The organism is Micromonospora sp. NPDC049679 (assembly GCF_040659735.1).
In the GTDB taxonomy this organism is placed as follows: Bacteria; Actinomycetota; Actinomycetes; order Mycobacteriales; family Micromonosporaceae; genus Micromonospora_I.
Map to the genome: position 1 here is coordinate 1 of NZ_JBFANZ010000033.1, position 56,310 is coordinate 56,310.

53 protein-coding genes and 1 pseudogene are annotated in these 56,310 nt (G+C 71.3%); 26 read left to right on the forward strand and 28 right to left on the reverse strand.

Annotated elements, in window-relative coordinates; genetic code table 11:
- Window positions 1–73: 73 nt before the first annotated feature.
- The 7 genes from AB0J06_RS20045 to AB0J06_RS20075 form a co-directional block, all read right to left on the reverse strand.
- Window positions 74–526: an ATP-binding protein gene (locus AB0J06_RS20045; RefSeq protein ID WP_357430447.1), complete on the reverse strand. Its 453-nt coding sequence runs from the start codon at window positions 524–526 to the stop codon at window positions 74–76.
- Window positions 516–1,385: an MEDS domain-containing protein gene (locus AB0J06_RS20050; protein ID WP_357430448.1), complete on the reverse strand. Its 870-nt coding sequence runs from the start codon at window positions 1,383–1,385 to the stop codon at window positions 516–518. Before AB0J06_RS20050 ends, AB0J06_RS20045 begins: the two co-directional genes overlap by 11 nt.
- Window positions 1,386–1,451: 66 nt before the next feature.
- Window positions 1,452–2,561 carry an enolase C-terminal domain-like protein gene (locus tag AB0J06_RS20055; RefSeq protein ID WP_357430449.1) on the reverse strand — a complete coding sequence of 370 codons (1,110 nt, stop codon included), beginning with the start codon at window positions 2,559–2,561 and terminating at the stop codon, window positions 1,452–1,454.
- Window positions 2,548–5,550 (reverse strand): FAD-binding and (Fe-S)-binding domain-containing protein, encoded by a 3,003-nt coding sequence (locus tag AB0J06_RS20060; protein WP_357430450.1) that lies wholly within the window; start codon window positions 5,548–5,550, stop codon window positions 2,548–2,550. The genes AB0J06_RS20055 and AB0J06_RS20060 overlap by 14 nt, the downstream gene beginning before the upstream one ends.
- The gene (locus AB0J06_RS20065; RefSeq protein ID WP_357430451.1) at window positions 5,551–7,320 is read right to left on the reverse strand and encodes a thiamine pyrophosphate-dependent enzyme; all 1,770 of its coding nucleotides are present in this window, start codon (window positions 7,318–7,320) and stop codon (window positions 5,551–5,553) included. It abuts the gene before it with no gap.
- A 189-nt stretch (window positions 7,321–7,509) separates the two neighbouring features.
- A complete protein-coding gene (locus tag AB0J06_RS20070) occupies window positions 7,510–7,722 on the reverse strand; it encodes a DUF397 domain-containing protein (protein ID WP_357430452.1) in 213 nt (70 codons plus the stop codon).
- Window positions 7,723–7,735: 13 nt separating this feature from the next.
- Window positions 7,736–8,602, reverse strand: coding sequence for a helix-turn-helix transcriptional regulator (locus AB0J06_RS20075; RefSeq protein WP_357430453.1), 867 nt, complete (start codon window positions 8,600–8,602; stop codon window positions 7,736–7,738).
- Window positions 8,603–9,100: 498 nt separating this feature from the next.
- Here AB0J06_RS20075 and AB0J06_RS20080 point away from each other — a divergent pair, with 498 nt between their 5' ends.
- The 3 genes and pseudogenes from AB0J06_RS20080 to AB0J06_RS20090 all read left to right on the forward strand — a co-directional run bounded on the left by AB0J06_RS20080 (window position 9,101) and on the right by AB0J06_RS20090 (window position 11,284).
- Complete coding sequence (locus tag AB0J06_RS20080; RefSeq protein WP_357430454.1) at window positions 9,101–9,541, forward strand: DivIVA domain-containing protein; 441 nt, start codon at window positions 9,101–9,103, stop codon at window positions 9,539–9,541.
- Between the two features lie 138 nt (window positions 9,542–9,679).
- Window positions 9,680–10,336: pseudogene (locus tag AB0J06_RS20085) on the forward strand (hypothetical protein); the annotation flags it as partial.
- Window positions 10,337–10,618: 282 nt separating this feature from the next.
- Entirely contained in the window at window positions 10,619–11,284 is a 666-nt protein-coding gene (locus tag AB0J06_RS20090; protein ID WP_357430455.1) for a YceI family protein, read from the forward strand.
- 118 nt (window positions 11,285–11,402) lie between these two features.
- Here AB0J06_RS20090 and AB0J06_RS20095 read toward each other — a convergent pair whose 3' ends face one another.
- Together AB0J06_RS20095 and AB0J06_RS20100 are read right to left on the reverse strand one after the other, a co-directional pair.
- Entirely contained in the window at window positions 11,403–11,630 is a 228-nt protein-coding gene (locus tag AB0J06_RS20095) for a TM2 domain-containing protein (RefSeq protein WP_357430456.1), read from the reverse strand.
- A gap of 132 nt (window positions 11,631–11,762) precedes the next feature.
- Window positions 11,763–12,341: a hypothetical protein gene (locus AB0J06_RS20100; RefSeq protein WP_357430457.1), complete on the reverse strand. Its 579-nt coding sequence runs from the start codon at window positions 12,339–12,341 to the stop codon at window positions 11,763–11,765.
- A 233-nt stretch (window positions 12,342–12,574) separates the two neighbouring features.
- On the opposite strand from AB0J06_RS20100, the gene AB0J06_RS20105 reads away from it, so the two are divergent.
- From AB0J06_RS20105 to AB0J06_RS20115, 3 genes are all read left to right on the forward strand, one after another.
- Window positions 12,575–13,615 (forward strand): alpha/beta hydrolase, encoded by a 1,041-nt coding sequence (locus AB0J06_RS20105; RefSeq protein ID WP_357430458.1) that lies wholly within the window; start codon window positions 12,575–12,577, stop codon window positions 13,613–13,615.
- A gap of 124 nt (window positions 13,616–13,739) precedes the next feature.
- A complete protein-coding gene (locus AB0J06_RS20110) occupies window positions 13,740–13,946 on the forward strand; it encodes a phosphatidylethanolamine-binding protein (RefSeq protein WP_357430459.1) in 207 nt (68 codons plus the stop codon).
- 20 nt (window positions 13,947–13,966) lie between these two features.
- Complete coding sequence (locus tag AB0J06_RS20115; RefSeq protein ID WP_357430460.1) at window positions 13,967–14,407, forward strand: hypothetical protein; 441 nt, start codon at window positions 13,967–13,969, stop codon at window positions 14,405–14,407.
- A 9-nt stretch (window positions 14,408–14,416) separates the two neighbouring features.
- Here the strand turns inward: AB0J06_RS20115 and AB0J06_RS20120 are convergent, their stop codons facing one another.
- Complete coding sequence (locus AB0J06_RS20120) at window positions 14,417–15,070, reverse strand: hypothetical protein (RefSeq protein ID WP_357430461.1); 654 nt, start codon at window positions 15,068–15,070, stop codon at window positions 14,417–14,419.
- Window positions 15,071–15,209: 139 nt separating this feature from the next.
- Here AB0J06_RS20120 and AB0J06_RS20125 point away from each other — a divergent pair, with 139 nt between their 5' ends.
- From AB0J06_RS20125 to AB0J06_RS20140, 4 genes are all read left to right on the forward strand, one after another.
- Window positions 15,210–15,422 carry a hypothetical protein gene (locus AB0J06_RS20125; protein ID WP_357430462.1) on the forward strand — a complete coding sequence of 71 codons (213 nt, stop codon included), beginning with the start codon at window positions 15,210–15,212 and terminating at the stop codon, window positions 15,420–15,422.
- A 93-nt stretch (window positions 15,423–15,515) separates the two neighbouring features.
- Complete coding sequence (locus tag AB0J06_RS20130; protein ID WP_357430502.1) at window positions 15,516–16,376, forward strand: WecB/TagA/CpsF family glycosyltransferase; 861 nt, start codon at window positions 15,516–15,518, stop codon at window positions 16,374–16,376.
- Window positions 16,377–16,667: 291 nt separating this feature from the next.
- Window positions 16,668–18,536, forward strand: coding sequence for an asparagine synthase (glutamine-hydrolyzing) (gene asnB, locus AB0J06_RS20135; protein WP_357430463.1), 1,869 nt, complete (start codon window positions 16,668–16,670; stop codon window positions 18,534–18,536).
- Between the two features lie 26 nt (window positions 18,537–18,562).
- Window positions 18,563–19,462: a sugar transferase gene (locus tag AB0J06_RS20140; protein ID WP_357430464.1), complete on the forward strand. Its 900-nt coding sequence runs from the start codon at window positions 18,563–18,565 to the stop codon at window positions 19,460–19,462.
- Here AB0J06_RS20140 and AB0J06_RS20145 read toward each other — a convergent pair.
- From AB0J06_RS20145 to AB0J06_RS20165, 5 genes are read right to left on the reverse strand one after another with little or no spacing between them, the layout of a single operon-like run.
- Window positions 19,459–19,923 carry a hypothetical protein gene (locus AB0J06_RS20145; RefSeq protein WP_357430465.1) on the reverse strand — a complete coding sequence of 155 codons (465 nt, stop codon included), beginning with the start codon at window positions 19,921–19,923 and terminating at the stop codon, window positions 19,459–19,461. The genes AB0J06_RS20140 and AB0J06_RS20145 overlap by 4 nt on opposite strands.
- Window positions 19,920–21,035 (reverse strand): molybdopterin-dependent oxidoreductase, encoded by a 1,116-nt coding sequence (locus tag AB0J06_RS20150; RefSeq protein ID WP_357430466.1) that lies wholly within the window; start codon window positions 21,033–21,035, stop codon window positions 19,920–19,922. Before AB0J06_RS20150 ends, AB0J06_RS20145 begins: the two co-directional genes overlap by 4 nt.
- Window positions 21,032–21,673, reverse strand: a complete 642-nt coding sequence (locus AB0J06_RS20155; RefSeq protein ID WP_357430467.1) for a class I SAM-dependent methyltransferase — start codon at window positions 21,671–21,673, stop codon at window positions 21,032–21,034. Before AB0J06_RS20155 ends, AB0J06_RS20150 begins: the two co-directional genes overlap by 4 nt.
- Window positions 21,670–22,362 (reverse strand): DUF2064 domain-containing protein, encoded by a 693-nt coding sequence (locus tag AB0J06_RS20160; RefSeq protein ID WP_357430468.1) that lies wholly within the window; start codon window positions 22,360–22,362, stop codon window positions 21,670–21,672. Before AB0J06_RS20160 ends, AB0J06_RS20155 begins: the two co-directional genes overlap by 4 nt.
- Entirely contained in the window at window positions 22,359–23,021 is a 663-nt protein-coding gene (locus tag AB0J06_RS20165) for a glycosyltransferase family 2 protein (RefSeq protein WP_357430469.1), read from the reverse strand. Before AB0J06_RS20165 ends, AB0J06_RS20160 begins: the two co-directional genes overlap by 4 nt.
- An 84-nt stretch (window positions 23,022–23,105) precedes the next feature.
- Between AB0J06_RS20165 and AB0J06_RS20170 the strand changes: the two genes are divergently transcribed.
- The gene (locus AB0J06_RS20170) at window positions 23,106–24,506 is read left to right on the forward strand and encodes a hypothetical protein (protein ID WP_357430470.1); all 1,401 of its coding nucleotides are present in this window, start codon (window positions 23,106–23,108) and stop codon (window positions 24,504–24,506) included.
- A gap of 2 nt (window positions 24,507–24,508) precedes the next feature.
- Here the strand turns inward: AB0J06_RS20170 and AB0J06_RS20175 are convergent, their stop codons facing one another.
- Window positions 24,509–25,561 (reverse strand): NAD-dependent epimerase/dehydratase family protein, encoded by a 1,053-nt coding sequence (locus tag AB0J06_RS20175; RefSeq protein WP_357430471.1) that lies wholly within the window; start codon window positions 25,559–25,561, stop codon window positions 24,509–24,511.
- A gap of 194 nt (window positions 25,562–25,755) precedes the next feature.
- Between AB0J06_RS20175 and AB0J06_RS20180 the strand changes: the two genes are divergently transcribed.
- On the forward strand, window positions 25,756–28,035 hold the full coding sequence (locus tag AB0J06_RS20180; RefSeq protein WP_357430472.1) for an EAL domain-containing protein: 2,280 nt from the start codon (window positions 25,756–25,758) through the stop codon (window positions 28,033–28,035).
- A gap of 19 nt (window positions 28,036–28,054) precedes the next feature.
- On the opposite strand, the gene AB0J06_RS20185 is transcribed toward AB0J06_RS20180, so the two are convergent.
- Entirely contained in the window at window positions 28,055–29,281 is a 1,227-nt protein-coding gene (locus tag AB0J06_RS20185) for a polysaccharide biosynthesis protein (RefSeq protein ID WP_357430473.1), read from the reverse strand.
- A 101-nt stretch (window positions 29,282–29,382) separates the two neighbouring features.
- On the opposite strand from AB0J06_RS20185, the gene AB0J06_RS20190 reads away from it, so the two are divergent.
- The 4 genes from AB0J06_RS20190 to AB0J06_RS20205 are packed head-to-tail and all read left to right on the forward strand — an operon-like array spanning window position 29,383 to window position 32,821.
- The gene (locus AB0J06_RS20190; protein WP_357430474.1) at window positions 29,383–30,138 is read left to right on the forward strand and encodes an FkbM family methyltransferase; all 756 of its coding nucleotides are present in this window, start codon (window positions 29,383–29,385) and stop codon (window positions 30,136–30,138) included.
- Between the two features lie 52 nt (window positions 30,139–30,190).
- A complete protein-coding gene (locus AB0J06_RS20195; protein ID WP_357430475.1) occupies window positions 30,191–30,931 on the forward strand; it encodes a class I SAM-dependent methyltransferase in 741 nt (246 codons plus the stop codon).
- Window positions 30,932–30,944: 13 nt separating this feature from the next.
- Window positions 30,945–32,630 (forward strand): hypothetical protein, encoded by a 1,686-nt coding sequence (locus AB0J06_RS20200; protein WP_357430476.1) that lies wholly within the window; start codon window positions 30,945–30,947, stop codon window positions 32,628–32,630.
- Window positions 32,631–32,665: 35 nt separating this feature from the next.
- Window positions 32,666–32,821, forward strand: a complete 156-nt coding sequence (locus AB0J06_RS20205) for a hypothetical protein (protein ID WP_357430477.1) — start codon at window positions 32,666–32,668, stop codon at window positions 32,819–32,821.
- Here AB0J06_RS20205 and AB0J06_RS20210 read toward each other — a convergent pair.
- Window positions 32,806–33,996 carry a glycosyltransferase family 4 protein gene (locus AB0J06_RS20210; RefSeq protein WP_357430478.1) on the reverse strand — a complete coding sequence of 397 codons (1,191 nt, stop codon included), beginning with the start codon at window positions 33,994–33,996 and terminating at the stop codon, window positions 32,806–32,808. The two genes, AB0J06_RS20205 and AB0J06_RS20210, sit on opposite strands and share 16 nt — an antisense overlap.
- 243 nt (window positions 33,997–34,239) lie before the next feature.
- Here AB0J06_RS20210 and AB0J06_RS20215 point away from each other — a divergent pair, with 243 nt between their 5' ends.
- Entirely contained in the window at window positions 34,240–38,349 is a 4,110-nt protein-coding gene (locus tag AB0J06_RS20215) for an alpha-(1->3)-arabinofuranosyltransferase (RefSeq protein WP_357430479.1), read from the forward strand.
- On the opposite strand, the gene AB0J06_RS20220 is transcribed toward AB0J06_RS20215, so the two are convergent.
- Window positions 38,235–39,455, reverse strand: a complete 1,221-nt coding sequence (locus AB0J06_RS20220) for an acyltransferase (RefSeq protein ID WP_357430480.1) — start codon at window positions 39,453–39,455, stop codon at window positions 38,235–38,237. The two genes, AB0J06_RS20215 and AB0J06_RS20220, sit on opposite strands and share 115 nt — an antisense overlap.
- A gap of 138 nt (window positions 39,456–39,593) precedes the next feature.
- Here AB0J06_RS20220 and AB0J06_RS20225 point away from each other — a divergent pair, with 138 nt between their 5' ends.
- The 3 genes from AB0J06_RS20225 to AB0J06_RS20235 all read left to right on the forward strand — a co-directional run bounded on the left by AB0J06_RS20225 (window position 39,594) and on the right by AB0J06_RS20235 (window position 43,332).
- Window positions 39,594–40,703 (forward strand): DUF3068 domain-containing protein, encoded by a 1,110-nt coding sequence (locus tag AB0J06_RS20225; RefSeq protein WP_357430481.1) that lies wholly within the window; start codon window positions 39,594–39,596, stop codon window positions 40,701–40,703.
- A gap of 479 nt (window positions 40,704–41,182) precedes the next feature.
- Entirely contained in the window at window positions 41,183–41,800 is a 618-nt protein-coding gene (locus AB0J06_RS20230) for a DUF6230 family protein (protein WP_357430482.1), read from the forward strand.
- Window positions 41,801–41,877: 77 nt separating this feature from the next.
- On the forward strand, window positions 41,878–43,332 hold the full coding sequence (locus AB0J06_RS20235) for a DUF6114 domain-containing protein (RefSeq protein ID WP_357430483.1): 1,455 nt from the start codon (window positions 41,878–41,880) through the stop codon (window positions 43,330–43,332).
- Window positions 43,333–43,386: 54 nt separating this feature from the next.
- Here AB0J06_RS20235 and AB0J06_RS20240 read toward each other — a convergent pair whose 3' ends face one another.
- The 3 genes from AB0J06_RS20240 to AB0J06_RS20250 form a co-directional block, all read right to left on the reverse strand.
- Window positions 43,387–44,667, reverse strand: coding sequence for a glycosyltransferase (locus AB0J06_RS20240; RefSeq protein ID WP_357430484.1), 1,281 nt, complete (start codon window positions 44,665–44,667; stop codon window positions 43,387–43,389).
- A 186-nt stretch (window positions 44,668–44,853) separates the two neighbouring features.
- Window positions 44,854–46,044 carry a CoA transferase gene (locus AB0J06_RS20245; protein WP_357430485.1) on the reverse strand — a complete coding sequence of 397 codons (1,191 nt, stop codon included), beginning with the start codon at window positions 46,042–46,044 and terminating at the stop codon, window positions 44,854–44,856.
- A gap of 13 nt (window positions 46,045–46,057) precedes the next feature.
- Entirely contained in the window at window positions 46,058–47,728 is a 1,671-nt protein-coding gene (locus AB0J06_RS20250) for a DUF885 domain-containing protein (RefSeq protein ID WP_357430486.1), read from the reverse strand.
- A gap of 155 nt (window positions 47,729–47,883) precedes the next feature.
- On the opposite strand from AB0J06_RS20250, the gene AB0J06_RS20255 reads away from it, so the two are divergent.
- The gene (locus tag AB0J06_RS20255; RefSeq protein ID WP_357430487.1) at window positions 47,884–48,864 is read left to right on the forward strand and encodes a DMT family transporter; all 981 of its coding nucleotides are present in this window, start codon (window positions 47,884–47,886) and stop codon (window positions 48,862–48,864) included.
- A gap of 19 nt (window positions 48,865–48,883) precedes the next feature.
- Here the strand turns inward: AB0J06_RS20255 and AB0J06_RS20260 are convergent, their stop codons facing one another.
- Window positions 48,884–49,957, reverse strand: a complete 1,074-nt coding sequence (locus AB0J06_RS20260; RefSeq protein WP_357430488.1) for a PHP domain-containing protein — start codon at window positions 49,955–49,957, stop codon at window positions 48,884–48,886.
- Window positions 49,958–50,026: 69 nt separating this feature from the next.
- Window positions 50,027–51,031, reverse strand: a complete 1,005-nt coding sequence (locus AB0J06_RS20265) for a prephenate dehydrogenase/arogenate dehydrogenase family protein (protein ID WP_357430489.1) — start codon at window positions 51,029–51,031, stop codon at window positions 50,027–50,029.
- A 118-nt stretch (window positions 51,032–51,149) separates the two neighbouring features.
- Here AB0J06_RS20265 and AB0J06_RS20270 point away from each other — a divergent pair, with 118 nt between their 5' ends.
- Window positions 51,150–51,314 (forward strand): hypothetical protein, encoded by a 165-nt coding sequence (locus tag AB0J06_RS20270; protein WP_357430490.1) that lies wholly within the window; start codon window positions 51,150–51,152, stop codon window positions 51,312–51,314.
- Between the two features lie 34 nt (window positions 51,315–51,348).
- Here the strand turns inward: AB0J06_RS20270 and AB0J06_RS20275 are convergent, their stop codons facing one another.
- A complete protein-coding gene (locus tag AB0J06_RS20275; RefSeq protein WP_357430491.1) occupies window positions 51,349–52,110 on the reverse strand; it encodes a M23 family metallopeptidase in 762 nt (253 codons plus the stop codon).
- A gap of 238 nt (window positions 52,111–52,348) precedes the next feature.
- Between AB0J06_RS20275 and AB0J06_RS20280 the strand changes: the two genes are divergently transcribed.
- The 4 genes from AB0J06_RS20280 (at window position 52,349) to AB0J06_RS20295 (ending at window position 54,192) form a co-directional block, all read left to right on the forward strand.
- Window positions 52,349–52,699 (forward strand): hypothetical protein, encoded by a 351-nt coding sequence (locus AB0J06_RS20280; RefSeq protein WP_357430503.1) that lies wholly within the window; start codon window positions 52,349–52,351, stop codon window positions 52,697–52,699.
- A gap of 114 nt (window positions 52,700–52,813) precedes the next feature.
- On the forward strand, window positions 52,814–52,981 hold the full coding sequence (locus AB0J06_RS20285) for a hypothetical protein (protein WP_357430492.1): 168 nt from the start codon (window positions 52,814–52,816) through the stop codon (window positions 52,979–52,981).
- A gap of 138 nt (window positions 52,982–53,119) precedes the next feature.
- Window positions 53,120–53,641, forward strand: a complete 522-nt coding sequence (locus AB0J06_RS20290) for a tRNA adenosine deaminase-associated protein (protein WP_357430493.1) — start codon at window positions 53,120–53,122, stop codon at window positions 53,639–53,641.
- Between the two features lie 62 nt (window positions 53,642–53,703).
- Complete coding sequence (locus AB0J06_RS20295) at window positions 53,704–54,192, forward strand: nucleoside deaminase (protein WP_357430494.1); 489 nt, start codon at window positions 53,704–53,706, stop codon at window positions 54,190–54,192.
- A gap of 89 nt (window positions 54,193–54,281) precedes the next feature.
- Here AB0J06_RS20295 and AB0J06_RS20300 read toward each other — a convergent pair whose 3' ends face one another.
- The 3 genes from AB0J06_RS20300 to deoD form a co-directional block, all read right to left on the reverse strand.
- Window positions 54,282–54,746, reverse strand: coding sequence for a thioesterase family protein (locus AB0J06_RS20300; protein WP_357430495.1), 465 nt, complete (start codon window positions 54,744–54,746; stop codon window positions 54,282–54,284).
- 1 nt (window position 54,747) lies between these two features.
- On the reverse strand, window positions 54,748–55,380 hold the full coding sequence (locus AB0J06_RS20305; protein ID WP_357430496.1) for a TetR/AcrR family transcriptional regulator: 633 nt from the start codon (window positions 55,378–55,380) through the stop codon (window positions 54,748–54,750).
- 181 nt (window positions 55,381–55,561) lie between these two features.
- Window positions 55,562–56,269: a purine-nucleoside phosphorylase gene (gene deoD, locus AB0J06_RS20310; protein ID WP_357430497.1), complete on the reverse strand. Its 708-nt coding sequence runs from the start codon at window positions 56,267–56,269 to the stop codon at window positions 55,562–55,564.
- Window positions 56,270–56,310 lie beyond the last annotated feature (41 nt).

A 56,310-nucleotide genomic window follows, 5' to 3' on the forward strand; every position in this document is an offset into this window, starting at 1 on the left:
CGGACGGGGGCAGGCGCGGACGGGGGCCGGCGCAGGCGGGGGCCGGCGGGGCGGGCTACGGGGCGGGGGCGGGCTACGGGGTGGGGGGGAGGTGGACGGTTGCCGTCACGCTGGCGCCCTCGTGGTCGCTGTGTACGGCGAAGTTGTCGGAGAACTGGGAGACCAGCCAGAGTCCGCGCCCGCCGACCGCCCCGGGCTCGGGGCGGGTCCGTGGGATGTGCTGCGCCGGCGAGATCCCCGGTCCGTGGTCACTGACCTGGCAGTGGAGCAGGCCGTCGGCGACCCAGAGCCGCAGTCGTCCCCGCCCGCCCCCGTGCCGCACCGCGTTCGTCGCGAGTTCAAAGGCGATGAGCATCAGTTCGCCGACCCGCGAGGTGGGCAGGCCGGTGCGGTCCGCGTGGGCGGCCACCGCCTGGCGGAGCGCGACGAGGTCACGCTCCTCGAACTGCTCCTCCAGCAGCAGGCGCGTCTCCTGGAGCGTCCCGGCGGGTGGCTCCACCGGCTGCGCGCCCGGGCTACTCGTCATGGCTGACCACCAGATCCAGGTGGGTGATCTCTTCGGCGCCCAGTGTCCGCAGCACCTTGTTTATCAGCGGTTGGGCGCGAACGGTCATGCGCTGGCCCGCGGCGAGGCTCGTCGCCGCCTGCAGCAGCGCCCCCGCGGCCTCCGCGTCGATGAACGTCAGCTGCGCCAGGTTGACGTGCACGTGCTCGTCCAGGTCGAGCGATTCGGTCAGCGCGCGGGTGAGCGGCTCGACACCGCGGTAGTCGATCTCGCCGGCCACCCGGAGCCCGGACGGCATGTACTGACGGCAGATCCGCAGCAGCGCGTCGTCGTGGTATGTCACCGCCGCGACGGCCAGGTCGTGGGTGGCCGCCACCCCGGCGAGGGTGACGCTGTCGAACGAGCGCCGGTCGTACTGGCAGACGGCGATGGACCCGCCCTCGGCGAGCAACGAGCCCAACTGCGTCTCGTACGTCATGAGCTCCTCGACCCCGGCCACCGGTCGCAGCGCCCAGGACATGTCGCCGGCGATCCGCAGCCCCTGGTAACCCTCCAGCCGGGCCTGCTCGATGTGCTCAGCGACCACGTCGAGCATCCGGCTGGCCGTGAACGAGCCTTCCGCGAGGTAGGTCTCCTGGCTCGTCGCCAGATGCAGCCGCCCGGCGCCGGTTTCCTCGTTGAGCGGCAGGCCGCGCTCGGTGAGCTCGGCCTCGAGCGTCGTCTGCGGGATCGAGTCGGTGAGGCAGAGCACCCGCTGGCCCTGGCGTAGCCCGTCGCGGACGAATGCCGCGACCAGGTCGAGCCGCTCCTCGGCGTCGGAGAACGTCAGGCAGGCGTGATCTCCGGGCTGGAGTTCTTTCACCCTCGATGGGCCGGCCAATCGACGTCTCCTGTCAGGTACGCGTGACGCTGCGCTTCACATTAGCTCGGGTGGACGTCGATCGGGTCAGCCGATGCGATGCCGTTCCGCGTCGACGGTTCGCAGGGTGAGGCCGTGGCCGGGAACGGAGAAATCCGGCCGGAGCAGCCCGCCGGTGGGGGCGAGGCTCCCGTCGAAGAGCATCGACTCGATCCGGACGTGATCGTGGAACCATTCTAGGTGGCGCAGGTTGACGGTGGCCGCGGCGGCGTCGACGTGCAGGTGCGGAGCGCAGTGCCCGGAGACCGACAGGCCGTGCGCGGCGGCGACGGCGGCAACCCGCAGATATTCGGTGATGCCGCCGCAGCGGCTCACGTCGACCTGCAGACAGTCGACGGCGCGGGCGGCGCACATGCGCTGAAAGTAGCTCAGGTCGTAGCCGTACTCACCGGCCGTGACGTCGGCGGTGACCTCCGCGCGCACCTCGCGCAGCCCGTCGAGGTCGTCGCTGGAGACCGGCTCCTCGAACCAGGTGACGTCCAGGTCGTCGAGGACCCGGCCCACCCGGATCGCCTGTTTGAGCTGGTAACCGCCGTTCGCGTCGACGTACAGCTCGGTGTCCGGACCGATGACGTCGCGGGCGCGGCGGGCCCGGGCCAGGTCCCGGCCGACTTCCATCCCCCACGATTCGGCAATTTTGATCTTTACCCGCGGGATGCCCGACCCGTGCACCCACACCCGGAGCTGCTGGGTCAGGCGCAACGCGTCATAGCTGGTGAACCCGCCGCTGGCGTAGACCGGGATCTCCTCGTGGACGACGCCGAGCAGCCGGGCCAGCCGCAGGCCGAGCAGGCGCGCCTTCAGGTCCCAGAGCGCCACGTCGACCGCGGAGATCGCGGTGGCGGCGATCCCCGGCCGCCCGAGGTTGCGCACCGCCCGCGACATCGCGTGGTAGGCGCCGGGCACGTCCAGGGCGCACCGCCCGGTGATCACCGGGGCGAGCACGTCGCCGACCAGCGCGCCGCCCGCCGCGGCCCCGTAGGTCCAGCCGAGGCCGACCATCCCGCCGGCCTCGGCGTGCACCACGACCATGGTGGTCGCGTCCCAGGTGATCGTGCCGTCGGCATCCGGCTGATCGGTGGGGATCCGGTAGACGGCGGCGCCGAGGCGGTCGATCGGCACCTCACCGCCGGGCACGCACGCCGTCCGACCGCACCGCGACGGCGTCTTCCGGGTACGGGTCGAGCCGTACCCCACGCACCGCCGCGTTGACCACCTCCGCCAGGTGCACCGCCCGGCGGCCGGGGCCGAGATCCTCGATCTGGGTACGGCAGGAGAAGCCGTCGGCGATCACGAGGGTGCGCGGGTCGGCGGCGCGGACGGCGGGCAGAAGCGCCTGTTCGGCACAGCCGACCGAGACCTCCCGGTGACCCGGGACCATGCCGAAGTTGCCGGCGAGCCCACAGCAGGCCGAGTTGAGCCGTTCCGCCTCCACCCCCACCCGCCGCATCAGCCGCAGATCGGAGTCGAAGCCGAGGATCGCGTGCTGGTGACAATGGGCCTGCACGATCGCCCGGACCGGCTGACCGTCCATGCTGGACAGCCGGGGGGCGAAGTCGGGGGCCCGCTCGGCCAACAGCTCAGCGAGCGTCTTCGTCTGCGCGGCCAGCCGCTTCACGTCGGGGTCGTGGCTGATCAGCTCATGGGCGTCGGTGCGGAGCACGGCGGTGCAGCTCGGCTCCAGCCCCACCACCGGTACGCCGTCGCGCAGTTCGGGGGTGACCGCCTCGACGGTGCGCCGCAGCACCCGGCGGGCGATCCCGAGCTGACCGGTCGAGATCCAGGTCAGCGCGCAGCAGACCGCCCGGCGGGGCAGGACCACCCGGAAGCCCGCCGCCTCCAGCACACCGACCGCCGCGGCGGCCACGCCGGGCGCGAGGTACGTGGTGAAGGTGTCCGGCCAGAGCAGGACCCGACCGCGCTCGCCCGAGCCGCGCGGCGTACGGCCGCGAAACCAGCGCAGAAAGCTGGCGCGGGCGAAGCGGGGCAGGTCGCGCTCCGGGTCGATCCCGCCGAGCCGTTTCACCAATGTGGACACACCGGGGAGATGGGCGACCGTGTTCGCGGTGTTCGGCGCGAGCAGCGCCAGCCGGGCCCAGAGCGGCAGCCAACCCAGGCTGTAGTGGTCGAGGGGACGGATCCGGCGCGCGTAGTGGTGGGAGAGGAACTCCGCCTTGTACGTCCCCATGTCGACGACGACGGGGCAGTCGTGCTTGCAGCCCTTGCACGCAAGACAGAGGTCGAGCGCCTCGGCGACAGCGGGGCTGCGCCACCCCTCGGTGATCGTCTCGCCGCGCAGCATCTCGAAGAGCAGCCGGGCCCGCCCGCGCGTCGAGTGCCGCTCCTCCCGGGTGACCAGGTAGCTGGGGCACATCACGCCGCCGTCCGGTTCGACCCGCCGGCACCGCCCCACGCCCGCGCAGCGCAGCGCGGCGCGGGAGAACGTGCCGTTGTCGTCGGGGTATTCGAAGGTGGTGTGCGGCTCCATCGGGGCGTAGCCGCTGCCGAGCCGGAGTTCGGCGTCCAGCCGATTGGCGTGCACCACCTTGCCGGGGTTCATCCGGTTGTCCGGGTCGAAGATCGCCTTGAACTCCTCGAATGCCCGCACCATCGTGTCGCCGTACATCCGGGTCAGCAGCTCACCGCGAGACTGCCCGTCGCCATGCTCGCCGGAGAGCGACCCGCCGTGCCGTACGCACAGGTCGGCGGCGCGTTCGACGAAGCGGCGGTACTGCCGTACGCCGTCGGCGGTGACGAGGTCGAACGGGATCGAGATGTGCACGCAGCCGTGCCCGAAGTGGCCGTAGAGGCTCGCCGCGCTGAAGCCGAACTGGTCGATCAGCCGGACCAGCTCGCGCAGATAGTCGCCGAGCCGCTCGGGCGGAACCGCCGAGTCCTCCCAGCCCGGCCAGGTGTCCGGGCCGCCGCCGGGCGTGCGTGCCGTCGCCCCCAGACCGGATTCGCGTACGTCCCACACCTGGTCGCGCAGCGACGCCTCCGTGAGCACGCTGGCGTCACCGTTGCCGACCTGCTCCGCCACATCCTCCGCGCGCCGCCTCGCCTCGTCCACCGTGTCCGCGCCGAACTCGGCGAGCAGCCACGCGCCGCGTCCGGGAAAGAGCTTGAACGCCTCGGGATGCAGGTTCTCCATCTTCTCGTAGGTCAGGAGTTTCGCGTCCATCCCTTCGAGCATGTACGGCGCGTACGCGTTGACGGCGGGCACGCGGTCGGCGGCGGCCGCGATGTCGGAGAAGCCGAGCATCAGCAGGGCCCGCGCGGGGGGCTCGGCGAGCAGCCGAAGCTCGGCGCGGAGCACGGTCACGCAGGTCGACTCGGTGCCGACGAGCGCCCGGGCGACGTTGAACCCGTTCTCGTCGAGAAGTTCGCTGAGGTTGTAGCCGGAGATGCGGCGCGGGATGTCGGGCGAGCGCCGGCGGATCTCGTCGGCGTACCGGTCGCGCAGCTCCCGCAGCCGACGGTAGATCTCCGCGGGCCGGCCCCCCTGGGCCTGGATCCGCGCGTACTCGGCCTCCGACGTCGGTCCCACCCACATCCGTACGCCGTCGTAGGTCAGGATCTCCAGCCGCTCCACGTTGGCGGCCGTCGTGCCGCTCCACTGCGCGGTCGACCCACACGTGTCGTTGCCGAGCATCCCGCCGATCGTGCAGTGGGTGTGGGTGGCCGGCTTGGGGCCGAAGACGAGACGGCCGTGCGGCCGGGTATGCCGGTTGAGCTCGTCACGGATCGTGCCGGGCTGCACGATCGCGGTCCGCGCCTGCGGGTCGACGTGCTCGACCTGGTTGACGTACTTGGACCAGTCCAGCACCACCGCCACGTTGCAGCACTGCCCCGCCAGGCTCGTGCCGCCGCCGCGGGAGAGCACCGGCGCGCCGTACTCCCGGCAGATTTCGATCGCCGTCACCGCGTCCTCCACATCGCGGGGGATCACCACGCCGATCGGGACCTGGCGGTAGTTGGAGGCGTCGGTGGCGTACATGGCGCGGGTGCCGTCGTCGAAGCGGACCTCGCCGCGGACGCGCTCGCGCAGCGCTCCGGCGAGCGCCGTGTGGTCGGTGTCGGTCTCCGCGTGCCGGGCGACCGGTGTGGGTAACCGGACCGCGCCCACTCAGTAGTCCCTCATCTGCTGGATGCGGTCCTTGAAAAGCGTGGTGGCGATCGAGACCTTGTGCGGCTGGCCGCGCATGAACGACTGCCCGAACTTCTTTGCCTGCTCGTAGCTGATCTTGCCGGGCATCGGCGGCTCGTTGGGGTCGACGGCGACGTCGACCAGCGCGGGGCCGGGGTGCGCGAGCGCCTCCCGCAGCGCCCCTTCCAGGTCGCCCGGCCGGTCGATCCGCGCGGCGAAGCCGCCGCAGCCGCGCGCCCACTCGGCGAAGGCGGGCTTCGGCTCGCCGTAGCGCACGCCGTGCTCCGGATAGCCGAGCACCATCTGCTCCCAGAGGATCTGCCCCAGGCTGTTGTTGTTGTTGATCACGACTTTGATCGGCAGTTGATACTGGGCGGCGGTGCGAAACTCCGCCATCAGCATCGCGAAACCGCCGTCGCCCTGGTAGGAGATGACCTGCCGGCCCGGATAGGCGTGCTGGATCGCGATCGCGTACGGCAGGCCGGGCGCCATCGTGGCGAGGTTGCCGGAGAGGTAGAACTCGCGGTCGCCGCGGATCTGCCAGTGCCGCGCCGCCCAGGTGGCGATCGTGCCGGAGTCGCAGGTCAGCACCGCGTCGTCGGCGGCGAGCTCATCGAGGAGCCGGGCGAGATACTGCGGTGCGATCGGGTCGCGCTCCGGCGTCTCCAACGCCGTCAGCCTCTCCCGCCACTCGCGCATCCTCGCGCCGTAGTCGCCGAGCCGGCCATGGCCGACCCGCGCGGTCAGCATCGGCAGCAGCGCCTCCAGGGTGGCGGAGACATCGCCGATCAGCGGCACGTCCGTCGGCAGCCGCACACCGGCCCGCGTCGGATCGATCTCCACCTGGACGACCTTCGTCGTGCCCGCGGGCGGCAGAAACTTCGTGTACGGGAAGTTCGTGCCGAGCATGACCAGCGTGTCGGTGTCCTCGACCAGTTCTTCGCTCGGACCCGTGCCGAGCAGCCCCAGCCCGCCCGTCGTGTACGGCGAGTCGTCGGCGATGACCATCTTCCCGTTCAGCGTCTTGATGACCGGCGCGTCCAGCGTCTCGGCCAACTGCTCGACCAGCCGCCCCGCGCCACGCGCGCCGATGCCGGCGAGGATCGTCACCTTCTGCCCCGCGTTGAGCACCTCCGCCGCCGCCCGCAGGTCCTCGTCGCGCGGCCGGGCCGGCGGTCCGAAGTAGACCGCAGCGCTCTTCGGCGCGCGAACGGGCGCCACGTGCTGGTAGGGCTGCGCGGTGGCCGGGGCGATCTGGATGTCGTTGGGAATGCTGAGATGGGCGACGCCCCGGCGCGCGAACGCCGTTCGGATCGCCAGATCGACCAGGGTCGGGAGCTGCTCCGGATTCACCACGACCTGGTTGTAGACGGAGACGTCCGCGTAGAGGCGGTCCAGATGGACCTCCTGCTGGTAACCGGTCCCGAGGACGGCCGTCTCCTGCATTCCGGTGATCGCGAGTACGGGGGTGTGGTCCATCGCCGCGTCGTAGAGGCCGTTGGCCAGGTGGACGCCGCCCGGCCCGGAGGTCGCCAGGCAGACCCCGAGCCGACCGGTGGCCTTGGCGTAGCCGGTGGCCATGAAGGCGGCCGCCTCCTCGTGGTGCACGAGGAAGAACCTGACGCGGTCGGAGTGGCGGCGCAGCCCCTCCATGATTCCGTTGATGCCGTCACCGGGGATCCCGAACACGGTGTCGACACCCCAGTCGGCGAGGCGGGTGATCAGAAGTTCCGAGGTGATCTGCTCCACGGGACGGGCTACCCCGCGCGCTTCCGATCAAACGTCGACCCTCGAACCTCATTCTGGCAAGGCTCATGCTGCTGCAAAGCAGTCGCGCCGCTACGACCCGTGGTCAGGGGACTACCTCGACATCGAAGAAGTGCAACGAAAGCTATCCACGCTGGTCTCGATCGTGATGCGGTAGGCGAGGGAGTCCCGCTACTGCGAGGCGCTGAACCCGCCATCCCCGAGACTGGTCACGAAGGCGGTCCACATCCTCTCGTTGAAGACGAGGACGGGGCCGTCAGCGTCCTTGCTGTCGCGCACGCCCACGCCCTCGGCGAGGCCCGCGACCTCGACGCACTGGCCGTTGCCGCTCGAACGGCTGCTCTTGATCCAAATCGCCTGGCTGATGTCTGGCATGGGGGGCATCGGTCTTCCTGTCCTAGAGTTCCCTGGCTCGCGCCGAGATCATTGTGAGGGAGTCGGCAGGGCTGCGGGCTGCCGCCTGGAGGTGCTGAAAGATCATCGCGTACCGGCGCACGTCCGCGTCGCGCTCCAGGAATAGGTCGCCGGCCATCGAGTCGGTGTAGACAAGGTCCGGATCGGCCGGGTCGGGGAAGTCCATGACGACGAACGACCCTGGCATGCCCGGGTGGGCGCCGGCTTCGAACGGGATCACCTGGAGCGTCACGTGAGGCTCTTCGGCGGCTCGGATCAGCTGCTCAAGCTGCTCCTTCATTACCCCCGGGCCGCCAACGGTGCGATGCAGGGCGGCTTCGTCAAGCACGGCCCAGAGGCGGAGTGGAGTCTTTCGACGCAGCGAGGCTTGCCGCTGAACGCGGACGTCAACGCGGTCCTGTATCTGCTGCTGACCAGCGAGCGGTAGGACGCCCGTGATGACGGCTCGCGCGTACGCCTCCGTCTGGAGAAGACCTGGCACGAAGAGGCCCTCGTAGTTACGGACGCTCCTCGCCTCAGCCTCGAAGCTGATGTACGTCATGTACTGCTCAGGAAGCTCAGACTCGTACGGCTGCAGCCAACCGAGTTGAGCAGCCTGCCGCGACAACGCGACGAGTTCGGACCGCCGGTCCTCGTCGGTCACGCCGTACTTGTCCAACAGCGCGATGAGCGTTCGCTTCTGCGGCCGAACTTTCGCGGTCTCGATCCGGTAGAGCGTCGCCACGTTGATGCCCGTCTGGGCGCTGACTTCCTCGCGCGTGAGGCCAGCGGCTGACCGCAACCCGCGGAGCTCACCTGCAAGCCTCCGCAGTCGCACGGTTGGTGGCTGACGCCGAGCCGACAAGTCCATCCCCTTCGCTCCTGTTCTGTAAGGAGTCTGCCCGCGTTGCACCTGCATAGCCAGCGCCGGGCGACCAAGTGATAGTCGTGCGTATGCAAGGGTTGCATTGTCCCATGAGCATAGGCACGATGGTCGTAGCGATGGTTGTGCATGGCTCGGCGGCCGACGGGTCGTTGCGGACCTCGATCGCACGGGGTGCCGGATCAGAGCAGGGAGGAAGATCAATGTGGGGTGCTGTCGCCGCACTGGCCGCTCTACTGGTCGGCTTCGGCGTGGGCATGTGCACCTATCGCGCGTCGCGTCGGTGGTGCGGCGTCTGTGGCAGGACGTTGACGTGCAGCGTGTGCGGCTCGGCGAGCGCGAACCGGGCAGGGCGTTGACGTGATGAAGCGGCTGCCGCCACTGCCGTCCGTACCGGTCGGCACCGTGCTTGAGCTAGCTCGACCTTCCAACCGTCATGCGACGACCAGGCGCTCCTCATTCCGAACGCGAAGGGTGGTCTCATCCATGTTCCGCTACGCCCGACAGCTCATCCGTGACCTTGTCAGAGCCGTCGCCGAACCCGGGCCGGTCGCCCCGGTTGTCGCGACCCGCATCGCCGGGCAGATTGGCGGCCGCGGTTACTGCGCGAGAAGGGCGATGCGCGTCCTTCCCGCTGAGGTCAGGCGCAAGCAGTTCAGCCTCACCAAGTTCGGGCGTCGTGGGCTCGACCCGGCGGAGGTGGATCACTTTCTCAACCGCGTGGCCGAAGAGATGAACGCTCTTTATCGAGACTTATCGACGTCACAGGAGCACGCAGGTCGGCTCAGGAACGCCCTGCGCGAGTGGCAGAGCCAGAACGCGCGGCGTAGCGCCGAGGACCACCCCTGGCGGCAGCAGCCTTCGGCGTATCAACGTTCGACGTCGATGTCGCCGCCCCACCCGAACACGAGGTTCACCGGTGCCTGAACGTCCGATCTTGCATGCCCGGTTCCTCCGCTGGGTGCCGGTCGCAGCAGTGGCCGTCGCCGCGCCGAAATGCCACCACCTCGCGGGTGTATCCCTCTCCCACCGGGAAACCACATTGTTTCTTCCGAAGGAGGGCTCATGGCTGACACTCCCGTCCCGCGGCGAGTCAACGACGGCGGCGCCTTTCACGACATGGTTAGGGACGTCGTGAACTTCCTGCCGCGAGCGGTCGCCTTCGTCGTAATCCTGATCGTGGGGTGGCTGATCGCCAAGGCCGCGCTCAAGGCCGTCGACAAAGTTCTCGAACGGGTGGGGTTCGACCGAGCCGTCGAGCGTGGCGGAATACGCCGGGCGTTGGAACGTAGCCGTTACGACGCTTCCGACATCGTCGCCAGGCTGGCCTACTACGCGATCTTGCTGTTCACACTGCAACTCGCGTTCGGCATCTGGGGCCCAAACCCGGTCAGCGACCTGATCACACGCGTCGTGTCCTGGCTGCCGCGCGCCGCGGTGGCCGTCATCATCGTGGTCGTCGCGACAGCGATTGCGAGCGCGGTGCGGGACCTGATCTCCGGCGCTCTGGGTGGATTGTCCTACGGTCGGCTGCTCGCCAATCTCGCGTCCTGGTTCATCATCGCGTTGGGCATCATCGCCGCGCTCAACCAGATCGGCGTCGCGACCACTGTCACCATGCCGGTTCTGATCGCTGTCCTCGGGACCATCAGCGGAATCCTCGTGGTGGGTCTGGGTGGCGGCCTGATCCGGCCAATGCAATCTCGCTGGGAACGGTGGCTGGAGCGGGCTGAAGCCGAGTCGCAGACGCTGGCCGAGCGCAACCGCGCTCAGGAACAGGGGCGGCCGGCCGGGCCCGGGGCGGCAGGTGGCGGCGGGCCCCAGGCGCAATAGCCCCCCACCTCGACGTCGGGCGGCCTGTGATGGTGCTCATCGGCGCCGGCAAGGGCGCCCTGCCGCGTCCTATGGTCGACCACGGGTAAACGTCGGACCATTCGGGCGAACTCCCGAGAACCGCAGCACCAGGGGTAACACCCGAGAACGATTCGGGGGGAAGGCGCGACGATGACCGCTTCTGCCACACGGTCCTGGGATGGCATGACCATCCCGGCTGCCGGCACCTATGTTCTCGATCAGGCGCACAAGCGGATCGGTTTCGTGGCCCGGCACATGATGGTCAGTCCCGTACGCGGTGAGTTCGCCGAGGGGACCGCGCAGATCGTCGTGGGTGAGGACCCGTTGGCGTCCTCGGTGACCGCGACCATCCAGGCGGCGAGCGTCGAGACCGGCACCCCGGACCGGGACGCCCACCTGAGAAGCCCCGACTTCCTCGACGTGGAGAGGTACCCCACGCTGGAGTACCGCAGCACCGGGATCAAGTGGCAGGGGAACGAAGACCCGATCTTCCAGTGGGCCCGCTTGAGGGGCCATCGACTCGGTCGCAGGGCCGACGCCCCCATCCCACAGCAGTCCAGCCGATCGAGGGGACGGTTCGGGCTCACCGGGGAGTTGGCGGTCAAGGGGATCACGCGACCGGTCGATCTCCAGGTGGAGTTCGGCGGCGCCCGGCGCGACCCGTACGGCCAGGACATCTTCGGGTTCAGCGCGACCGCGGACATCAACCGTGAGGACTACGGCCTGCTCTGGAACGTCGCCCTCGAAACGGGGGGTGTTCTCGTGGGGAAGACCGTGCGGATCGAGATCGCCGGCGAAGCGATTCACCAGCTCTGATCCGGCCCGGCCGACGCCCGATCGTCCTCGTCGACACTCACGCCGGAGGCGCGGAAAGGGGCCGGGGTGGCAACCCCGACCCCTTCGCGACGGGCCGTGCTCGTCATTTGTTCGTCGCTCAACGCGCGAGCGGCTGTCCCTGCTTGTCGGAGAACTTCCCCACCAGAATCATGATGAAGTCGATCAGAACCCAGATTCCGAGACCGCCCAGGGTAACGAGCTGCAGGATGCCGGTGCCGATCTTACCGACGTAGAAACGGTGTACCCCGAGCCCTCCGAGGAAGAAGCACAGCAGCAGGGCTACAACCCACGACTTCTGGGTGCTGACGGGGGCAGAAACGGTCACGTCTGGTCCTTTCTCGACTGATCTAGCGGCGGCGGAGCCTATCGGGGCCGGGTATTGGCGTGCAAGACCCGTACCTCGCCCCCGGCCGTCTCCGCCGACGAACTGCCACGAGAGCAGTACGAGCGATGAGCGTCAGCGACTCTGCAGGGCGTCCAGGCCGACCGCCATGGCGATCACCAGTCGCCGGTCGAGCTGGTCGTTGTGCACCTCCACGACGTACTTGTCGCGCAGCCCCCACTTCTTGATGACCGAGAACGCCGGCTGGTCGCCGATGACGAAGTCGAAGTGGTACGGCAGCCAGGAGAGCGAGTCGACGAAGCGGCGCAGGATCGCGACCACCACGTTGCGCTCCTGGCCGAGCGCCTCGCCGACGCCGGGCTGCTCGACGATCCAGGTGGAGCGCAGCAGCGACGCCGCGAACTTCTTGCGGAACAGCCCGACGGCGTTGCCGGCCGCGTCGACCACGTCGTACGTCGCGCCGAGGTCCAGCGCCTGGCGTGCCTTGAAGCCGAGGACCGGGGTCTGCTTGGTGTCGTCGGTGTAGAGCGTCACCTGCTCCTTGAAGGCGAGCCGCTTCTGCTGGGCGAAGGCGAGCAGTTCCCCTTCGGAGCCGTCCGCCGCGACCGCGCGGACCTCGTACTGGTTGACCATCAGTCGGATCCGCTGGCGTACGAAGAACTGCCGCTGAGCCTGCAGTTGCTGAACATCCATATGTGCTCCCGGGTCTGGGCGTTCATTCACGAGGATTGGTGCCGCGCCGGAGTCTCGCACAGGCCCGCCAGGGGCGGGGGGACCACGACGCGGCGGGACCACCGGTCAGCCGACAGTCACGTGGCCCGATGTCGCAGCCGGCCCCACCCAAATTGGGCTATTTTTTCCCCATCCGGGCGCCACCGTCTGCGCCGAGACGCTCAGGCTGTCCGCTTCGCGGAGGAGGAATCGCCATGGCGCAATCCGTGACGACAGTGGTGCTGGAGCCGGCCGCGCAGGAGGTCGTAGCGCAGACCGCCAACCCGCCGTTCCTGTTCGAGCTGCCGCCGTACGAGGGGCGGGCGAAGCTCGACCAGTTGCAGTCCGGCAACGTGGTGAAGCCGGACGTCGATGTGCGGGACGTCATCGTTTCCGGCGGCCCGTCGGGTCAGGTGCAGGTCCGGATCGTGCGGCCGATGTCCGTGCGGACCGGCGACGGTCGCCTGGGGGACCGGCTGCGGGAGGCGGCCGAGGAACTCGTACGCCCGAGGGACGGCAGGGACCGGGCCATGCCGGTGATCCTCTATTTGCACGGCGCGGGCTGGGTCTTCGGGGGCGCGCAGACCCACGACCGGCTGATCCGCGAGCTCGCCGTCCGGACCGACGCCGCGGTGGTCTTCCCGGAATACAGCCGGTCGCCGGAGGCGCGCTTCCCGATGGCGTTGGAGGAGTGTTACGCCGTCGCGCAGTGGGTCGCCGAGCAGGCCGTGACAGAAGGGCTGGACGGTTCCCGGATCGCGATCGCCGGCGACTCCGTCGGCGGGAACATGGCCACCGTGCTGGCGATGATGTCGAACCAGCGCGGCGGTCCGCGCTTCGTGCAGCAGGTCCTCTTCTACCCGGTCACCGACGCCAACTTCGACACCGGCTCGTACCGGCAGTTCGCCCAGGGCTACTACCTCGGTCGCGAACTCATGATGTGGTTCTGGGACCAGTATCTGCCCGATGCCGCCCGTCGCTCCGACCCGATGGCGTCCCCGCTGCAGGCCCCCCTCGACCAACTCCGGGGCCTCCCGCCCGCACTGATCATCACCGGCGAGGCCGACGTGCTGCGCGACGAGGGCGAGGCGTACGCCGCCAAACTCCGCCAGGCGGGCGTGCCCGTGACCGAGGTGCGGTACCAGGGGATCATCCACGATTTCGTCATGCTCGACGCGCTGGCCAACACGAACGCCGCCCGTGCCGCGACCGCTCAGGCCGCCATGATGCTGCGGGAGGCCCTGCACCGCGACTGAGCTGAGCGTCCCGGTGAGTTGAACCCGCCGACTCCATCGGCGGCGGTCCGCGGCGACTGACAGCGCATGGCCCGGACGTGTCGGGGTATCCGGTGGACAGATCCACACGACGGGAGGCCATCAGATGCCAGCACGTCCGGGCAGCAACGCGTACGACATCAAGCGTGCACGGCTGCGCCGCTCACTCGAAAACGCGGGGCAGGCCGTCGACGACGACGCGAACGACGTCGCGAACGAGATCCTGCAGGAAGAGCGCGGTCACGAGGGGGTGGTACGCGGCGAACGCGGGCTGGGCCCCAAGGGCGAGCGCGAGCGCGGTGAACGCCGGTGACCGGGGCGCGGAGCCCCGTCATGGACGGGGTGATCGCCGGGGCGGTCGGCACCCTCGCCATCGACGCCGTCACGTACGTGGACATGGCCGTGCGGGCCCGACCGCCGAGTCCGACGCCGCAGAAGAGCGCGGAGAAGCTCGCGGAGACGACCGAACTGGATCTCGGACCGGAGGACCAGGCGCAGAACCGCCGTTCCGGCATCGGACCCCTGCTCGGCTACGCCACCGGCGTCGGCACCGCGGTCGGGTTCGGGGCGCTCACCAAGGGACGGCCGGTGCCGTTGCCGGTCGCGGCGATGCTGCTCGGCGTCGGCGCGATGGTCGCGTCCAACGCCCCGATGGCGGCGCTCGGTGTCAGCGACCCCCGGCGTTGGAGCCGAACGGACTGGATCTCCGACATCGTGCCGCACCTCGCGTACGGAGTGGCCGCCGCGGCCACCTGGCGACGGCTCCGCGCCTGACCCGTCCGGTCACCGCGGTACGGCCGCCCCGGTCATCTCGTCCGCGAGCTTGCCGTCCAGCGACACCCGCACCAGGGCGGAGGCGAGACGGGGGAAGTCGGAGCCGTCGACCAGCGCCGCGAGCTTCTCCGCCGATTCGGGCAGCCGCAGCCGTTGCGCCCCGGCGATCACCCGCCGGTCCACGTACGGCCGTACGTCGGCCCACACCACCTGGACCTCGCGGAGGAAGATGTCCGCACCGGTCGCACCGATTCCGGCGAACTCGTCGAGGGAAGCGCGCAACGTCCTGACGTCGCCGTCGGCGTCGACGTGCAGCCGCCGCAGGTCCCCCTGCCACCGGTCGAGGCAGAGCTGCGCCCCCTTGCCGAGCATGGTCGCGGTGCGTTCGTCGTACCGTCGGTAGTGGCCGCGCCCCAGCGCGTCGACCCGCTCCTGCCAGCTCGCCTTCGCCATGCCCTGGGGGGTCCGGTAGCCGGTGGCGAAAAGCTCCCGTGCCGCCGCGATCCCCATTCCCGCGCGGATACGGGTGCTCAGCACGGTGGTGAGCACCAGCAGCTGGTAGAGCGGCTCGGGGCGGTCGGCCAGCCGGATCCCGGCCTCCTCGGCGTACGTGCGTCCGTGCCGGTCGAGCAGTGCGGTGACGAGGTCGCGGTCCTTGCTCATCCGCCCCGGTTACCCCCGATGCACGTTTCGCACGCGCTCCCGTTCGCGGGCGGCGCCGGCGGCATGGCGCACCGGGCGGAGGGTACTCAGAGAGGAAGCGTCCGAGAGGAATTCCGACGGCGAGCGAGAGGAAGCGGCCATGACAAACGTGCAACAGCCCGAGATGCGCCGCAACGGGAACACCCCGCTGGTGCAGGAGAGCAAGACGCCGCGTCCGGGCGACCGGCAGGCGCCCGGAGCGCAGAGCCGCACGGCGCGGCCGGTGCCGCCGGAGCAGGTGTCGCCGTACGGACCGGCGTCCCGGCCGGTGGCGGCGAACAACTCGGAGGACGAGGACGAGGCGGGCGTCTAGCGCGGCGCGCCGCTGGCATCGGTCCGGGTCCGCGCAGGGCCCGGACCGCACGCCGTTGCGCGGTCTAATGTCAGCTCGATGGGGCGCACCGGAATGGCGGACGACGAGCTGCGTAAAGCACGCGGCACGGACGTCGCGCCACCCGTCCCGGTTGACGCCGGCAAGCGCAACGTGCTCGGCGTGCTGGTCGACGCGGTGGACTACGAGGCCGCCACCCGGAAGGTCCTCGACGCGGCCCGTGAGCGACGCCCGCTCGCCCTGACCGCGCTGGCGGTGCACGGCGTGATGAATGGCGTGCACGACGCTACGTACAACGCCCGGTTGAATGGCCTCGACGTGGTGACCCCGGACGGTCAGCCGGTGCGGTGGGCGCTCAATCTGCTGCACGGCGCCGGGTTGCGCGATTGGGTGAGCGGCCCGGAACTCGTGCTGCGGGTATTACGCCGGATGGCGGCCGAAGACCTCCCGATCTACCTGTACGGCTCGACACCCGAAACGCTGGAGCGGCTCTCCGTATCGCTGATCCGGACGTTTCCCCGGCTGCGGATCGTCGGCGCGGAGCCGTCCGAATTCCGGCCCGCCGAGCCCGGTGAGGAAATCGGGGTGGCCGAGCGGATCCGTGCTTCCGGCGCGCGTTTGGTGCTCGTCGGGTTGGGTTGTCCCCGCCAGGAAATGTTCGTCGCCGGAATGCGTCCGCTGCTCGACCTGCCGTTGATGGCGGTCGGTGCCGCGTTCGACTATCACGCCGGTCTGCTGCGGTCCGCGCCGCGCTGGATGCAGCGGTCGGGGCTGGCCTGGTCGTGGCGGCTGGCGATGGAGCCGCGACGTTTGTGGCGGCGCTACCTACTGCTCAACCTCGGATACCTCGTCCGGCTCGGAGCGCAGCGAACGCGGCTCTGGCGGCCGGTTCCGCCGCGGCCGCGGCACGGGCGTCCGGATGTCCTACCGCTCTGACCGGGCCATCCTTTGTGGAGTCGTCGCCGGCCCGGCTGTCCGGTCTCGTCCGTCCCGATCGCGTCTGGGTGGCGGCGGGTCGCTGGCGTCGCTCGTCCCCTCCGGTCCCGCGCGTTCCTATCGCGCGCCGTAGGCAGGACACCCCCTTCGACCAGAGGGTTGATTCGCGCCGAGTGCCGGTCAGCGACCCCCCGCCCGTGTCAGGCTGAACGCAACCCGCAAGGCACATTCGCCGCACAGCGCACGGGGCGACGGGACAGTTAGCGAGGGGGCATGTGCGGTATCGCTGGAATGGTCTATGACCTGAATAACGGCCTCGTTGACCCGGACCGATTGCTCGCGATGTGCCGCAGTCTTTCCCACCGCGGCCCGGACGACGAGGGAATGTATGTCACCGGCAATGTCGGCCTGGCGATACGGCGTCTGGCCGTGGTGGACGTCAGGGCGGGCCGGCAGCCGGTGCGCAACGAGGAAAAGAACATCCACGCCGTTTTCAATGGCGAAATCTACAATCACGTAGCGCTCCGCCGGGAGCTCATGCGGCGCGGCCACCGGTTCGAGTCGGCGGCGGACTCGGAAGTCATCCCGCATCTTTACGAGGAGTACGGACCCGATTTCCCGGCACGGCTCGAAGGAATGTTCGCGATCGCGCTCTGGGACGAATCCGCACAGCGGCTCGTCCTGTCCCGCGACCGCATCGGGGTCAAACCCTTCTACTACGCGTCGTTGCCGAGCGGTCTGGTCTTCGCATCGGAGATACGGGCCATCCTGGCCGCAGGCGTGCCGGCCACCCTCGATCCGCAGGCGCTGACCGGCTATCTGTCCCTGATGTACATTCCAGGCCCCCGGAGCATCTATCGGGAGATCCGCAAACTCGCTCCCGGCACGACCATCGTGTGGGAGCAGAACCGCTGGTCCACCCGCCGTTACTGGGATCTGGCCCGGACACCGCAGCGCCGCGACCTGTCGCCCGACGCGGCGCGCCATACGCTGCGGGAGCTGGTCACCAGCAGCGTGGAGCGGCATCTGATGGCCGACGTCCCGCTCGGCTTCTTCATGAGCGGCGGCATCGACTCGACCTCCGTGGTCGCGGCGGCCCGCAAGGTCCGGCCGGACGGGATGCTGCGCACGTTCACCGTCGGCTTCCCCGACCGTTCGTACGACGAGCGGCGGGAGGCCGCCCTGGTCGCGCAACATCTCGGCACCAGCCACACCGAGCTGACGGTCGAGCCCAGCGCCGAGGACGTCGTCAACCGCATCGCCCCGATCTTCGACGAGCCGTTCGCCGACCCGTCGATGGTCCCCACCTACTACCTGTGCCAGATGGCCCGCCAACACGTGACGGTGGCGTTGAGCGGGGACGGTGGCGACGAACTCTTCGCCGGATACCACTCCTACAAGGCGGACAAGCTCGCCCACTACTACCGCTTCCTGCCCCGCGCGTTGACCGCCCGGCTCGCTCCCGGGCTGCTGCGCTTCATGCCGGCCTCCCACGCGCGGGCGAGCCTGGATTTCCGGGCCCGCCGGTTCGTGGAGAACGCGCTCGAGGATCCGGCACGGAGCCACTACCTGTGGCGGGTGGTGTTGCGGGAGGCACAGAAGGAGCGGTTGCTGCAGCCCGACCTCTTCGCCGAGGTGGTCGACTCGTACGAGACGCACGAGCCGCACTATCACGACGGCGCCGCGTTCGACCCGTTGACCCGCTTCCAGTACACCGACGCCAACGTCTACCTCGTCGAGGACGTGCTCGCGAAGATGGACCGGCTGAGCATGGCGCATTCGCTGGAGGTGCGCGTTCCGCTGCTCGCCACCGAGATCACCCAGTTCGCCTTCTCCCTCTCCGGTCAGCTCAAGATGCCGGGATACCAGCCCAAGCGTCTGCTCCGCGACGCCATGGCGGACGCGCTGCCCCCGAAGATCGCCGCGATGCGGAAGAAGGGCTTCAACGCCCCCCTTCCGCGCTGGCTCACCGGAGTCTTCCGGCCGCTCGTCGAGGAGTACCTGAGCAGAGACGTGCTGCGACGCCAGGGATATCTGCGGTTCGACGAGGTAAACCAGTTGGTCACCCGGCACATGGAGCACCGCGCGGAACACAGTCGGGAGCTCTGGATCCTGCTGATGTTCAGTCTCTGGGTGGAAGAGCACAAGGCGTACAGATAGCCCGAGCACAGGACAATGGGGGCGTCATGGGCGGGTGGCTGTTCTTGGCCTCGCTTCTGCTGACCGTTTTCGCGGCCCACGCCTACAAGCGGCGGTTCCGCCGGCGTGCATCGGCGTCGACGTACCGGAGATCCGTCCTGGCCAGTGTCGGGCTCACCGCGCCGGCGTGGTGCTGGTCGTACGTCCAGACGGGGATCCCGCCCCGCGCGTCGTTGCTGACCGTGGCCGGCGCCTTCGTGGGCGGCGTGGTGAGCACGACCTCCGCGATCGGTTTCGTGGAGGACAACGCGCCGCCGTCACCCGGCGTACGGCAGAAGGTGCTCGCCTATCACGTCGGCCTCGACTATCCCGCCGAGCCGATGCTGAAGCGGCCGTTCGACATCACCCTGGCACTGCTCGGGCTGGTCGCCACGCTGCCACTGTGGATCGTCATCCCCGTCTTCATCTGGATCGAGGAGCCGGGGCCGATCCTGTTCATCAAGAACTCGGTTGGCAAGGGTGGCGTGACCTTCCGTCAGGTGAAGTTCCGGAGCATGCGGTACGACGCCGAGCGGTTCACCGGACCCGTCGCCTCGCCCAGCAGCGATCCGCGCACCCTGCGGTGCGGCCGCTGGCTGCGGCGCTGGCACGTGGATGAGTTGCCCGAGTTGGTCAACGTCCTGACGGGTTCGATGAGCATCGTCGGGCCACGACCGCTGCGCACCGTCCTGGTGCAGCGTTATCTGGAGGAGATCCCCGGCTTCGCCAACCGGCACACCGTCAAGCCGGGCATCGCCTGCATCGCCCAGATCGAGAAGTACCACATCGCACCCGCCGACCGGCTCCGCAAGGACCGCGTCTACATCCGACGGATGAGCCTCGGGATGGACGTACGGATGCTGTGGCGGGCCGTGATGAGCACCGTGCGGGGCGCGCGGCAGGGTTAGCGCGTCGGTCCCGAGGAGCGGCGGGGCGACGGCGCGGCGCGACCGGCGGGCCGCCCGCGCCACGCGTAGACCGCGGTCGCGGCGAGGAGCAGCGCCCACATCGCGGCGATGAAGAGCAGCAGACCGGGCAGGTAGTTGCGGTCGTCCAGACCGGGGTTGGCCGGGCCCGCCATCGGCCGGGTCAACACGGGCACCGCGACGAGGAGCACCACTCCCGTCGCGACCAGGCCGGCGATGATCGCGGTCCGCCACGGCCGGGGGATCAGCCGGGTGAGCACCACACCGGCGAAGGCCAGGGTGGGGGCGAGCAGGAAGTCGTGCGCCGGCGGCCCGATCGCGAGCCACGCGCCGAGCGAGAGCAGATACCGCGGCGACCAGGTGGCCTGTGTGAGCAGCAACCAGCCGCCGTACGCCATGACGGCCGTGCCGACCGCGCCGAGCAGGACGCGGGTCTTCGTCACGGCCGCACCCGCAGCTCGCCGACCCACTTCGTCTGCGTCACGCCGGGCCTCGTCGCGGCGATGATGCGGCACGGGTAGCCGTGGTTGAGCGAGAGGTCCGCGCCGTTGATCTGCAGCGCGAGCAGCGTGAGCGGGTCCCGGACATGATCGGGGTGCAGCACGCTGGTCCGGTACTGACCCGCTTTCTCCATGGACGTTACCCGGACCTCGCCGGTGGGTGCGCCGACGGCGCGGAGCAGTTCGGAGACGGGGACTCCGCTCCAGGTCGCCGTCTGGCTCCAGCCCTCCACGCAGGCGATCGGGAGCACGTGCGTCCGCTGCGGCAGGGCCGCGAGCTCGGCGCGCGACAGCTGTTTGCTGCTGCCGGGCCAGTGGATGGCGAGCCGCCAGTCGTCGCCCGCCCGGGTGACCTGCGCCGACTGGGCGGTGCGGTTGATCGGGAGCCCCTGCTCGCCCCCGTTGGCCGAGCGCCAGCTGAGCGGGGAGACGCGGTAGAGCCAGGGGACCGTCGCGCCCGCGGTGGCCACGAAGGCCGCCCCGACCGCGAAGCCCGTCGTGGCGAGGAAGCTGCGCCGGCTCAGGCTGCGGCTCCCCGGCTCCGGCGCCCCCACCGGGCTTCCCAGCCCTTCCCGGATCTTCGGCAGCTTGGCCGCGATGTGCAGGATGATCGCGCCCGCGGCGAGCCAGGCTCCCGCGTAGTGCGTCGGCACGAACGTGAACGTCCAGGGGTACGACTGCGCGCTGTTGAACAGGCCGGTGGCCAGTTGGAAGAAGGCGGCGGCGATCAGGATGAGGATCGACGCGCGTTCGAGCGCCCGCGCGACCGAGCCGAAGACGGGGCGGGCGAAAAGGATCGGGTAGACGGTCCAGAGCTTCGCCAGGAGCAGGGGGACCGCCGCGATGCCGGCGAGCACGTGCACGCCCTGCGTGATGCGGTAGAAGTTGACCGGCCGGGTCGGCCACCATGAGCCGTGCTGCCCGATATGGGAGATCAGGCCGGTGACGAAGCAGAGCCCGAAGGCGATGCCGAGCAACAGCCCGAGCCGGGCCGCGACCCGTACGTCGTGGAGGTCAGCGGTGAAATCCTGCTGGCGCGGCGCCCGGAGTTTCACCGCCGCCCCAACTCGGTGAACCACCGCCCGCGACAACCGATCGTGCTCCGCACGGTCAACGGGGTCCGGGCGGTCAGCGCGGGCAGGACGTCGAGCCCCACCCGCGCCCAGGCGAACGGCGGGCTCTCCCCGTCGGGGTGCTGCAACCGGGACCATCCGCGCCACAGGCCGGTCCCCGGTTCGTCGACCTCGGCCAGGATCGTGCCGTCCGGTGCGAGCAGTCCCGCGCACCGCCGCAGCAGGGTCACCGGATCACCGTTGATCCCGATGTTGCCGTCGGCGAGCAGCACGTGCCGCCACCGCCCCTCGCCGGGCAGTCGCTCGAAGATGCTGCGGGTGAGCGCGAGGGCGCCCCGTCGGCGGGTCATCCGCACCGCCTCGGGGGAGGTGTCGATGCCGAGCGTCGGCACACCGCGCGCGGTGAGTTCCGCGCTGAGCCGCCCCGGCCCGCAACCGATGTCGAGGGTGGTGCCGTGGCACCGGTCGAGCAGGCGCCGCATCACCGGCTCGGCCGGCGCGTGCCATCGACGTACCGGCAGGTGGACGTGGTGGCCGTCGTCGTCCAGCCGCCGACAGGGTAGTCCGGCGATCGCCGCGGCGTAGCCGTCGAACGGGGGCGCCGAGGTGGCCGCGGTCACCGCGCGCCGATTCGCGACCGCGGCGCCGGCTCGCAGACCTCGCGTACGGCGGTGGCGAACCGGCCGTCCGGGACGACGGAGGCGACCGCGACGGCGTCGACCATGTGATCCACATCGGAGAGCGGGGGCAGCGGCTCCACCCGCAGTCCCCGGTCGCGCAGCGCCCGCGCGGTCCTCGCTCCGGTGTCCGGCCGGGAGGTGGGCACGGGACGCAGCGCCTCCGCGTCGGTAGGCCGGCGCAGCCCCAGCGCCCACCACCCGCCATCGGTCGCCGCCCCCAGCAGCGCGTCGGCCCCGGCGACGAGCCGCTGTCCCGCCGCCGCGAGCAGGGCGGCGGGCACCTGCGGGGTGTCCATGCCGATCTGCAGCACGGGCCGTGCCGGAAAACGGGCGGCGACCTCGGCGTGCGCGGCGGCGAGCCGGTCGGCGAACGTCGCTCCGCGCTGGGCCATGACGGTCCAGCCGCGCAGCGACCGTTCGATCTCGGTGGCCCGGGCCGCGCCGCGCAGGTCACCGGCGAGGGCCAGGACCGGGGTGGCGGCGCCGGCCGCGGTCACCGCGTCGAGCGTGTCGAGCAGGGCGGCGGCGGCGATCTCCGCCGCCTGCGCCGCGGTCGCCGGTGGACAGAGCCGCGTCTTGGCCAGGCCGGGCGCCGGAGCCTTCGCCACCACCAGCAGAACGAAGCTCACGTGAGGACCCGGGCCATGTCGCGGGTCGCGCGCAGCGTGCCGCGGACCGAACCGGAGACCTTCGAGCGGGTACCGGCGGTCCGTGGCCGGTACGGCACCGGCTGCTCGGCGATCCGCCAGCCGGCCGCCGCCGCCCGGACCAGGAGTTCCAACGGATAGCCGAAGGCGCGGTCCCGTACGCCCAGGTCGAGCAGATCGCGACGGCGTACCGCCCGGATCGGCGCGATGTCGTGCACCGGGGCGCCACGTCGCCGCAGCAGGGCGGCGAGCGCGGCATTGCCGGCGCGGGCGTGCCAGGGCCAGATTCCGGGTGCCACGGGGACGCGCCGCCCGACGGCCAACTCCGCGGTGCCGGTGGAGACCACCGCGACCAGTTCGGTCAGGTCCGACGGATCGAGCGAGCCGTCGGCATCGATCACACAGACGATCTCCGCGGTGGCGGCGCGCAGTCCGGCGTCCACGGCCGCGCCGTATCCGCGCCGGGGTTCCGTGACGACCTGCGCGCCATGTTCGGCGGCGATCTCCGGCGATCCGTCCCGGGAACCGTTGTCCACGACGATGGCGCGGTAGGTGGCGGGCAGCCGTTTCAGTACGCGGGGCAGCGCCGGGGCCTCGTCGAGACAGGGCAGCACGACGTCGACCGGGCTGGGCTCGCTCATGCCGCGGCGTTTCCGCTACCGCGCAAACTAAACGTACCGGGCATTTCGCTGCGGGTGCCGCGGTCGCGTCGATAGCGTGGCCGCGTGCAGGAGGCGGGGCCCACCGTCCGCGCCGGGCGGCACCTGGACGCGGACGTCGCGGTGGCCGGCGCCGCGCTCGCCCTGGTGGCGGTCGCCTTCGTCGTCGGCTGGTGGCTCAACCGCGCCGGCGTCCCGCTCTACGCCGGCACCGCTCCGATCTTCGCCCGCTGGGGCGTCCGCGTCGGGCCCGGCACCCCGCTCGCCCTGCTCGTCGCCGCGGCCGTCGTCCAATACGGGCCGCCACTCGCCGCGCGACTGCCCTGGCGGCGGCTGCTCGCCGGGACGTACGCCGGCGCCGTCGGGTGGATCGTCTCGCTGGCCCTGATCGACGGTTGGCACGACGGCCTGGCCACCAAGCTCGACCAGGAGCAGGAGTACCTGCCCGAGGTGGCCGGCGTGACCGACATCCCGGCGACGGTGCGCGGCTTCGCCGCCAGGATCATCGACTTCCAGCCCGACTCCTGGAACACCCACGTCGCCGGGCACCCGCCCGGCGCGCTGCTGGTCTTCGTCTGGCTCCACCGGATCGGCCTCGGCGGCGCGGACTGGGCGGCCGTCGTCTGCGTCGCGGCCGGCGCGCTCACCGCCGTCGCCGTACCCGTCACGCTGCGCGCGCTCGGTGACGAGGCCGCCGCCCGGGCAGCGGCGCCGTTTCTCGTGCTCTTTCCCGGCGCCGTGTGGCTGGGGGTCTCCGCCGACGCGATCTTCGCCGGGGTGACCGCCACCGGCATCGCGCTGCTCGCCCTCGGCGCCGCGCGCGGCGGCGGCGCCGGCACCATCGCGGCCCTGGCGGGCGGCGCGCTGCTCGGCTTCGGGCTGTTCCTTTCGTACGGCATGACGTTGACGGCACCGCTGGCGCTCGCCACCGCGCTCGTGCTCGGCCGGATCCGACCGCTGCTGATCGGCGCCGCCGGGACGCTGACCGTGGTCGCCGTCTTCGCCGTCGCCGGTTTCTGGTGGTACGACGGCTACCACCTCGTGGTCGACCGCTACTACCAGGGCATCGCCCACGAGCGCCCCTACGCCTACTGGGTCTGGGCCAACCTGGCCTGCCTCGTGCTCGCCGCCGGACCCGCGGCGGCGCCCGTGCTGCGCCGCGTCCTGCTCGCGGTCCGACCGGCACGGCCCCCGCGGCAGGATCCGGTCGCGTCGCCCCGCCTCCAGCGGGTGGTGGCCCGCGCGCGGGCCGCACCGGTGGCGCTCCCCCTGGCGGCCGGGATCGCTATCACCGCGGCCGACCTCTCCGGCCTGAGCAAGGCCGAGGTCGAACGGATCTGGCTCCCGTTCTCCGTCTGGCTGCTCGCCGGCGCCGCGCTGCTCCCCGGCGGGCACCGACGCCGGTGGCTCATCGCACAGGCCGTCACCGCGCTGACCGTCAACCATCTGCTCCTCACCGTCTGGTGAGGTCAGGGACGGCCCGCCGACTGACGCATCGGCTCAGCCGCGAACGCCGTCATCCCCGTGGCGAAGTCCCGCTCCGCCCGGAAGCCCAGCACCGCCGCCGCCTTCGCCGGGTCGGCCACCACATGCCGTACGTCGGCGGGCCGGCAGCCGCCGATCACCACCGGTGCCGGCCCGTTCGTCGCCGTCGCCAGCGCCTGCGCCAGATCGCCGATCGTGTGCGGCTGTCCCGAACAGACATTGACCGGCTCGAAGTGCCCGTCCGGCAGCTCCGTCTCCACCGCGAGCCGATTGGCGACCGCCACATCGTCCACATGAACGAAGTCCCGCCGCTGCAGCCCGTCCTCCAGCACGCGGGGCGCCTCACCCCGGGCGAGCGCCGACCGGAAGAGCGAGGCGACCCCGGCGTACGGGGTGTCGCGTGGCATCCCGGGACCGTAGACGTTGTGGTAGCGCAACGCCCACACCCGCCCGCCGGTCTGCGCCGTCCACGCCGCGGCCAGGTGCTCCTGGGCCACCTTCGTCGCCGCGTACGTGCTCCGCGGCGCGAGCGGCGCGCTCTCGGTCACCAACTCGGGCCGCAACGGCGCCGCGCACTCGGGGCACAGGTGCTCGTACCGGCCGGCCAGCAGGTCCTGCGGGCGCCGCCGGTCCACCCGGACCTCGTCGTGCAGCTCGCAGGCGTAGCTGCCCTCGCCGTAGACCACCATCGAGCTGGCGAGGACCAGTCGGCGAACTCCGGCGCGGTACATCGCGGCCAGCAGCACCGCGGTGCCGTAGTCGTTGTGGCTGGCGTACGTCGGGGCGTCGTTGGGGTTGAGCCCGTGCCCGACCATCGCCGCCTGGTGGCAGACGATATCCACGTCACTCAGTAACCGGTCTACCAACTCTGTGTCGCGAACATCCCCTATGATCACCCCGGGAGCGTCGGGTCGGCCGTCGCCGTGGGCCTCGGGCAGCAGGGCGTCCAAGCCGACGACCTCGTGGCCCCCGGCGCTCAGCGCCCGAGCCACACGCCCGCCGATGAAACCTGCCGCACCGGTGACCAGCACCCGCATCCCGCGAGAATAGCCACCGGAACGGCCGGCCGGACCCGATTTTCGCAGCCGGGCACCGTTGGGCGCACGGAGGTGCTCAGGTAGGCGTCTCGCCTGCCGATGTGCTGCTGTCGGAAGGTCTTGCGTAGGAGGTCGGGTTGCCGAGTGCTGCTGAGGGGACGGTGCGCCCTTTCCGGCTGACGCCGATGCTCTCAGTGAGTATCGTGTTGACCGGCGGGAGCGCGCTGTGGTTGACCGGTGCGCTGGTGGGCTGGTGGCGAGCGCCCGTGGTCGGCTGGCTCGGGGTGCAGGCGCTCTCCGTCATGGCCACCTGGAACTGCTGGCGTACGGCCGCCACGCCGGATCTCGCCGCGCCGGCCCGCCGCTTCTGGCGCTGGGTGTCACTCGGCACCGCTTTACTGACCGCGGCCACCGTCAGCGGCATGATCGATTCGCTGGGCGGTCCCGACGCACCCACCCAGCGGATGAGCCCGCTCACGATCGGGCTCTACGTCGGCACGATCCTGGCGGTCCAGTGGGGGCTGCTGCGGCTGCCCACCGATGGGCGCTCGCGCGCCCTGTGGCTGCAGTTCATCCTCGACAGTGGCGCCGTCATGGTCACGGCCGCGGTCTTCGCCTGGCACTTCTCCTTCCGCCATCACGAGCAGTGGAAGCTCACCACCGGTTCCGTCTGGCCGCTGCTCGCCGTCCTCGTCCTCGCGTTCGTCGCGATCGTCGCCTTCGTCAAGGTCTCCTCGGTCGGGTTCGGCCCTCTCGACCGGGGCACCCTGCGGCTCCTGGCCATCGCGACCGCCGCCAGCGCCGTCGCCGGCGCGCTCGCGCCGATGTTCGCCGGATACCCGTACGTCTCCGCCGCCCATCTCGCGGCTCCCGTCGCCTGTTTCGTGCTCGCGTTCGCGGCGGACCGGCAGCGCCGCGCGGCCGGCGTGGCCCTTCCGCCGCCGGCCCCGCGCCACGGCTGGAGCATCCTGCCCTACGCGGCGGTGGCCGCGACGAACGCGCTGCTCCTGTTCGACCACGATGACTCCGACCGCCGCTACCTCGTGGCCGGTGCCGTCACCCTCACCACCATCGTGGTCATCCGGCAGATCGCCGCGTTCGCCGACAACAGCCGGTTGCTCGCCCGGGTGGACGGCAGCCTGCAGGAGTTGCGTGATGCGCGCGACCAGCTCGCCCACCAGGCCACCCGCGACGAACTCACCCAGCTCCCCAACCGCCGCCTGCTGCACCAGCGCGTCGAGGAGGCGCTGGAGCGGTTCCCGCCCGAGACGGTGCATCTGGCGTTGATCGACCTCGACGACTTCAAGACGGTCAACGACCGGCTCGGCCACCATGTCGGCGACGACCTGCTGCTCGCCGTGGCGCAGCAGCTCACCGGGGTGACCAGGCCGCCGACCCTGGTCGGCCGGCTCGGCGGTGACGAGTTCGCCCTGTTGCTGGCGCCGGCGTCCGCCGCTCAGGCCGACACGGCCGTGCGGCTCGTCGCCGAGGCCCTGCAACGTCCGCTGCACGCCGGCGCCCATGAGCTGCTGGTGCGGGCGAGCGTCGGGCTGACCGACGCCGCCGGCACGCGCGAGCCACGAGAGCTGCTGCGCCGCGCCGACGTGGCGATGTACGCGGCCAAGGACCGCGGCAAGCACCGGCTGGCCCGGTACGAGCCCTCCCTCGACCAGGACGCCCGGGAATACGCATGGATGGGGGCGCAGCTGCGCCGGGCGATGGACCAGGGCGAGCTGCACCTCGTCTACCAGCCGATCGTCGAGCTGCCGCTCGGCCGGATGGTCGCCGCCGAGGCCCTGATCCGGTGGCAGCATCCGGAGCGCGGCTTCATGCCGCCCGACGTCTTCATCCCGGTGGCCGAACGCAACGGCCTCATCGTCCCGCTGGGCGAGTGGATCCTGCGGGAAGCGTGCCGGCAGGCTGCCGAGTGGCAGCACATGGACGGCGGCGACGCGATCCGGAAGCTCTCCGTGAATGTGTCCGCCCGGCAGTTGCGCGAGCCCGACTTCGCCGCCACCGTCGCGGCGATCCTGACGGAGACCGGACTCGACGTCGGCCGCCTCGCTGTGGAGATCACCGAGACCGCCGTGTTCGACGGCGGTGAGGCGCTGGACTCCGTACGTGCTCTGCGTGAACTCGGCGTCACACTGGCGCTGGACGACTTCGGCACCGGCCACTCGTCGCTCGGACTGCTGCGCACCTGTCCCGTCGACATCCTCAAGGTGGACAAGAGCTTCGTCGACGAGGTCACGACGCAGAGCGATCAGGCCGTCATCGCGACGGCGTTGATCCAGATCGCCGGCGGGCTCCGTCTCCAGGCCGTCGCCGAAGGGGTCGAGACCGCGATCCAGGCCACCCACCTGCACGAGTTGGGCTACCGCTTCGCGCAGGGCTACCACTTCGCCCGGCCGATGCCGGCGGCCCAGCTCACCGCCCTGCTGAAGAGCGGCGCGCCGGACACCGTACCGGCCTAGCCGGACCGCCTCCCGCGGGTCAGGACGTCAGGACCCCGACCCGGTCGGCGGCGGGCCGCGCGGTCAGCGTGGCGACGGCGGTGGCGATCGTGGTGAGGAGGGCGGTGATCAGCGCGGTCAGCACGATGCCCTGGAGCGTGTGCGGCGCGATGAACAGCACCGCCACCACGAACCCGACGGTGGCCACCCACAGCGGCGCGGACGGCCATCGCGCGCCGGCCGCCACCTGGGCGTTGACCAGCGCGAACACCAGCGCGTAGAGGGCGCCCGACGAGGCGAACAGCCAGGCGTACCGGCCGAATGCGACGTAGTCCCGTCCGCCGGCGAGGCCGAAGGCCAGGTCGCCGGCGACCGCGGACGCCAGAACCAGCACCGCGCCGGACGCCGCGACCAGGCCGACAGTGACGGCCCGGGTGCGCCGGTCGCCGCGCGCCAGCCGGGGCAGCGCGATCACGGTCACCACCTGTGGCGCCCAGAGCGCGCCCTTGGTGAGCACCGCGCCGATCGCGTACGCACCGGACTCGGCAGGGGAGAGCAGGTGCCGGGCGAGGATCAGATCCGCGTACGACACGACGAGCATCGCCAGGGTGGCGCTGCTGGCGGTCATCACGTGGCGCGCGTTGAGCCCGCCGGGGACCGCGGGCGATCCGGCGGGCGCGGACGATGCGGCGAGCCGGGCCATGACCGGCAGCGCGAGATAGGCCACGACGACCCCGACCACGAGCGATCCGGTGAGCCCGGAACCGAACGCGAGCCCGGCGATGATTCCGACGTTGCGGCCGACGGCGAGGATCGTCATGCCGACGGCGAGTCGCAGGAAGCGTTGGTCGCCCTGCAGTTCGCCGAGCCATCCGCAGCCGATGACCAGCGCGACCGCCATGGCCGCCAGCAGGACCGGCATCTCGGTCGACAGGTGCAGGGCGGCGGTGAGCAGTGGGGTCGCCGCGAGGAGCGCGCCGCCGCAGACCAACGCCGTCACCAGCGTCAGCCGCCGGGCGGCGACCGGGCCGTGCTTGGCCCGCTGCACGGCCACCGCGATCTGCAACCCCAGGCCGGGCACCGTGGCGATGGCGGAGAGCGCGAGCGCGGTGGCGAGGGCGCTCAGGTCACCGGGCGTCAGGTGGCGCGCGCCCAGCACCGGGACGAGGTAGGCGAGACCGTTCCCCACCGCGCCGGCGACCGCGACCGCGGCACTCGCCGCGCCCAGCCGGCCGGTGCCGGAGTCCTTCGTCATCGTCTCTGTCATGCCGCCCTGCGTCGAGTGAGGTCTTCCAATCGGTGCGGCCGCGCGTAAAGTGTCGCCACCGTCGGTGCCGTCGCATCGGACAGCGTAATGAGGAGGTCAATGTGGCACGTGGCACCGGGCTGCTGACGCAGCTCAGCTCCGGCATCGCGTCGATGCTCCCCGAACGACTGGTCGCCGCCGGCATCCGACGTGTCTACCCGCGCGTCGAACCCGAACTCGCCCGGCTCGCGGACTTCGCGCCACGCGGCGGGACCGCGATCGATGTCGGCGCGTGGTACGGGCCGTGGACGGCGCGTCTGCGGGCCATCGCCGACCAGGTCGTCGCGCTCGAGCCGAACGCACAGCTCGCCGCCGCCGTCGAGACGGCCTTTCCCGACGTGCGGGTGGTCCGCGCCGTCGCCTCGGATCATCCGGGCACCGCCGAGCTCTTCCTGCCCCCGGCCGGACCCGCGGTCGGCACCTCGTCGCTCGAGTACGGCGACGGACCGTCGGTCACCGTTCCCCGGATCACGATCGACGGGCTCGACCTCACGGACGTGCGGTTCATCAAGATGGATGTCGAGGGGCATGAGCTGCCGGCGTTACGCGGCGCGGCCGCGACGATCCGCCGGGACGCCCCGCTGCTGCTCGTCGAGGTCGAGGAGCGGATCCAACCGATCGAGCCGATCGTGGAACTCCTCGGCGGGTGGGGCTACCAGGGGTTCGTGATGCCGGAGGAGCGTTGGGTGCCGCTCGCCGGCTTCGACCTCGTCGCCCACCAGCGCTCGGCGATCGCGCGGGTGCACCAGAGTTTCGCCCGGCGCGTGCTGGTGCCGCGGCCACGCTACGTCAACTCGGTGCTCTTCCGGCGGGACTGAGCTCCCGCGCAGTCCCCCACTCCAGGCCGTGTCGTCAATACAGGAGCAAGCCGTGATCTCGTCCACTCCGCACCGCGCCGACGTCGCCCGCTCGGTGCGCCTGTTCCGGGCCTTCCGCAAGGAACAGACCGATCCCGACTTCTTCTACGGGCTCCTCGCCGACGACACCGTCAGCCAGTTGCGGACGTACACGGATCTTGATGGGGCCCTCGTGGTCGACGTCGGCGGGGGCGCGGGGTACTTCGCGGAGGCACTGCGCGGCGCGGGCGCGCAGATCGTCTTCGTCGATTGCGACGCGGGCGAGATGTCCGCCCGTGGTGGCGGGATCCCGGCCGGCGGCGTCCTCGGCAGCGCTCTGGAGTTGCCGATCCGCACCGGCTCGGTCGACGTCTGCTTCTCGTCCAACGTGCTCGAGCACGTGCCGCAGCCGTTCACGATGGCGGACGAGATGGTCCGGGTGACCCGTCCGGGCGGCACGATCTACCTCTCCTTCACCAACTGGCTCTCGCCGTGGGGTGGTCACGAGACGTCGCCGTGGCACTACTTCGGCGGGCGCCGGGCCGCTCTGCGCTACGAGCGGCGGCACGGTCGGCGCCCGAAGAACGTCTTCGGCGAGAGCATGTACGCGGTCTCGATCGCCGACACGCTACGCTGGGCGCGCCGGCAGACCGGGGCCGAGATCGTCGACGTAATGCCGCGCTACCTGCCCCGGTGGGCCAAGCCGCTGGTCCGGGTTCCCGGCGTCCGTGAGGTGCTCACCTGGAATCTCGTCCTCGTTCTGCGTAAGCGCTGACGGGTCGGTGTCCGTGGGGGGGAGAACGGAGCTGCGGGACCGGCTCGGCCTGCACGCCGTCGCGGCCGCGCTGACCCTGCTCGTCCTCGCACCGCTGGTCCGGCCGGGATACGTCCTGCGCTACGACATGGTCTTCGTGCCCCGGCAGCCGCTGCGCTGGGATCTGATCGCCCCGGGTGACGCGTTGCCGAGAGCGGTGCCGCAGGACGCGGTGGTGTCGCTGCTCAGTCAGGTCGCGCCGGGTTGGCTGTTGCAGCGGGTGGCGCTGGGCGCGGCCATCTGGCTCGCCGCCGTCGGTGCGGCACGGCTGGTGCCCGCGCAGCGGCGGTTGACCCGGGTGATCGCTGCCGTCGGGTACGCCTGGACTCCGTACCTGGCGGAACGGTTGCTGCTGGGCCAGTGGGGGCTGCTGCTGGCGTACGCCGCGTTGCCCTGGCTGGTCGCGGCCGCGATCGGCGTCCGCACCGGCCGGCGGGGCGCGCTGCCCCGCCTGGTGGTCGCCGCCGCGGCGGCGGCGATCACGCCCACCGGGGGTGTGCTGGCCCTGTTGACCACGGTGGTGCTCGTGCCGGGCCGGCGCGTGCCGGGGCCGCGCATGACGCTCGCCGCGCTGGGTGCGGTCGCCGCGCTCAACGCGCCCTGGCTCGCCGCGGCGGCGGTCACCGTGGCCGGTGGCCGTTCGGATCCGCTCGGCGTGGCCGCCTTCGCGGCGCGCGGCGAGAACTGGGCTGGTCCGCTGGGGGCGTTGGCCGGCACGGGCGGCATCTGGAACGCGCAGACGACGCCGGCGAGTCGCGCCTCGCTGCTCGTGCCGCTTGTCACCGTCGGCCTGCTGGCGCTTGCCGCCGCCGGCTTCCCGGTGCTGCGGCGCCGCTGGCCGGACGGGGTGGCGACGCGGCTGGGCGTGCTCGCCGTCGGGGCGTTCGTCCTCGCGTCCGCCGGGGTGCTGCCCGGCGTCGCCGACGCGCTGCGCTGGCTGGTGGCGGAGGTGCCCGGCGCGGGTCTGCTGCGGGACGGGCAGAAACTGCTCATTCCGTACGCGCTCTGCCTGGTGCTCTGCGCGGCGCTCGGTGCGGAACGGCTCGCCGCACGCCTGCCCCGGCCACGGGACCGGATGGTGCTGGTCGGTCTGGTTCTTCTGCCGGTCGTGGTCCTCCCGGACCTGGCGTTGGGTGCGGGCGGGCGGCTGCGCCCGGTGCGGTATCCGGACGATTGGCGAACGGTTGAGCGGCTGGTCGCGGCCGATCCGGGGCCGGTGCTGTCGCTGCCGTTGACGATGTACCGCTCGTACGGCTGGAACCCCGGCACGGTGGTGATCGACCCGCTGCCGCGGTATCTCCCGGCCGAGGTGATCACGGATGACACGCTCATCGTCGGGGATCTCGTGATCACCGGCGAGAACGAACGGGTCCGGCGAATCAGGGCATTGCCGGCCAATGGCGCTTCGGCGGCGACAAGTGGGGTGCGGTGGGTGGTGGTGCAGCACGGTTCCCGTGGCGCACCGCCCGCGGGGTGGTGGACGGGCCTGCAGCCGGTCCACAGTGGCCCGGACCTGACCCTCTACCGGAACCCGGCCGTGACGCCCGACGCCCGGCCACCCACGCGCGGGCGATGGATCGCCCTCCTCGGCGCAGTGCTCGCGCTCGTTGTGCTAGGCGCCGCGATCGGAGCCCTGTTGCGACGTCCTACCGCGTGGTAGCGTGCCGCGACGTGCGTCACTAGAAGGAGGCTGCAATGCCCAAGCCGCTCACCTTGCTGCTGGCCGGAGTCGTCGGTGCGGTGCTCGCCGTGCTGGGCGTCGCGGCGGTGGCTCCGTTGCTGACGGTATCGCTGCAGAACGCCGCCAACACTCAGACTGCCGAGCAGCCCGAGGTCTACGGCAACAGGTAGGACTCGATCGCCGGCGGCACGGCGACTGCCGTGACCGCCGCGACGAGGTTGCTGAACCGTTCTCCCGACGCCGCCCAGGTGAACTGGGCGGCGTGCTCTTGTGCCGCCTGTCCCATCGCGTTGCGCTGGTCGCCGTCTGCGAGCAGTTCCCGCACGCGCTTGATGAAGTCGGGCTCGTCGTCGGCGAGCCATCCGGTCCGGCCATCGACGACCGCCTCGGCGACGCCGCCCGCCTCCCGGAAGGCCACCGTGGGCGTGCCCACCGCACCGGCCTCCACGATGGTCAGTCCCCACCCTTCCTTCAATGACGGGGTGAGCGCGACCCACGCGGACGAGAGCAGCTCGTGCTTCTCGGCATCGGTAACAAAACCCGCGAACCGCACCCGATCACTGATGCCCAACTCTTCGGCGAGCTCCCGCAGTTGCGGCTCCCACCAGCCCTGTCCGGCCACGACGAGTCGAAGTGTGGGGAACTGCTCCACCAGCTCGCGCACCGCCCGGAGCGCGACCTCCACCCGCTTGTGCGGGACGAGCCTGCAGAGCACCACCAGCGACGGGTGGGAGGTCTTGGCGGTCGGCGTCGTGGGCATCTCCGGCGTGCCGTTGTGCACGACCGTCACCCGCTCGGGCTCGACCCCGAGGATCGAGAGTTCGTCGCGGGTGGCCGCCGAAACGGTGACGTACCGGCAGTTGCGGTAGACGCGGACACCGAGCCTGGACTCCACCCACCAACCGAACCGCGCGCCCACCGCGCCCAGCACCACCGACCACTGCTCGCGGTGTACGTGGTGCACCAGTGCGACAACCGGGCGTCGGGAGTACAGCCGGCAGAGGAACGGCAGTCCGTTGCAGACGTCGACGAGCAGATCGGGACGGCCGAGCCCGGACCGCGCAAGCCGCCCCAAACCGATGAATCCGGCCAAATACATCAGCGCGGCGTAGAAATAGACGGTGTGCCGCCCACCCCGGCGCAGAAATCGGACCCCGGCGTCGTTTACCTCCTCGTCCGATGCGCCCGGATATGCGGCACATAGGATGGTTGCCTGGTGCCCACGGGCGACGAGTTCCCCGGCGATCCGCTCGACGTAGACCTCCGACCCCCCACCTTCGGGGTTGCCCGTGTCCCGCCAGTTCAGAAAGAGCACGTGCTGTCCGGGGGCGACAAGGGTGTGCACACCTGCTCCTACTGCCGAGTAGTCTTCGCGATCGCGCCACACTATGGGCTGCGTCACGGCCCCCGCAATGGCCCGATGGCGCGACCGGGACGGAAACCAATGACGGCGACCACGGCAGGAGGGGACGCCATGCGGCCGACAGCGGTCGGAGCGCCGCCCCCAGCGGGCGTCAACCAGGCCTCGCGAGCGGTGTGGCGCCTGCGCAACGTAGCCGCTTGTGCCCTGCTGACCGCACTGTCCTTTTTGCAGCAACCCGGTCTGACCGTTGCCGACTCGAAGAGCGACCTCGTGGTCGACCCGGTGGGCTGGCTCCAGCGGGCGGCGCACGTCTGGTACCCCGACAGCACCTTCGGACAGCTGCAGAACCAGGCGTACGGATACTTCTGGCCGATGGGACCGTTCTTCGCCGGCGGCCACGTTCTGGGCATTCCGCCCTGGGTCGTGCAGCGGCTGTGGTGGGCGTTGCTGATGTGCGTCGCCTTCAGCGGCGTCGTCGCGCTCGCCGGTCGACTGCGGATCGGCACGCCGACGGCGCGGCTCATCGCCGGTGTCGCGTTCGCGCTCTCCCCCCGACTGCTCACCGAGATGGGCGCCATCTCCGTCGAGGCGTGGCCGAGCGCCGTGGCGCCCTGGGTGCTCGTGCCCCTCGCCGGGTTACGCCGGGGAGCATCCCTGCGCGCGGCGGTGACCCGATCCGCCATCGCTGTCGTCTGTGCCGGAGGTGCGAACGCGACCGCCGTCCTCGCGGTGGTGCCGCTGGCACTGCTCCTGCTCGCGACTCTGCAGCCGCTGCGTCGCCGGATCCTCGCCATCGTCGCCTGGTGCGTCGCGATCGGCTGCGCCACCGCCTGGTGGCTGGTCCCGCTGCTGGTCCTGGGTCGTTACAGTCCGCCATTTCTCGACTACATCGAGACGGCGCAGGTGACGACCCGGGTTACCGACTCGGTCGCCGTGATGCGCGGCGCCTCGCACTGGTTGGGCTACTACGCCGACGCGCACGGCCCGGCGTGGTCGGCCGGATGGCGGCTGGCGACCGAACCGCTGCTGGTCGCGGCGACTCTCGCCGTGACAGCTCTCGGTGTCGCGGGACTCGCCCGGCGTGGCATGCCGCACCGCAGATTTCTGATCACGGGGCTCCTCGTCGGTCTCGCCCTGGTCGGGCTCGGACACATCGGCTCGGTCGACGGCATCGCAGCCGACCTGCAGCGGCAGTTCCTCGACCATGCCGGCGCGCCGTTGCGCAACGTGCACAAGTTCGACGTGGTGCTGCGACTTCCCCTCGTGCTCGGGATGGCGCACCTGCTGGGCGCCTTCCAACGGTCCGCCGCCGTCGCCGGAACCTCCGCGCATCCGGCCCGTAGGCGGGCGATCGCGGTCACCGTCGCCGCAGTAGGTGCGATCGCGGTCGCTGCGACCCCGGCGCTCGCCGGTGGGCTGCCGGTCCGTGGCAGCTACGCCACCGTTCCGGCCTACTGGCGGGACGCTTCGCAGTGGCTCGACAAAAACCTCGACCACGAACATGTGCTGGTCGTGCCGGCCGCGCGCTTTCCGCAGTACCGCTGGGGAGGCCCGACGGACGAGATAACCCAGTCCCTGATGCGGGGCGGGTGGGGCGTCCGCAATGCCATCCCCCTGACACCGCCGACGACCGTGCGGCTGCTCGACGCAATCGAATCGGTCCTGGCCAACGGAGCCGGCTCGCCGGGGCTCGCCGATCTGCTGGCCCGCTCCGGGGTGCGGTACCTGCTCGTTCGCTCCGACCTCAATTACGGCGCCTCCGGCGCCGCCCGCCCGCTGCTGGTGCACCAGGCTCTGGAACGCTCGCCGGGGATGCGGTCAGTGGCCGGGTTCGGGCCGGAGGTGGGCGGCGACAAGCTGCTCGGGAGCTACGTCGACCAGGGGCTGGACGTCCCCGTGCGGGCGATCGAGGTCTTCGAGGTCGAACAGGCCGTGGATCGGGTGGTCGCGTACGAGGCCCGGGACGTGACGACAGTGGTCGGCGGACCCGAATCACTGCTGGAGCTCGCGGCGGCGGGGCAGCTGCCGCCGGCCCCGACCGTGCTCGCCGGGGACCTCGGCAAGCGGCTGGAGCCAGGGCGGGTCGCCGTCACGGACGGACTGCGTCGCCGCGAGGTCGCGTTCGGGTTGCCGTACGACAGCACGTCGAGCACCCAGGAAGCTTCCGAGCGACCGCGCCTCGGCGCTCCGGCCGCCGACTTCCTGCCCGCATGGGGCGATGATCAGACGACGGTCGTCCGATACGAGGGCGTGCAACGTGTCTCCGCGTCCAGTTCCTGGGGCCAGGCCAACTGGCTCTCCGGCACCCGACCGGCACACCACGCGTTCGCGGCGCTCGACCGCGATCCCGCGACATCGTGGCGATCGGCACCGGGCAGCACACCGGCGGGACAGTGGCTCGAGGTGGAGCTGGCCGAACCGCGCAAGCTTTCGCAGCTGCGGCTGCGGGTCGATCTCGACGCGGATGTGTGGCCAACCCGGGTCTCGGTCAGCGCCGGGGCGGAGAGCGCGACGGCGGACGTCGTGGACGGTGTCGCCGACGTGCGCCTGCCCGGCAATGTCGCCAGCAAACGCGTACGGGTCGTCATCGACGCGGCGGTCGCCACCCGGATCGACAGCGGCACCGTCGGGATCGCCGAGCTGGAGATTCCGGGCGTGACCGCGGAACGCACCCTCGTCGTCCCTGCCCCTCCGAACGCAGGGACCGTCTCGACGGTGGTTGCCAGCGCCGCGCCCAGCGCCGCCTCCTGCTTCTTCCTCAGCGACAGCGCCCGCTGCGCGGAGGGGGTGTCGCGCGGCTCTGAGGACGGCCAGCAGATCGACCGCACGGTGACGTTGCCGCAGGGGGGTCGGTACACCCCGACTCTCTCGGTACGGCCTCGGCCGGGCCCGCAGCTGAATGAGCTGCTCGACCGCCAGCTCGCCGGGCGCGACAAGAGGCCGACCGTGACCGCGTCGTCCACCCGGCTGCCCGACCCGGCTGCCCGCGCCGGCGCGATCTTCGACGGAAGCCCGTCGACCGCATGGCAGCCGGCGGTCGGCGACCCGAACCCGTGGTTGCGGTTGGCGTGGCAGGAGCCGCACAAGCTGACGGGTCTGCGCTTCACCCTCCCACCGGAGCTCGGCGCCACCCGGCCCGACCGGGTGCAGGTGGTGGGGGACAACGGCATCCTGGCCGGAAAGTTCAACCTGGACGGTGTGTTCACGTTCGACCAGCCATTGACGACCCGGACCCTCACCGTGCTCTTCTCCGCCGGTATCCCGATGACGTCCTACGACCCCTACTCGAACCGGCGAACGTTGCTGCCGATCGGGGTCGGTGAGCTTGCTGTACTGCCATCCGGGACGAGCCGGCGCGCGCAACTCGACGATCAGGTCACGGTGCCGTGCGGAGAGGGTCCGAGCCTCCGGGTCGGCGGGATCCGGCTGGAAACGACGTTCACGGCGACGTTGCGGGAACTCCTCGAGTTGCGGGAGGTACCGGCCCGGGTCTGCCTGCGCGGTGACGGCACTGTGCCGGTCGACGCAGGCGAGTCGCACCTGATGAGTGCCGCGACAGACGTGGTCACCCCCGTGCGGATCGCGCTGACTCATGGGCGACCTACCTCGCCGCAGGCCGGCACCCCGGTCCGCATCGACAAGTGGTCGACAACGCAGCGTCAGCTGCAGCTGGACCCGCACCCGGTCCAGCGGGTGCTGGCACTGCGCGAGAACACGAACCCCGGCTGGCGGGCGACGGCGGCCGGCAAGACACTGGTGCCGATCGTCGTGGACGGGTGGCAACAGGGCTGGGTCGTTCCCGCCGGTGTCGGCGGCCCCGTCGTGCTGTCTTTCACGCCCGACACGCCGTACCGGACCGGTCTCGTCGCCGGTGCGGGCCTCGTCGCCGGGGTGCTGCTGCTCGCGGTGCTGCCGACGCGACGCTCGAACACCGTCACACCCGTCCCGTCCCGCCGCGAGCGTCGGCGGCGGTGGCTGCTGGCCGCGGTCGGTGGCGTCGCGTTACTTGTATTCGGCGGGACGGCGGCGATCGGTCTGGTCATCGTCGGAGTGATCATGGTTGTGGGTGGGCGACGGGTGTCCGAGCATCTCTCCACGTCCGACCGGTGGCGGTGGGAGCGCGCGCGTCGGTCCCTACGCTGGCTCCTGCCCGTCGCCTTCTTCGCCGTGGCCGGATGGCAGTCGATGACCGTGGCCGAACCGCATACCGCGGCCGCCCCTCAGCTCGCCGTGCTGGCGACGCTGGTGGCGCTGTGGCTCTCGGTCGCCATGCCCGCACGGGGCCGCGGCACGACGGTCCCGCCTCGCCGCGTCGGCGCCGCCGACCAGCGCTGAAACGGCCGCTCCACGGCGTAGTAGCTGATCGTCGCGAGCACCAGGCCGCCGCCGAGCGTCATCGCGAACGTGCTCGGCAGGCCGCCGGTGAAGGGCTGCCGATCACCGAGGAGATAGATGAGTTCCAGCACGAGCATGTGCCACAGGAAGAGCCCGTACGAGATGGTGCCCAACCAGCGGACGGGTGCCGTGCTGAAGACCGCCTTCGTCCGGGTCGCCGGCCCGAACGCCAGGGATATCAGGATCAGCACTGCGATGCCGAGGTAGAGCAGCTGCTTGATGCCGAACTGTGCGGCGGTGGGCTCAACCAGGAATCGGGGTCCGGCCAACGGGGTGGTCGCCACCGCAAGCAGTGCGAGCGCGATCGCCCAGCAGGCCAACGGAGCGGCGCCGAGCGTGTCGAGAACCTGCCAGCGCGGAGGGGCGGTGCCGGTGCGGAGCGCGACGTGCGCGGCGGCCAGCGCCATCCCGCCGCCGAACCATGCCGCGTACGCGGGCAGCCATAGCGTCGGCAGCGCCCGGCTGATGTCACCCATCGCCATGGCCGCGACCCAACCGGCGGTGACCAGCAGCGTGCTGGTGGTAACGAGCATCGTCCTCACGGGACGCCAACGCCGACCGAGCGCGAAGATCGCGAAGAGCGGCAGCGCGAGATAGAACGCTGCTTCCGTGGCGAGGCTCCAGCTTTGTCCGAGGCCGGGACGCAGCTGCAGCGGCGCGTAGATCTGGGTCAGCGTGAGGTGCCGGACCCAGTTCTCCAGGGACGACGATGCGTTCGCTGGCAGGAGCGTCATGCACGCGACGACGGCTACCCAGTACGCCGGCAGGATGCGGAGCGCCCGGCGCCACAGGTAACGCCCGGTCTTCGGCCGCGGTTGCCGGACCGCCGCGGCGTAGGCGTACGGGCGGAACAGCAGAAATCCGGAGAGCACGAAGAAGATCGCGACGCCGACGTCGAGCCGGGCTGTCCAGCCACCCCAGGCGGTGCCGGTCGTCGTACCGGTCATGAAGCCGACGTGGGTACCCACGACTGCGAGCGCCCCCACCATGCGCAGACCATCGAGGGAGGGCAGACGCGGCATGGCCGCTGGCGGGGCAATGAACATCAGACGTCCAGGGGGTCGCCGAACAAGGTGACCGGAGAGTAACCTGCCGCCATGCTAAGGGCGGGTTACGAGCATGTCAGCTACATGTTCGGCACCCGGCCCACCGGCGCCACCTAGCACCATCGTTTGGGAGGACTAGTGAAGCGGATCGTCGGCGCCGCGCTCTTCGGGCTGGGCGTCTTGTTCCTGATTGTCGCTATTGGACTGCCGCTCTTCGTCGCTCCGGCGGTGAGCCAACTGCCGTACGACCTTGGGAAGTCGAAGTCGATCGCGGAAGCGTCGAACGCGCGGTTTATGCAGATCAAAAAAACTGGGATCGACGTGGAGAAGGGCGACCTGCGCACGACGGTCGAGGTGCTGCCGCAGGCGAAGCTGACCCAGGAGAAATTGAAGGGCGACCTCAAGAGCAAGGCGATGGTCTGGGACGTCTACCAGACCGTCCGTCGGATTGACGACAACGTCGAGATCAACGCCTACAGCACCGAACTCGCCATCGACCGGCGGACGGGTGCCGCCGCGAAGTGGGACGAAGCGTGGCTCGAGGACGGGACCGGTCTGCCGGCCGACTACTCGGGTCAGGTCTACAAGTTCCCGTTCAACACGGAGAAGAAGGACTACCTCGTCTACGACCGCGATCTGCGCCGGGCGAGGCCCGCGCAGTTCAAGGAGGTGATGAAGGTGCGGGGAGTCGAGGTCTACCGCTTCGAGCAGGAAATCCCCGAGGAGCAGCTGACGATCGCCCCGGACAGCCTCAGCGCGCTTCGTAGCCGCTTCGCCCCGCAGGCGCAGGGTGGCCGGGTCATCTACAGCACGACCCGGACGTTCTGGATCGAGCCCACGACCGGGCTCTACGTCGACTTCCGGGACCAGCCGCGCAAGGAGTTCGTGCCGGACACCGGCGCATCGACCGTGCTCCTGGACGCGGACTTCCGCTACACCCCCGCGACGGTGAAGGACAGCGCCAAGCGGGCCGGCGACAGCGCGAAGCAGATCGGGATCGTGCGGCTCTGGGCTCCGCTGGCGCTCGGCGTGCTCGGCCTGCTCGCCATGGTGCTCGGCGTGATCTTCGTGCTGCGTGGTGGCCGGCCGGAGGAGCAGGTTCAGACCGGGGGCGGCACGGTGCCGAAGGGTCCGCGCAGTGCGGCGGACGACGACGGGACGCTCGCGGACGTCGTTCCGCCCACGTCCACGGACGGTTCCGGGGTGCCGAACCAGCGCAGTTCGCAGGAGCGCCCGGCGCGTCGTTGACGCTACGGACCACGTGCGCCCGGTGGTTCGGCCCGATGAGGGTCGAGCCGCCGGGCGTTCGGTCATTCATGGCCGGTGTGTGGTTACGGGAACCGGCGCCGCGTTTGTGATGCGCACAACTGTGCGCAAACAACGTCCTCGGGGTTTCAATTTGATCGCTCGTACCGGTTGTTACGCAACCGTGATGCTGATGTGTCAGCGAGTGCGATTCGGTGATGTTGCGCGCGATTAGTCCGGTTAATCACCGATCGCCATCACGAAATGTCAACGACTGAACTACCGAAAGTAGCGGAACCGCGCTTTCCAATTTCGATCAGGTTACGGCACCGTAGGTAGGGGGTTGTGAGCCGGATCGCTTTCGTTGCACCATCAGCCGCACGCCTCGTTACTGGCCGGTAATGGCCGAACGGTAGGGCCCCATACAGCTCCGAGTCGCCCCCGCCGCCCGCCGCGTCGGCGACCCCGATCGAGGAGGACCCGTGAAGGATCCGCAAGGCAGCCCGGTGCACGGACGCACCCGTTGGCGCCGCTTCGCCGTCATGATGGTGCCCGCCACCGCGGTCGCCGGCGCGATCGTCTTCGGCATGGCAAACGGCGCGATCGCCGCGTCGTTCGCCGTCTCCGGCCAGACCTTCAAGGTTTCGGCCACGAAGCTCGACGGCAGGGGCTTTGTCCAGTACGGCGGCGTCGTCAAGGACAAGGACGGCAACGAAAGGCCGGTCGCCGTCTCCGGCATCCGCACCGCCGACCTCTACGACCTCTGCCAGTCCGTGAAGGTCCCCAACGCGCCGATCGTGCTCACCATCAATGCCGGTGGTGGCGGGAAGCCCGCGAAGGCCACCAACCTGATGATCGACATGGAGTCGCTCGCGGGCGACGCGAAGTTCACCAACATCCAGATCGGGCGCGACGCCGGCACCGTCGACGCCGGGCCGGTCACGGCCAAGGGTGAGTCCGGCGCCTTCGCGCAGCAGGCGTCGCGGATCGAGATCAACGGCCTCCAGCAGGTGGCCCGCTCGACCAGCGCCGGGACCTTCACGCTGACCGGGCTCAAGCTCAACCTCAACGTGGGCGACGACGCCAAGGAATGTTTCTGAGCTAGGTACGAGGCCCGCGGATGGCGTCGTCCGCGGGCCTTGGTCCCGCCGCATCCGCCAGATCGCAGGAGGAGTACGTGACAACCGCGAACCCACAGCACGTGCGCAGCGGCGCACTTGCCCGGGGCTGGCACGACTTCCGCCACTGGCGGCGGGCCCGCCCCTTCTGGGGTGGGCTGCTCACGCTGATCGCCGGTCTGGAGATCTTCGGGTCCACCCAGATGAAGCTGGACGGACTCAGCTTCCAGATGGGGCCGACCGGCTTTCTGTCCTGGCTGATCCCGACCATCCTGGTCGCCTGCGGTCTGCTGATGTGGTTCACCCCGCAGCAGCGGATGTTCTACGCCATCGTCGGGTCGATGACCGCGGTGTTCTCGCTGATCGCGGTCAACCTCGGCGGCTTCTTCATCGGTCTGCTGCTGGGCATGGTCGGTGGCGCTCTCGGGTTCGCCTGGGTCCCGTCGCGGTCGCCGGCACCGGTCGATGAAGCCGATCGTACGGAGGCCGTCGCCGGCGACCCCGCCGCGAGCCCGGACGAGACGCCCGCGCGATCGTCGGATGATCAACTCGATGGCGATGACAGCACGGCGCCGGTGACGGACGCGCTGCCGAAGCCGCGTAACCCGATGAGCCAGCCGGAGCCGGTCGAGCCGCCGGCCGGGCAGGGCCCGTCACGGTCGCAGCGCGACACGGGCCTGCTGGCCATCACCCTCGTCCTGCTCAGCGTATCCGCGATCGGGCTGGTCACCACACGGGCGGCGAGCCCCGCGCAGGCCGCGCCGTGCCTGCCGTCGGTGACCCCGAGCGCCCCGGCGGGCAAGCCGTCGCCGGGACCGAGCGGCAGCCCCACTCCAAAGCCCGGTGCTGACGATGACGGAAACCTGCTCACCGACATCATCGACGGGATCGTCGGGCTGTTCGGCGGGGGAAACAACAAGAAGCCCGAGGCGGCGCCGACGCCGACCGCTGTCGCGCCGACGCTGGGTCCGGACGGCAAGCCGCTGCCGACGCCGCCGGTGGGGCGACCGGGCGCGTGTCCGACGAAGCCCGAGCCGGCGGATCCGGCCCCGCCCGCCGGAGTGAAGCGCCTCGCCCCCGCCCCCGGGCAGCCGTTGGTGGCGAAGAAGCCGTCGCTGCTGACCGGATCGAAGGTCACCATGCGCAACCTGAAGATCGACGGCATCGTGAAGCTGCCGACCGCGGGCGGTGGAACGACCGAGGTGCTGCAGTTCTCGATGAGCGAGGCGGTCACGGACGACTTCCTCCTGCAGGTGCCGGGGCCCGCCGGCAAGACGATGCGGTTCCAGACCCCCGCGCTCACCGTGCGCGGCGACGTCAAGTTCTACGCCAGCCGGTTCGTGGGATGGATCGGGCCGCTCAAGCTCACGCTGACGCCGTCCTCGCCCGTCCCGCCGAACGGCATCCCGCTGACCCTGCCGAAGATCAGCTTTGACAAGCCCGAGATGCAGCTCGTCTTCGTGAACTCCGACATCCTGACCGGACGACCGAGCCTCAACGTCTCCCTGGGCTGATCCCCGCTCCCGGACCTGCGGGCCGGCGCCGTGCCCCCGGTGGCGCCCGCCCGCTCATTGCCCGGACTGCCGCCGCTGCGCCAGCGCGTGCCGGTAGACGTCCAACATCGCCGCCCCGTACCGCTCGGGGGTGTGCCGCAGCGCGAGCGCCCGCGCCGCCGCACCCTGTCGGCGGGCGGCCTCGGGGTCCCCAAGCAGCCGGATGACCGCGGCGGCGAAGCCGGCCGGGGACGCGTCGGCGAGCACCGTTGTGTCACCGAGCGCGCCGGTGCGGTGCAGCACCGGATCGGCCAGCACGCTCGGCACGCCGGCCAACGCGGCTTCCTGCAGGACGAGCCCCTGAGTGTCCGTACGGGACGGGAAAGCCAGCACATCGGCGCTGGCGTAGGCGTCCGCCACCTGGTCGCCGGCGAGCTGTCCGGTGATCACCACGCGGTCGGCGACGCCGGCGCGACGGATCAGCCGGCGCAGCCAGCGCCGCTCATAGACGGCGCCGACGAGCACCAGGCGGGCCCGCGGCTCGGCGGCCAGGATCCGGGCGAACGCCGGCAGCAGCAGATCCACCCCCTTCTCCCGGTTGACCCGTCCGACGAAGAGCACCATCCGGTCCGGGCGCGCGATGCCGTGCCGGTCACGGAACTCGGCGGGTCTGACCGCACCCCGCGGAGGCGGAACGGCGGCCGGCACCAGGAAGACGCGCTCCTGCGGCACGGGCAGAGCGGCCCGGGAGAGCACCGCCGGGGTGGGCACGATGACCGCGTCGGCGTCGTGCAGCAGCAGACGGTTGACGGCGTCGACCGCGCCGTGCCGGCCGCGCTCCGTGCAGTGGCCGGCGGTGACGCCGAGGCGGCGGGCGTAGAGCTTCGCCAGCAGCCGCACGGCCGAGGTCGGCACGCGGTACGCCTCGGCGTACGCGTGGAGGTCCGTGTGATAGGTGTGCACGACGGGCAACCCGAGGCGCTGCGCGGCGAACGTGCCGAGCAGCCCGACCGGACCGGGAGTGTGCACGTGGATGAGGTCGGGCCGCCAGGCCGCGATCTGCTCGACGTGGGCGTTCGTCGGCCACGGCAGCAGGCGTAGGTCGGCCAGCCCGCAGGAGAGCGCGCGCAGCGCGAGCAGGTCCGGCAGGTCCGGCTGCTGGCGGTGGTGCGGCGCCACGGTGAGGCAGTCGTGTCCGACCGCGGCGAGCGCGTCGGTCAGGGTGTGCAGCGACGCGATCACCCCGTCCCGCCGCGGGAGGTAGGTGTCGGAGAAGTGGACGACCCGCAGGGTGCGGGTCGGAGCCTGTGCACCCGGCTGTGCCGCGGGTCGGGTTGTCAGGGTGGGTGCGGTCATGACGCCTCCCGGCAGAGGTCGGGTACGGGACATCCGCGCGCCGGCTATCAACTGGCTGCCCGGTGCGCCGATCGGCAAACGCAGTGCACCGTTCCGACCCGGACGGGCGCCGGACCGCAGGGTGGATTTCAGGCGGCCGGTTTGTGACATGTGAGCAATCGGGCTCAGTGGGTAGGGGGAGGAGAGCTACGGACGCCGCCGCTCGCCGGCCAGCCACTCCGTGATCTCCGCGGTCTGCTCGCCCAGGCCGGGTGGGGGCCGGCGGTAGCTGACCGGGGTGTCGGAGAGCCCGACCGGGTTGGCGATCGTCCGCACGTCGACGCCGTCGCGCTCCTGCCGCACGATCGGCGCGAGGCCCAGCCGCTCGGCGAGGGCGAGCCCTTCGGCGACGGTGTTGACCGGTCCGCACGGCACCCCGGCCGACTGCAGCGCCGCCTGCCAGTGCGCCGACGGGCGCGCGGACAACAGTTTCTCCAGCGCCGCGACGAGCACCTCGCGGTGGCGTACCCGGGACTGGTTGGTGGCGAAGCGCGGGTCGGTGTCGAGACCGACGACGGCGGCCATCCGGCTGAACTGGCGGTCGTTTCCCACCGCGACCGCGATCGGCCGATCGGCGGTGCGCAACGTCTGGTACGGCGCGATGCTGGGGTGGGCGTTGCCCATGCGGGAGGGTTCGGCGTCCGCGTTGAGCTGCCCGGAAGCCTGGTTGACCAGGCTCGCCATCAGGGCGCCCAGCAGCGATACCTCGACCCGCTGACCGCGTCCGGTGCGGGCGCGGGCGAGCAGCGCGGCGGTGACTCCGGTGGCGAGGTGGAGCCCGGCGAGCACGTCGACCAGCGCGACACCGACCTTGGTCGGCTCCCCGTCGGGCTCCCCGGTGATGGACATGAGCCCGCCGACGGCCTGGACCAGGAAGTCGTAGCCGGGCAGAGCCGCGCCCGCGTCGCGGCCGAAGCCGGTCACGCTGGCGTAGACCAGCGCGGGATTGTCGACGGCGAGGGCGTCGTAGCCGAGCCCGAAACGCTCCATCGTGCCGGGCGCGAAGTTTTCCACCAGTACGTCGGCGCGGACGGCAAGCTCGCGGGCCAGCTGCCGACCGTCGGGTGTGGACAGATCGAGCGCGATGCTGCGCTTGTTGCGGTTGACGCTGAGGTAGTAGGTGGCCGTGCCGTCGGCGGCGACGGGCGGCGCCCAGCCGCGCGTCTCGTCGCCCGAGACCGGCCGCTCCACTTTGACCACGTCGGCGCCGAGGTCGGCCAGGGTCATCGTCGCCAGCGGCCCGGCCAGGACGCGGGAGAAGTCGGCTACCAGCACCCCCGCCAGCGGCCCGGCCCGGTCCGCGTGACCAGACGGCGGTGTGTCGGCTCGCCTGATCACGCGGACCGTCGTCTCAGAGTCGGCCGAGTGCCGACTTCAGCGGGTCGAGCCCGAGCGCGCCGAGGTTGAGCGCGTCCCGGTGGAACTCCTTGAGGTCGAACGCGGAGCCCTTGCGGGCGCGCGCGTCCTCGCGGGCCTGCAACCAGATCCGCTCACCGACCTTGTAGGAGGGAGCCTGGCCGGGCCAGCCCAGGTAGCGGTTGAGCTCGAACCGCAGGTTTTCGTCGGGCACCCGGCAGTGCGCCCGCATGAAATCCCAGCCCAGCTCCGGCGTCCAGCGCTCGCCCGGGTGGAAACCGAACGGGTTGTCGCGGGGGATCTCCAGCTCCAGGTGCATGCCGATGTCGACGATCACCCGCGCGGCGCGGAACGCCTGCCCGTCGAGCATGCCGACCTTGTCGCCCGGGTCCTCCAGGTAGCCGAGCTCGTCCATCAGCCGCTCCGAGTAGAGCGCCCAGCCCTCGCCATGCCCGGAGCACCAGCAGAGCAGCCGCTGCCAGCGGTTGAGCAACTCGGCCCGGACCTGCGTCTGCGCGATCTGCAGGTGATGGCCGGGCACCCCCTCGTGGTAGACCGTGGTGACCTCGCGCCACGTGGAAAACTCGGTGATCCCCTGCGGGACCGCCCACCACATGCGGCCGGGGCGGGAGAAGTCCTCGCTCGGGCCGGTGTAGTAGATGCCGCCGTCGCTGGTCGGGGCCAGGCAGCACTCGATGCGCCGGACCTGCTCCGGAATGTCGAAGTGCGTGCCGTGCAGCTCGCCGATCGCCTTCTCCGCCAGCGCCTGCATCCAGTCGCGGAACGCCTCCTTACCCTGGATGCTGCGCGCGGGGTCGGCGTCGAGCGCGGCGACGGCGTCGTCGATGCTCGCGCCCGGGCCGACGATCCGGGCCGCGACCGCCCGCATCTCACCCTCCAGCCGCGCCAGCTCCGCGAACCCCCAGGCGTACGTCTCGTCCAGATCGATCTTCGCGCCGAGGAAGTACTGCGACGCGAGCTGGTAACGCTCCCGCCCCGCCGCCTGCTTCTCCCGCCCGCGCGGCGCCAGCTCCTCCCGCAGGAACTGGCCGAACTGCGCGGTCGCGGCGGTCGCCGCGGCGGCCCCGCGCTTGAGGTCGGAGGCGAGCGCGCCGTCGGCCTGAAGACGGCCGACCAGCCCGTGGAAGAAATTGTCACCCTGCGGGTCGGTCCAGATGTCGCACTGCTTGGCGACCTCGACCATCTGCGCGCGCGGACTCACGTGCCCGGCGTCGGCGGCGACCCGCAGCGTCGTCTTGTACTGGTCGACGGCGCGGGAGAACTGGTTGAGCCGGGCCGAGATGTTGCGCACCGCCTCCTCGCCCTGCACGGGCATCAGGTCGAAGACCTGGCGCAGCCCGTGGAGCGCGCTGGCGATCACGTTGATCTCGCTGGTCGCCTCGCCCGCGTCGTAACGGGCCAGCTCCAGGCCGAGCCGCTCGGTCATCGCGTCCTTGGCGACCCGTTCGGCCTCGGTCTCCGGGTCCGCCACGTCGAGGTCGCGCAGCGTGCGCCGGGTCAGCTCGGCCTGCGCCGCGAACCCCTCCGGCGACAGGTCGTCCAGCTGATCGTCATGCCCCGGGATGCCGACGTAGGTCGCGCCGGCCGGGTTGAGCGGGGCCCACTCATCAACGTATCGGTTGGCCAGGTCATCAATTCGTCCCACGGAACGACCCTACGTGACGCATCCGATAATTCGTCCAGCTGTTCCCGTCGGCGGGTCGGTGAGCGCGCAGCGCGGAGAGATGAGTGGTCCCGGTCGGCAACACAGTGTCCGAAAGTCGCGGGACATTGTCGTACGCCTGCGGCAAAGTGTCAGGGGTGACCGCCGCAACCGCTCCTGACCGGGCCGACCTCCGCGATTGGCTGCCGGGCTTTCTCGCCCTCGCCGCGATCTGGGGTAGCAGTTTCCTGTTCATCAAGATCGGGATCCGCGAGCTGCACCCCGTCTACGTCGCCCTCGGACGGGTCGGAGCCGGTGCGCTCACCCTGCTCGTCGTGCTGGCCGTGCTGCGCGACCGGCTGCCCCGCGATCCCCGGCTCTGGCTGCACCTGGCGGTGATCGCGGCCATCGGCGTGGCGCTGCCGTTCACCCTCTTCGGCTACGGCGAACAGCGCGTCTCCTCGATGCTCGCCGGCATCTGGAACGCGACCACCCCGCTGGTCGTACTGCCGATGGCGGTGCTGGTCTTCCGCACCGAGCGGATGACCGCGCGCCGCGGGGTCGGCATGGCGCTCGGCTTCCTCGGGGTCCTCGTGGTGCTCGGGGTGTGGGAGGGGGTCGGCGGCGCGCAGTTCGCCGGGCAGCTCATGTGCTTCGGCGCGGCCGCCTGCTACGGCCTGGCGATTCCGTACCAGAAGCGGTTCATCGCCGGCCGTCCCGAATCCGGCGTCGCGCTGTCGGCCGCTCAACTGCTGCTGGCCACGGCACAATTCGCGATCGTCGCGCCGCTGATCGCCGGCGCCCCGCCCGCGCCGACCCGGCTCTCGCTCGACGTCGTGGCCAGCGTCCTGGCGCTGGGCGCGCTCGGCACCGGGCTCGGCTTCGTGATCAACCTGCGCAACATCCGCCTCGCCGGGGCGAGCACCGCGTCGACGGTGACCTACCTGATCCCGATCTTCGCGGTCCTCATCGGGGTCATCGGGCTCGACGAGCACCTCGCCTGGTACCAGCCGGTCGGCGCGCTGATCGTGCTCGCCGGCGTCGCCGTGTCGCAGGGGCTGCTCGGCCCCCGGCGCCGGCCGATCGTGGAGCAGCCGGCGGAAACGCTCGCCGCGGTGCCGGAGCCGGCCCGGCGCTGACCCGTCGCCCGGTCCTGCCTCACCGGACGCGCGACGCGGCCCACTCGACCAGGCGCTCCGCGCTCCAGGTGTTGACCACGCGCTCCGCCGGCACCCCACAGAGCGCGGCGCGCTCGCACCCGTAGCGCTGCCAGTCGAGTTGCCCGGGCGCGTGCCCGTCCGTGTTGATCGCGAAGAGACAGCCCGCCTCCAGCGCCACCCGGATCAGCCGCTTCGGAGGGTCCTGCCGCTCGGGCCGTGAGTTGATCTCCACGGCCTTGCCGTGCTCCACACACGCGGCGAAAACCGCGTCGGCGTCGAAGCTGCTCTCCGGGCGGCTCCGCGCGCGGTGGGCGCGGTCGCCGGCGCCGCTCACCCCCGCGGGCCGTTTGGCGACCATCCGTCCGGTGCAGTGGCCGAGGATGTCCAGGTGGGGGTTGGCGACCGCGCGCACCATCCGCCGGGTCATCTTCGCGCTCTCGTCCTTCAGCCCGCTGTGCACCGAGCCGACCACCACGTCGAGGCGCGCCAGCAGCTCGTCCTCCTGGTCGAGCGAGCCGTCGGCGAGGATGTCGACCTCGATCCCGGTGAGGATGCGGAAGCCCTCGGGCAGCTCCGCGTTGAGCGCGGCGACGTGATCGAGTTGGCGGCGCAGCCGGTCCGGGCTCAACCCGTTGGCGACGGTGAGCCGCGGCGAGTGATCCGTGAGGACGAGGTACTCGTGGCCGAGGCCGACCGCCGCCAGCGCCATCTCCTCGATCGGCGAACCGCCGTCCGACCAGTTCGAATGGGTGTGGCAGTCGCCGCGCAGGGCACTGCGCAGCGCGGCCGCCGCCTCGTCCAGATCGGTTCCTTCGGTCGCCGCCAACCGCCGCAGGTAGACCGGCTCCTCGCCGCGCAGCGACTCCGCCACGCAGCGGGCGGTGACCTCACCGACCCCGGCCAGCTCGGTCAGCGTCCCGGCTTCGGCGCGGGCCGCGAGCTCCGCGGGGGGAAGAACGCCGAGACCGTTCGCGGCGGAGCGGAAGGCACGTACCCGGAAGCTGGCTTCGTTGGCGCGCTCCAGCAGGAACGCGATCTGCCGCAGGTCGGCGATCGCGTCCCGGGCAGCCATGGTCGCTACGGTAACCCGTGCCCGTCGATGACGCTGCCGATCAAGTTCGGGGGCGTCGCGGGTCGTCGGTCAGCCGGCGGGTTCGGAGACCACGGGTCTGACCGCGGTCACCGTCCGGCGATCGTCGGCCACGGCGGTGATCCACCCTCCGGCCCGCCCGAGCCGCAGCAGCGCGTCGGCGCGCGCGGGCAGCTCCAACGGGTTGCCCGGCACCGGCGGCCATGCCGTGCGTGCCGCACAGCCGGGGGCGAGCCAGGGCCGCAGCGCGGCGATCGGCTCGCCCGCGTCGAGTGCGGCGCGTGCCCGCTGCAGCGATTCGAGGACCGCGTCCAGCGCGGGTCGCACGGCCGCCGCGTTGCCACCGCACATCGCCGCGACCAGCTCCGGCTGGCTCGCCGCGACGCGGGTGCCGTCCCGGAAGGACCCCGCGGCGAGGGTGCCGGCGAGCGGGTCGGCGGCGGCGGTGACCGCGAGCGCGGCGGCGAGCAGATGCGGTACGTGGCTGACCGTCGCGACCGCCCGGTCATGTTCGGTGGGGGTGGCCGGGACGACCCGCGCCCCCAGCGAGGTGACGAGCGCGGCGAGGTCGAGCCAGTCGGTCAGCGCGGTGACCCGCGGCTCCAGGCAGAGCACCCAGGCGCAGCCGGTGAAGAGCGCGGGGTCGGCGGCGGTGAAGCCGGACGTCTCGCGGCCGGCCATCGGATGACCGCCGACGAAGCTGGCGAGCCGGTTGTGACGGTGCAGGCGTTGCTCGACCAGGAGCTGCACCGGGGTCTTGACCGAGGTGACGTCGGTGACCAGCCCGGTGTATCCGACGTTCGCCAGCTCGTCGAGGACGGTCGGCACGGCCGGCAGCGGGACCGCGATGACGACCAGTTCCGCGCGCGCCACCGCGTCCCGTACGGTCGGCACGACCTGCCACCTGGCGCCCGCGGGAGCCTGCGCCGCGGCGGTGCGGGCCGTGGCCCGGGTGGCCGGGTCGGCGTCGTAGCCGTACACCGCGTGCCCGGCGAGGGCGAGCGCCCGCAGCGCGGAACCGCCGATGAGACCGAGCCCGATCACCGCGACATTCACGCGGAGGACTCTCGCACATCGCCGAATTCGCCCGACCGGGGCCGTGCCGCGTCGGGACGCGCCAGTCCCTCCCGCGCGGTCGCTGGAACTCGGCTTACGTGGCAGCTACCGTCATGACGTGATTTATCAGGACAATATGGGGTCGCGGCTACGGCGCGCTCTGCTCCGGGTGACCGTGACGCTGGCGATCACCGCCGGCATCATCGTCGCCGGCTCGGTCGCCAAGGCCGAGTTGGCCCCCGTGCCGGACGGGATCCGCACCAGCGAGGGCACGGTCCGCTAGAAACCAACGGCCGGCGGACGTTCCGGCGGCGGCGCTACGGCGCCTTCGGGCAGCCGCGATCGCGGTGCCAGGAGTTGACCTTGTCGACCGGCGACTTGCTCGTCTTCTTGCGCCAGGCGTCGAGGAACGGCGCCGGCCACACCACACCCCGGCGGATCCACCAGTCCCCGGTCTTCGCGCACGGCGGCGAGATCGCGAAGTGCAGGTGGCAGACGTTGTTGGCGTTCCCCGACCGACCGACCGTACCGAGCCGCTGACCGGCCCGGACCCGTGTGCCCGCCTCGATGCCGATCGCCACGTCGGTCAGGTGGGAGCCGTAGTAGCGCACCCCGTCATCGCCGAGCAGCGACACGAACCGGCCGCCGTTGAGCGGCCCGTCCGGCCCGCTCTTGCTGTACCTGTCCACCCGGCTGATCTCCACGACGCGCCCGTCGGCCACCGCCACCACCGGCATCCCGCAGTCGGCGAAGATGTCCGTCGCCGGGTAGGCGGAGTGCGTCGGGTGGTAGGAGACGTTCCCGCCCGGCACCGGGAAGACATAGCGCCAGTTGGTCGGCCCCTTGCTGGCCACCGCCGGGGTCGCCGTGCCGGTCGCGCGGGGCGCGCTCGCCGCCGGCGTCGTCGGGGCCGGCGCGCTTCCGGCGCTCGCCGTACCGGCCGCCGGCGTCGGGGTCGCACCGGGAAGTGGCGGGTGGCCCTGCGCGCAGCCGGCCGTGAGCGTCACCGACAGCAGCGTGGCCAGCGGCACCAACCTGTGCCCGACCGGAGCCGCGCCACGCGTTCCTCCCCTTGACATGCGGCCCATCCTGGCAGACCCCGCCGCGCGCTGCTCCCGGGCAACCCGGGCGCGCGCCGCCGAGCCGCAGGTATGCTGCGGCGAAACCGGCAGTCGCGAGCGAAGGAGCGGCGTGATGGCGGAGCCCCCGACCTGGTCCACGCCGGGCGCTGCCGTGCCGCCCGGGACCTGGTCACCGCCCGGTGCGCCGATCCCGTCGCCCGGCGCGCCCGTTCCGTCCCCCTGGCCGGCCGCGCCGATGCGTACCCCCTCCGGTCTCTTCCCGTCCGCCCCGTCGTTGCACGCCGTCCCGCCGCGACCCACCTACCGCGAACCCCACCCGGTACGTCCCGGCGCGATCGCGGCCGGCGCCGGCGCGACCGCGCTGTGGCTGCTCTTCTTCGGGTTGCTGGGCGGCAGTGTGAGCGGTTACGCGTGGTGGACGCTTCTCGCGGGCGCGGTCGCCTGGGTGGTGGCGCTGGGGCTGGCCCGGTTCGGCGACCGCGGTGTGGCCGCGGGGGTCGCCATGCTCACCGCCGTCGGATGGGCGATCGCGGCGATCGCCGTCGCCGTGCGGTGGGCGAGCAGCGGGGATTGGCCCTTGTGGTGACTCTCCGCGTCTCCCGCGACATGAATCGTGAGCGTCTGCGGGGCGGACCGTGTGCGGGCGGCTGCGGGCTGCGACCGGCTTGACGAATAGGTCCCCAGTCGGCACGCTCGCGGCATGGTCTGGACAGCGCAGCGGCTCGACCCCGTCAGGAGCCGCCGCCGGATACAGCTCCTCGCCGAGCTCGCCGGAGCCAAGGCGGTGCGGGAGGGTGAGCAACCCCGACGCGGGCGCCCGGAGCGCATCCGTGAGCTGATCGCCAACCGACGTCGATCGGCGAACTGACCCACCTTCTGTTTGGTCCAATCCCGCCCTTCGGGGCGTTGACGCGCCAGCCGCCCAGGTGACCAGCTACCGTCACGCGTGACAACAAGGTAGACGCAGTGGTGCTTCCGGAGCGCCGCAGACATATGTGGGGGAAACGTGCCCTATTTCGCGGCTGGCGTGGCGCGCGGCTCGGCTGGTTGGAGCGCCGCTGAGGTCGACCTCGGTGGCGTCGCGGACATCGAAGAGGTGGCGGACCGACTCCGCGACGTGGACCCGGACGCGGAGCTCTCCCTGCTGTTCGTCGAGGCCGACGACACCTATCTGGCGATCCTCCGGCTCGACGACGGCGAGGACCTGCGCATCTTCGGCTCCGACTCGGCCTTCGCCGAGGAGTCGCGGCTCGGCGCGCTGCTCGTCGGGGACATCAAGGCGCCAGTGGAAATCGACCCGACCGAGGTCTCCCGCACGCGTTCCGGTGACGATGACGACGAGCAGCCGGTCGCCGATCCCGATGCCGACCCGGTGGGCGACGCCGACCTCCTCGCCGATCTCGGCGTCTCGGGGCACCGCCTGCTCGCGCTCTGCGCCCGCGAGGGGATGCTCCCCGCCGATGTGACGGCCGAGTTGTGCCAGGCGATCGGCTGCGGTGACGAAGTGGAAGAGCTGCGCGAGGCGTGACCCCGTCCAGTGGTGTGCCACAGCCGGGGGCCGGTGATCGGCGGGAACGCCACGAAGTGTGGATGCGCAGGGCGCTGGAGTTGGCCGCGACCGGGTTGCGCACCGGTGTCGCCGACGAACCCGACGTGGCCGCCGGTGGTCCCGCCGCGCCCGTCCCGCTCGGGCCGTCCGGGGACGTGCCGGTCGGCGCGGTGATCTACGACCCGGACGGCGTCGAGATCGCGGTGGGGCGCAACGAACGGGAACTGAGCGGCGACCCGACCGCGCATGCCGAGATCCTCGCGCTGCGCCGGGCGGCCGCCGCGGTCGGCGCCTGGCGTTTGGAAGGCTGCACTCTCGTCGTCACCCTCGAACCCTGCACGATGTGCGCAGGCGCGCTCGTGCTGGCTCGGATCTCCACTGTGGTCTTCGGGGCCTGGGAGCCGAAGACGGGGGCGGTGGGTTCGCTGTGGGACGTCGTCCGCGACCGGCGGCTCAACCACCGACCCGCGGTCTACGCCGGGGTCCTGGAGCCCGAGTGCGCCGCCATCCTCCGCGCCTTCTTCCGCTGACCCCCGCCGAACCCCCGCGCCCTCCGCACGGTCGGATCATCGGGCAGCGCCGGCCAGTTGTGCAGCTTGGCGCCGGCGACGCGCGCGTCTTACTCCCCGGTCACGGCGGTCTTCAGCAGGGTGTCGGCCACGGCGCGGGCGGCGTCGGTCCAGGGCGCCGGGCGCAGCGTGGCGGGATCGAGCCGTACGACCACGCGCTCCCCCTCGGCGTGCACGGTCGCGCCGTCGGGCGAGAGGAAGCGGAACCGGTAGACCCCGCTCGTCTCGCCGAACCGCTCGAGCCAGAAGTGCACCAGCACGTCGCCGGTGCCGCGGATCGGCGCGCGGTACCGGATGGTGAACTCGAGGACCGCGTGGAACATGTCGGGCGAGGTGGGCCGTCCCTGTTCGAAGGAGTGCCCGCGCTCCGACCAGTAGAGGCTCAGGGCCCGCTCCAACAGCACCGCGTACCGCGCGTTGTGCACCATCCTCATCGCGTCGAGGTCATCGAAGTGCACCGGGATCGGCTGCACGTGACCGTGCTCGACGTCCAGGGCGTCAGCCAGCATGCTCATCTCAGTCCTCCGGAAGCAGGGTCGGGTCGGGGCATGCGGCGCGGAGCCGGTCGAGCACCGCGCGCCGGGCGAACGGGTAGGCGGATTCGGACGGCAGCAGCCGGGACCGCATGACGGCGCTGAGACCGACGGCCTCGAATTCGTACGCCAGTTGTCGCACGTCGACCTCGGCGGCGAGCTCGCCGGCGGTGATCGCCTCGGTGCCGAGCCGCTCGACGAACGCGATCCACTCGGCGAGGAGCTCAGCCAGCCGGTCGTGTACCGGGCCGGGGCGGGCGTTGTATTCGAACTCGGCGTTGGCGAAGAAGCAGCCGCCGGGGAGCACCGCGGCCGCGTAGAAGTCGAGGCGGGACACGTGCAGCGCCCAGAGCCGCCGGACCCCGCGGGGCGCCCGCATCGCCGGGGCGACCACCTGCTCGGCCCACTGCTCACGGGCCCGTTCGATGGTGGCGAGCTGCAGCTCCTCCTTGGATCGCCAGTGCGCGAAGAGCCCGGACTTGCTGACGCCGAGCGTCTCGGCGAGCTGGCCGAGGGAGAGGCCGTCGAGTCCGGCCTCGGTCGCGAGTGCGACCGCGGTGTCGAGGACAGCGGTGCGGGTGCGGGCGCCGCGGGCGAGCCGGCCATCGGTGGTCACAGCAGGGAGCGTACGACAAACAAACCGATCGGTCGTACAGTTTGTTGTCCACGGCACACCCACCCGCGCCACAGCGCGCTGGCGATGAATGCAGAGATCCGCGTGATCAGGGAATTCCCGGGGCGGCACGCGGCCGACGCGCGGGAACTACTCCGTGATCACGCGGATCTCAGTGGGGGTGTCAGGCGATCGCGGTGTCGAGGGCGACCTCGACCATCTGCGCGAAGGTCTGCTCGCGCTCCTGGGCGGTGGTCTTCTCTCCGGTCTTGATGTGGTCGCTGACCGTCAGCAGGGTCAGCGCCCGGCACTTGTAGCGGGCGGCGATCGTGTAGAGCGCCGCCGACTCCATCTCCACCGCCAGCACGCCGTAGTCGGCGAGCGTGTCGTAGAGGTCGGGCCGGTCGGTGTAGAAGGCGTCCGCCGCCAGGATCGGCCCGACCCGCATCTGGATGCCGCGCCGCTCGGCCACCTCGACCGACGTACGGAGCAGCCCGAAGTCGGCGACCGGGGCGTAGTCGATCAGCCCGTCGAACCGCATCCGGTTCATGTTCGAGTCGGTCGAGGAGCCGCTCGCCGCGATCACGTCGCGCAGCTTCAGGTCCTCGCTCAACGCGCCGCACGACCCGACCCGGATGAGGGTCTTCGCGCCGTACTCGTTGATCAGTTCATGGGCGTAGATGGAGGCCGACGGCATCCCCATGCCGGAGCCCTGCACCGACACGTCGACACCCTGGTAGCGGCCGGTGAAGCCCAACATGCCGCGCACCGTCGAGTAGCACTTGGCGTCCTCGAGGTAGGTCTCTGCTATCCACTTGGCCCGCAGCGGGTCGCCGGGCATCAGGACCCGCTCGGCGATGTCTCCGGGATTCGCTCCGATGTGCGTACTCATGGCTTTGATCCTGCCAGGTCGACTCGCGGCATACCCCTACG

Bases quoted from the DNA above. Each gene is read 5' to 3' on its own strand.
- AB0J06_RS20045 (WP_357430447.1), bottom strand. From the start codon at position 526: ATGACGAGTAGCCCGGGCGCGCAGCCGGTGGAGCCACCCGCCGGGACG.
- AB0J06_RS20070 (WP_357430452.1), bottom strand. From the start codon at position 7,722: ATGCCCCCCATGCCAGACATCAGCCAGGCGATTTGGATCAAGAGCAGC.
- AB0J06_RS20075 (WP_357430453.1), bottom strand. From the start codon at position 8,602: ATGGACTTGTCGGCTCGGCGTCAGCCACCAACCGTGCGACTGCGGAGG.
- AB0J06_RS20080 (WP_357430454.1), top strand. From the start codon at position 9,101: ATGTTCCGCTACGCCCGACAGCTCATCCGTGACCTTGTCAGAGCCGTC.
- AB0J06_RS20090 (WP_357430455.1), top strand. From the start codon at position 10,619: ATGACCGCTTCTGCCACACGGTCCTGGGATGGCATGACCATCCCGGCT.
- AB0J06_RS20100 (WP_357430457.1), bottom strand. From the start codon at position 12,341: ATGGATGTTCAGCAACTGCAGGCTCAGCGGCAGTTCTTCGTACGCCAG.
- AB0J06_RS20105 (WP_357430458.1), top strand. From the start codon at position 12,575: ATGGCGCAATCCGTGACGACAGTGGTGCTGGAGCCGGCCGCGCAGGAG.
- AB0J06_RS20110 (WP_357430459.1), top strand. From the start codon at position 13,740: ATGCCAGCACGTCCGGGCAGCAACGCGTACGACATCAAGCGTGCACGG.
- AB0J06_RS20115 (WP_357430460.1), top strand. From the start codon at position 13,967: ATGGACGGGGTGATCGCCGGGGCGGTCGGCACCCTCGCCATCGACGCC.
- AB0J06_RS20120 (WP_357430461.1), bottom strand. From the start codon at position 15,070: ATGAGCAAGGACCGCGACCTCGTCACCGCACTGCTCGACCGGCACGGA.
- AB0J06_RS20125 (WP_357430462.1), top strand. From the start codon at position 15,210: ATGACAAACGTGCAACAGCCCGAGATGCGCCGCAACGGGAACACCCCG.
- AB0J06_RS20130 (WP_357430502.1), top strand. From the start codon at position 15,516: ATGGCGGACGACGAGCTGCGTAAAGCACGCGGCACGGACGTCGCGCCA.
- asnB (WP_357430463.1), top strand. From the start codon at position 16,668: ATGGTCTATGACCTGAATAACGGCCTCGTTGACCCGGACCGATTGCTC.
- AB0J06_RS20140 (WP_357430464.1), top strand. From the start codon at position 18,563: ATGGGCGGGTGGCTGTTCTTGGCCTCGCTTCTGCTGACCGTTTTCGCG.
- AB0J06_RS20165 (WP_357430469.1), bottom strand. From the start codon at position 23,021: ATGAGCGAGCCCAGCCCGGTCGACGTCGTGCTGCCCTGTCTCGACGAG.
- AB0J06_RS20175 (WP_357430471.1), bottom strand. From the start codon at position 25,561: ATGCGGGTGCTGGTCACCGGTGCGGCAGGTTTCATCGGCGGGCGTGTG.
- AB0J06_RS20185 (WP_357430473.1), bottom strand. From the start codon at position 29,281: ATGACAGAGACGATGACGAAGGACTCCGGCACCGGCCGGCTGGGCGCG.
- AB0J06_RS20205 (WP_357430477.1), top strand. From the start codon at position 32,666: ATGCCCAAGCCGCTCACCTTGCTGCTGGCCGGAGTCGTCGGTGCGGTG.
- AB0J06_RS20220 (WP_357430480.1), bottom strand. From the start codon at position 39,455: ATGTTCATTGCCCCGCCAGCGGCCATGCCGCGTCTGCCCTCCCTCGAT.
- AB0J06_RS20240 (WP_357430484.1), bottom strand. From the start codon at position 44,667: ATGACCGCACCCACCCTGACAACCCGACCCGCGGCACAGCCGGGTGCA.
- AB0J06_RS20260 (WP_357430488.1), bottom strand. From the start codon at position 49,957: ATGGCTGCCCGGGACGCGATCGCCGACCTGCGGCAGATCGCGTTCCTG.
- AB0J06_RS20275 (WP_357430491.1), bottom strand. From the start codon at position 52,110: ATGTCAAGGGGAGGAACGCGTGGCGCGGCTCCGGTCGGGCACAGGTTG.
- AB0J06_RS20280 (WP_357430503.1), top strand. From the start codon at position 52,349: ATGCGTACCCCCTCCGGTCTCTTCCCGTCCGCCCCGTCGTTGCACGCC.
- AB0J06_RS20285 (WP_357430492.1), top strand. From the start codon at position 52,814: ATGGTCTGGACAGCGCAGCGGCTCGACCCCGTCAGGAGCCGCCGCCGG.
- AB0J06_RS20295 (WP_357430494.1), top strand. From the start codon at position 53,704: ATGCGCAGGGCGCTGGAGTTGGCCGCGACCGGGTTGCGCACCGGTGTC.
- AB0J06_RS20300 (WP_357430495.1), bottom strand. From the start codon at position 54,746: ATGAGCATGCTGGCTGACGCCCTGGACGTCGAGCACGGTCACGTGCAG.
- deoD (WP_357430497.1), bottom strand. From the start codon at position 56,269: ATGAGTACGCACATCGGAGCGAATCCCGGAGACATCGCCGAGCGGGTC.